This is a genomic window from Lentzea sp. HUAS12 (assembly GCF_024125735.1).
Classification (GTDB): domain Bacteria; phylum Actinomycetota; class Actinomycetes; order Mycobacteriales; family Pseudonocardiaceae; genus Lentzea; species Lentzea albida.
This window is the reverse complement of sequence record NZ_CP099738.1, coordinates 6,193,615-6,249,778: the sequence shown is the minus strand read 5'-3', so window position 1 is coordinate 6,249,778 and position 56,164 is coordinate 6,193,615. Positions and strand designations below refer to the sequence as shown.

General features: G+C 67.2%; 61 protein-coding genes, 1 tRNA gene and 1 pseudogene (2 of these 63 running past the window's edge). 41 read left to right on the top strand and 22 right to left on the bottom strand.

Features of this window, described 5'->3' with window-relative positions; all coding sequences use genetic code 11:
• Positions 1-210 carry the end of an SDR family NAD(P)-dependent oxidoreductase gene (locus ND450_RS28485; protein ID WP_253321622.1) on the top strand. It extends 531 nt beyond the left edge of the window, so only the last 210 of its 741 coding nucleotides appear in the window; its start codon lies off the left edge, out of view; the stop codon is at positions 208-210.
• Here the strand turns inward: ND450_RS28485 and ND450_RS28480 are convergent.
• Positions 207-902, bottom strand: a complete 696-nt coding sequence (locus ND450_RS28480) for an alpha/beta fold hydrolase (protein WP_253321621.1) — start codon at positions 900-902, stop codon at positions 207-209. The two genes, ND450_RS28485 and ND450_RS28480, sit on opposite strands and share 4 nt — an antisense overlap.
• A gap of 15 nt (positions 903-917) precedes the next feature.
• Between ND450_RS28480 and ND450_RS28475 the strand changes: the two genes are divergently transcribed.
• Complete coding sequence (locus ND450_RS28475; RefSeq protein WP_253321620.1) at positions 918-2,174, top strand: cytochrome P450; 1,257 nt, start codon at positions 918-920, stop codon at positions 2,172-2,174.
• Here ND450_RS28475 and ND450_RS28470 read toward each other — a convergent pair.
• Complete coding sequence (locus tag ND450_RS28470) at positions 2,080-3,093, bottom strand: YbhB/YbcL family Raf kinase inhibitor-like protein (protein WP_253321619.1); 1,014 nt, start codon at positions 3,091-3,093, stop codon at positions 2,080-2,082. The genes ND450_RS28475 and ND450_RS28470 overlap by 95 nt on opposite strands.
• A 66-nt stretch (positions 3,094-3,159) precedes the next feature.
• On the opposite strand from ND450_RS28470, the gene ND450_RS28465 reads away from it, so the two are divergent.
• The 16 genes from ND450_RS28465 to ND450_RS28390 all read left to right on the top strand — a co-directional run bounded on the left by ND450_RS28465 (position 3,160) and on the right by ND450_RS28390 (position 18,487).
• A complete protein-coding gene (locus ND450_RS28465; protein WP_253328016.1) occupies positions 3,160-3,810 on the top strand; it encodes a GntR family transcriptional regulator in 651 nt (216 codons plus the stop codon).
• Positions 3,800-4,129, top strand: coding sequence for a hypothetical protein (locus ND450_RS28460; protein ID WP_253321618.1), 330 nt, complete (start codon positions 3,800-3,802; stop codon positions 4,127-4,129). The genes ND450_RS28465 and ND450_RS28460 overlap by 11 nt, the downstream gene beginning before the upstream one ends.
• Before the next feature lie 154 nt (positions 4,130-4,283).
• Positions 4,284-5,570 (top strand): phosphopyruvate hydratase, encoded by a 1,287-nt coding sequence (gene eno / locus ND450_RS28455; protein ID WP_089909310.1) that lies wholly within the window; start codon positions 4,284-4,286, stop codon positions 5,568-5,570.
• Positions 5,571-5,583: 13 nt separating this feature from the next.
• Positions 5,584-6,078, top strand: coding sequence for a septum formation initiator family protein (locus ND450_RS28450; protein WP_245785870.1), 495 nt, complete (start codon positions 5,584-5,586; stop codon positions 6,076-6,078).
• On the top strand, positions 6,060-6,557 hold the full coding sequence (locus ND450_RS28445) for a DUF501 domain-containing protein (RefSeq protein WP_253328015.1): 498 nt from the start codon (positions 6,060-6,062) through the stop codon (positions 6,555-6,557). Before ND450_RS28450 ends, ND450_RS28445 begins: the two co-directional genes overlap by 19 nt.
• Positions 6,558-6,709: 152 nt before the next feature.
• Entirely contained in the window at positions 6,710-7,993 is a 1,284-nt protein-coding gene (locus ND450_RS28440; RefSeq protein ID WP_253321617.1) for a lytic transglycosylase domain-containing protein, read from the top strand.
• Positions 7,994-8,095: 102 nt separating this feature from the next.
• Positions 8,096-8,926: a helix-turn-helix transcriptional regulator gene (locus tag ND450_RS28435; RefSeq protein WP_253321616.1), complete on the top strand. Its 831-nt coding sequence runs from the start codon at positions 8,096-8,098 to the stop codon at positions 8,924-8,926.
• A 12-nt stretch (positions 8,927-8,938) separates the two neighbouring features.
• Positions 8,939-9,109: a DUF397 domain-containing protein gene (locus tag ND450_RS28430; RefSeq protein ID WP_253321615.1), complete on the top strand. Its 171-nt coding sequence runs from the start codon at positions 8,939-8,941 to the stop codon at positions 9,107-9,109.
• A gap of 33 nt (positions 9,110-9,142) precedes the next feature.
• Positions 9,143-10,990, top strand: coding sequence for a LamG domain-containing protein (locus ND450_RS28425; protein ID WP_253321614.1), 1,848 nt, complete (start codon positions 9,143-9,145; stop codon positions 10,988-10,990).
• 43 nt (positions 10,991-11,033) lie between these two features.
• On the top strand, positions 11,034-11,597 hold the full coding sequence (locus tag ND450_RS28420; protein WP_253321613.1) for a GNAT family N-acetyltransferase: 564 nt from the start codon (positions 11,034-11,036) through the stop codon (positions 11,595-11,597).
• A gap of 142 nt (positions 11,598-11,739) precedes the next feature.
• Complete coding sequence (locus ND450_RS28415) at positions 11,740-12,681, top strand: Ppx/GppA phosphatase family protein (protein ID WP_253321612.1); 942 nt, start codon at positions 11,740-11,742, stop codon at positions 12,679-12,681.
• Between the two features lie 178 nt (positions 12,682-12,859).
• Positions 12,860-14,485, top strand: coding sequence for an ABC transporter substrate-binding protein (locus ND450_RS28410; protein ID WP_253321611.1), 1,626 nt, complete (start codon positions 12,860-12,862; stop codon positions 14,483-14,485).
• A gap of 121 nt (positions 14,486-14,606) precedes the next feature.
• Complete coding sequence (locus ND450_RS28405) at positions 14,607-15,536, top strand: ABC transporter permease (protein WP_253321610.1); 930 nt, start codon at positions 14,607-14,609, stop codon at positions 15,534-15,536.
• Positions 15,529-16,503: an ABC transporter permease gene (locus ND450_RS28400; RefSeq protein WP_253321609.1), complete on the top strand. Its 975-nt coding sequence runs from the start codon at positions 15,529-15,531 to the stop codon at positions 16,501-16,503. Before ND450_RS28405 ends, ND450_RS28400 begins: the two co-directional genes overlap by 8 nt.
• A 9-nt stretch (positions 16,504-16,512) precedes the next feature.
• Positions 16,513-17,499, top strand: coding sequence for an ABC transporter ATP-binding protein (locus ND450_RS28395; RefSeq protein ID WP_253321608.1), 987 nt, complete (start codon positions 16,513-16,515; stop codon positions 17,497-17,499).
• Complete coding sequence (locus ND450_RS28390) at positions 17,492-18,487, top strand: ABC transporter ATP-binding protein (RefSeq protein WP_253321607.1); 996 nt, start codon at positions 17,492-17,494, stop codon at positions 18,485-18,487. The genes ND450_RS28395 and ND450_RS28390 overlap by 8 nt, the downstream gene beginning before the upstream one ends.
• Before the next feature lie 8 nt (positions 18,488-18,495).
• Here the strand turns inward: ND450_RS28390 and ND450_RS28385 are convergent, their stop codons facing one another.
• Genes ND450_RS28385 through ND450_RS28375 form a run of 3 tightly spaced genes read right to left on the bottom strand, consistent with a single transcriptional unit; the run spans position 18,496 to position 20,941 of the window.
• Entirely contained in the window at positions 18,496-19,062 is a 567-nt protein-coding gene (locus ND450_RS28385; RefSeq protein ID WP_253321606.1) for a chloramphenicol phosphotransferase CPT family protein, read from the bottom strand.
• Complete coding sequence (locus ND450_RS28380) at positions 19,059-19,487, bottom strand: N-acetyltransferase (protein ID WP_253321605.1); 429 nt, start codon at positions 19,485-19,487, stop codon at positions 19,059-19,061. Before ND450_RS28380 ends, ND450_RS28385 begins: the two co-directional genes overlap by 4 nt.
• Positions 19,484-20,941, bottom strand: a complete 1,458-nt coding sequence (locus ND450_RS28375; protein WP_253321604.1) for a S10 family peptidase — start codon at positions 20,939-20,941, stop codon at positions 19,484-19,486. Before ND450_RS28375 ends, ND450_RS28380 begins: the two co-directional genes overlap by 4 nt.
• Between ND450_RS28375 and ND450_RS28370 the strand changes: the two genes are divergently transcribed.
• The 16 genes from ND450_RS28370 (at position 20,897) to ND450_RS28300 (ending at position 32,299) form a co-directional block, all read left to right on the top strand.
• A complete protein-coding gene (locus tag ND450_RS28370) occupies positions 20,897-21,592 on the top strand; it encodes a uracil-DNA glycosylase (RefSeq protein WP_371927792.1) in 696 nt (231 codons plus the stop codon). The genes ND450_RS28375 and ND450_RS28370 overlap by 45 nt on opposite strands.
• A gap of 73 nt (positions 21,593-21,665) precedes the next feature.
• Positions 21,666-22,373, top strand: coding sequence for a hypothetical protein (locus ND450_RS28365; RefSeq protein WP_253321603.1), 708 nt, complete (start codon positions 21,666-21,668; stop codon positions 22,371-22,373).
• Positions 22,374-22,383: 10 nt separating this feature from the next.
• Entirely contained in the window at positions 22,384-22,848 is a 465-nt protein-coding gene (locus ND450_RS28360; protein WP_253321602.1) for an SMI1/KNR4 family protein, read from the top strand.
• A 77-nt stretch (positions 22,849-22,925) separates the two neighbouring features.
• On the top strand, positions 22,926-24,104 hold the full coding sequence (locus tag ND450_RS28355) for a type IV toxin-antitoxin system AbiEi family antitoxin (protein WP_253321601.1): 1,179 nt from the start codon (positions 22,926-22,928) through the stop codon (positions 24,102-24,104).
• Positions 24,091-24,642, top strand: a complete 552-nt coding sequence (locus ND450_RS28350) for a GSU2403 family nucleotidyltransferase fold protein (RefSeq protein WP_253321600.1) — start codon at positions 24,091-24,093, stop codon at positions 24,640-24,642. Before ND450_RS28355 ends, ND450_RS28350 begins: the two co-directional genes overlap by 14 nt.
• Positions 24,643-24,654: 12 nt before the next feature.
• Positions 24,655-24,912 carry a hypothetical protein gene (locus tag ND450_RS28345; protein ID WP_253321599.1) on the top strand — a complete coding sequence of 86 codons (258 nt, stop codon included), beginning with the start codon at positions 24,655-24,657 and terminating at the stop codon, positions 24,910-24,912.
• A gap of 61 nt (positions 24,913-24,973) precedes the next feature.
• Entirely contained in the window at positions 24,974-25,573 is a 600-nt protein-coding gene (locus tag ND450_RS28340) for a DUF4129 domain-containing protein (RefSeq protein ID WP_253321598.1), read from the top strand.
• Positions 25,570-25,920, top strand: coding sequence for a hypothetical protein (locus tag ND450_RS28335; RefSeq protein WP_253321597.1), 351 nt, complete (start codon positions 25,570-25,572; stop codon positions 25,918-25,920). Before ND450_RS28340 ends, ND450_RS28335 begins: the two co-directional genes overlap by 4 nt.
• A complete protein-coding gene (locus tag ND450_RS28330; protein WP_253321596.1) occupies positions 25,917-26,858 on the top strand; it encodes a MoxR family ATPase in 942 nt (313 codons plus the stop codon). The genes ND450_RS28335 and ND450_RS28330 overlap by 4 nt, the downstream gene beginning before the upstream one ends.
• Positions 26,855-28,084 carry a DUF58 domain-containing protein gene (locus ND450_RS28325; RefSeq protein WP_253321595.1) on the top strand — a complete coding sequence of 410 codons (1,230 nt, stop codon included), beginning with the start codon at positions 26,855-26,857 and terminating at the stop codon, positions 28,082-28,084. Before ND450_RS28330 ends, ND450_RS28325 begins: the two co-directional genes overlap by 4 nt.
• A complete protein-coding gene (locus tag ND450_RS28320) occupies positions 28,078-28,539 on the top strand; it encodes a hypothetical protein (RefSeq protein ID WP_253321594.1) in 462 nt (153 codons plus the stop codon). The genes ND450_RS28325 and ND450_RS28320 overlap by 7 nt, the downstream gene beginning before the upstream one ends.
• Before the next feature lie 142 nt (positions 28,540-28,681).
• Positions 28,682-30,007 carry an NAD(P)/FAD-dependent oxidoreductase gene (locus ND450_RS28315; RefSeq protein ID WP_089909411.1) on the top strand — a complete coding sequence of 442 codons (1,326 nt, stop codon included), beginning with the start codon at positions 28,682-28,684 and terminating at the stop codon, positions 30,005-30,007.
• Between the two features lie 221 nt (positions 30,008-30,228).
• Positions 30,229-30,351 (top strand): hypothetical protein, encoded by a 123-nt coding sequence (locus tag ND450_RS45765; protein ID WP_256238980.1) that lies wholly within the window; start codon positions 30,229-30,231, stop codon positions 30,349-30,351.
• Positions 30,348-31,454, top strand: coding sequence for a RimK family alpha-L-glutamate ligase (locus tag ND450_RS28310; RefSeq protein WP_253321593.1), 1,107 nt, complete (start codon positions 30,348-30,350; stop codon positions 31,452-31,454). The genes ND450_RS45765 and ND450_RS28310 overlap by 4 nt, the downstream gene beginning before the upstream one ends.
• A gap of 118 nt (positions 31,455-31,572) precedes the next feature.
• Positions 31,573-31,649: transfer RNA gene (locus tag ND450_RS28305), tRNA-Leu, on the top strand.
• A gap of 323 nt (positions 31,650-31,972) precedes the next feature.
• Positions 31,973-32,299 carry a hypothetical protein gene (locus tag ND450_RS28300; RefSeq protein WP_253321592.1) on the top strand — a complete coding sequence of 109 codons (327 nt, stop codon included), beginning with the start codon at positions 31,973-31,975 and terminating at the stop codon, positions 32,297-32,299.
• On the opposite strand, the pseudogene ND450_RS46100 reads toward ND450_RS28300, so the two are convergent.
• The 5 genes and pseudogenes from ND450_RS46100 to ND450_RS28275 all read right to left on the bottom strand — a co-directional run.
• A pseudogene (locus tag ND450_RS46100) lies at positions 32,273-33,244 on the bottom strand (recombinase family protein); the annotation flags it as partial. The gene ND450_RS28300 and the pseudogene ND450_RS46100 sit on opposite strands and share 27 nt — an antisense overlap.
• A gap of 248 nt (positions 33,245-33,492) precedes the next feature.
• Positions 33,493-33,753 carry a hypothetical protein gene (locus ND450_RS28290; RefSeq protein ID WP_253321590.1) on the bottom strand — a complete coding sequence of 87 codons (261 nt, stop codon included), beginning with the start codon at positions 33,751-33,753 and terminating at the stop codon, positions 33,493-33,495.
• On the bottom strand, positions 33,750-34,628 hold the full coding sequence (locus tag ND450_RS28285) for a replication-relaxation family protein (protein WP_253321589.1): 879 nt from the start codon (positions 34,626-34,628) through the stop codon (positions 33,750-33,752). The genes ND450_RS28290 and ND450_RS28285 overlap by 4 nt, the downstream gene beginning before the upstream one ends.
• A 364-nt stretch (positions 34,629-34,992) precedes the next feature.
• Positions 34,993-35,733, bottom strand: a complete 741-nt coding sequence (locus tag ND450_RS28280) for a DUF5753 domain-containing protein (RefSeq protein WP_253321588.1) — start codon at positions 35,731-35,733, stop codon at positions 34,993-34,995.
• A 104-nt stretch (positions 35,734-35,837) separates the two neighbouring features.
• Positions 35,838-36,761, bottom strand: coding sequence for a Scr1 family TA system antitoxin-like transcriptional regulator (locus ND450_RS28275; RefSeq protein ID WP_253321587.1), 924 nt, complete (start codon positions 36,759-36,761; stop codon positions 35,838-35,840).
• Between the two features lie 196 nt (positions 36,762-36,957).
• Here ND450_RS28275 and ND450_RS28270 point away from each other — a divergent pair, with 196 nt between their 5' ends.
• The 5 genes from ND450_RS28270 (at position 36,958) to ND450_RS28250 (ending at position 43,957) form a co-directional block, all read left to right on the top strand.
• Positions 36,958-37,143 (top strand): hypothetical protein, encoded by a 186-nt coding sequence (locus ND450_RS28270; RefSeq protein WP_253321586.1) that lies wholly within the window; start codon positions 36,958-36,960, stop codon positions 37,141-37,143.
• A 460-nt stretch (positions 37,144-37,603) separates the two neighbouring features.
• On the top strand, positions 37,604-38,482 hold the full coding sequence (locus tag ND450_RS28265; protein WP_253321585.1) for a DUF5753 domain-containing protein: 879 nt from the start codon (positions 37,604-37,606) through the stop codon (positions 38,480-38,482).
• Positions 38,469-38,663, top strand: coding sequence for a DUF397 domain-containing protein (locus ND450_RS28260; RefSeq protein ID WP_253321584.1), 195 nt, complete (start codon positions 38,469-38,471; stop codon positions 38,661-38,663). The genes ND450_RS28265 and ND450_RS28260 overlap by 14 nt, the downstream gene beginning before the upstream one ends.
• A gap of 218 nt (positions 38,664-38,881) precedes the next feature.
• A complete protein-coding gene (locus ND450_RS28255) occupies positions 38,882-42,253 on the top strand; it encodes an NACHT domain-containing NTPase (protein ID WP_253321583.1) in 3,372 nt (1,123 codons plus the stop codon).
• Between the two features lie 615 nt (positions 42,254-42,868).
• Positions 42,869-43,957, top strand: a complete 1,089-nt coding sequence (locus tag ND450_RS28250) for an MrcB family domain-containing protein (protein ID WP_253321582.1) — start codon at positions 42,869-42,871, stop codon at positions 43,955-43,957.
• A 54-nt stretch (positions 43,958-44,011) separates the two neighbouring features.
• Here ND450_RS28250 and ND450_RS28245 read toward each other — a convergent pair whose 3' ends face one another.
• The 5 genes from ND450_RS28245 to ND450_RS28225 all read right to left on the bottom strand — a co-directional run bounded on the left by ND450_RS28245 (position 44,012) and on the right by ND450_RS28225 (position 49,051).
• Positions 44,012-44,872 carry a tachylectin-related carbohydrate-binding protein gene (locus tag ND450_RS28245; RefSeq protein WP_253321581.1) on the bottom strand — a complete coding sequence of 287 codons (861 nt, stop codon included), beginning with the start codon at positions 44,870-44,872 and terminating at the stop codon, positions 44,012-44,014.
• 16 nt (positions 44,873-44,888) lie between these two features.
• Complete coding sequence (locus ND450_RS28240; RefSeq protein WP_253321580.1) at positions 44,889-46,256, bottom strand: hypothetical protein; 1,368 nt, start codon at positions 46,254-46,256, stop codon at positions 44,889-44,891.
• A 19-nt stretch (positions 46,257-46,275) separates the two neighbouring features.
• Positions 46,276-47,325: a YncE family protein gene (locus tag ND450_RS28235; protein ID WP_253321579.1), complete on the bottom strand. Its 1,050-nt coding sequence runs from the start codon at positions 47,323-47,325 to the stop codon at positions 46,276-46,278.
• Positions 47,326-47,630: 305 nt separating this feature from the next.
• Positions 47,631-48,314: an SDR family NAD(P)-dependent oxidoreductase gene (locus ND450_RS28230; protein ID WP_253321578.1), complete on the bottom strand. Its 684-nt coding sequence runs from the start codon at positions 48,312-48,314 to the stop codon at positions 47,631-47,633.
• Complete coding sequence (locus ND450_RS28225; RefSeq protein ID WP_253321577.1) at positions 48,311-49,051, bottom strand: inositol monophosphatase family protein; 741 nt, start codon at positions 49,049-49,051, stop codon at positions 48,311-48,313. The genes ND450_RS28230 and ND450_RS28225 overlap by 4 nt, the downstream gene beginning before the upstream one ends.
• A 116-nt stretch (positions 49,052-49,167) precedes the next feature.
• Between ND450_RS28225 and ND450_RS28220 the strand changes: the two genes are divergently transcribed.
• Positions 49,168-50,010 (top strand): SGNH/GDSL hydrolase family protein, encoded by an 843-nt coding sequence (locus ND450_RS28220; protein ID WP_253321576.1) that lies wholly within the window; start codon positions 49,168-49,170, stop codon positions 50,008-50,010.
• On the opposite strand, the gene ND450_RS28215 is transcribed toward ND450_RS28220, so the two are convergent.
• The 6 genes from ND450_RS28215 to pqqA form a co-directional block, all read right to left on the bottom strand.
• The gene (locus ND450_RS28215) at positions 49,964-51,112 is read right to left on the bottom strand and encodes a CdaR family transcriptional regulator (RefSeq protein WP_253321575.1); all 1,149 of its coding nucleotides are present in this window, start codon (positions 51,110-51,112) and stop codon (positions 49,964-49,966) included. The two genes, ND450_RS28220 and ND450_RS28215, sit on opposite strands and share 47 nt — an antisense overlap.
• 18 nt (positions 51,113-51,130) lie before the next feature.
• Positions 51,131-52,006, bottom strand: coding sequence for a pyrroloquinoline quinone biosynthesis protein PqqB (pqqB, locus tag ND450_RS28210; RefSeq protein ID WP_253321574.1), 876 nt, complete (start codon positions 52,004-52,006; stop codon positions 51,131-51,133).
• Complete coding sequence (gene pqqE / locus ND450_RS28205) at positions 52,003-53,082, bottom strand: pyrroloquinoline quinone biosynthesis protein PqqE (RefSeq protein WP_253321573.1); 1,080 nt, start codon at positions 53,080-53,082, stop codon at positions 52,003-52,005. The genes pqqB and pqqE overlap by 4 nt, the downstream gene beginning before the upstream one ends.
• The gene (gene pqqD / locus ND450_RS28200) at positions 53,075-53,347 is read right to left on the bottom strand and encodes a pyrroloquinoline quinone biosynthesis peptide chaperone PqqD (protein ID WP_253321572.1); all 273 of its coding nucleotides are present in this window, start codon (positions 53,345-53,347) and stop codon (positions 53,075-53,077) included. Before pqqD ends, pqqE begins: the two co-directional genes overlap by 8 nt.
• On the bottom strand, positions 53,344-54,039 hold the full coding sequence (gene pqqC / locus ND450_RS28195; protein ID WP_089909443.1) for a pyrroloquinoline-quinone synthase PqqC: 696 nt from the start codon (positions 54,037-54,039) through the stop codon (positions 53,344-53,346). The genes pqqD and pqqC overlap by 4 nt, the downstream gene beginning before the upstream one ends.
• Before the next feature lie 77 nt (positions 54,040-54,116).
• The gene (gene pqqA / locus ND450_RS28190; protein ID WP_063758378.1) at positions 54,117-54,239 is read right to left on the bottom strand and encodes a pyrroloquinoline quinone precursor peptide PqqA; all 123 of its coding nucleotides are present in this window, start codon (positions 54,237-54,239) and stop codon (positions 54,117-54,119) included.
• A 288-nt stretch (positions 54,240-54,527) separates the two neighbouring features.
• Between pqqA and ND450_RS28185 the strand changes: the two genes are divergently transcribed.
• Positions 54,528-55,562: a sorbosone dehydrogenase family protein gene (locus ND450_RS28185; RefSeq protein WP_253321571.1), complete on the top strand. Its 1,035-nt coding sequence runs from the start codon at positions 54,528-54,530 to the stop codon at positions 55,560-55,562.
• Between the two features lie 15 nt (positions 55,563-55,577).
• On the opposite strand, the gene ND450_RS28180 is transcribed toward ND450_RS28185, so the two are convergent.
• Positions 55,578-56,164: the 3' portion of a polysaccharide deacetylase gene (locus tag ND450_RS28180; protein ID WP_253321570.1), read on the bottom strand. 562 nt of this gene lie beyond the right edge of the window; the window shows 587 of its 1,149 coding nt (coding positions 563-1,149); its start codon lies beyond the right edge, outside the window; its stop codon occupies positions 55,578-55,580.

Here is a 56,164-nt window from a genome sequence, read left to right as displayed (position 1 = left end):
GTCAACTCCGTCGCACCCGGCCCGATCCGCACCGAGGCGGCCGTGACGCAGGTCGGCGAGGTGTTCGAGAGCTTCGTCGAGGTCGTCCCGGTCGGCCGGCACGGCACGGCCGAGGAGGTCGCGGAGGCCGTGCTGTTCGTGGCCTCCGACAAGGCGGGCTTCGTCAACGGCGCCGTGCTGAACGTCGACGGCGGGCTCGTCGTGGCCTAGGCCCTGGCGAGCAGTGGCCGCAGGGACGAGGGCGACTCGACGTGCACGTTGTGGCCCGCGCCGGGGATCACCACCGGTTCGGGCACCAGCTCCTTCAGGTGCTCCTGGGGGCTCATCGGGTCGTTCTCGCCCGCCGCCAGCACGACGTGGGCCTGCGAGGCCATGACCAGCCCGGCCATGTCCGGCCGGCCCACGCCGAAGGCCCTCATGTCGAGCGACGGCGCCCACCCGCCGTCCACTTCGGACACACCGTGCCGCAGCGGCACCCCGGCCATCTTCGAGGCCCGTTCCTCCGCCTCCTCCCTGGTGGCGAAGACCTTCTGCGGTTTGCCGGCCAGTGCCGCGGCCTTCTCCAGCTCCTCGTCGGTCCACCGCACCTTGATGCCGACGCCGACGCACGTGGTCACCTCGACGCCGAACCAGCCGCTCGCCAGCGCCAGCCCGACGACCCCGCCCAGCGAGTGCCCTACGACCGTGACGGGCTCCGGCGGGACGACCTTCGCGACCTCCGCGGCGAGCGAGCCGAACGAGTAGCGGTCGATCGCGGCGCTGCGGCCGTGACCGGGCAGGTCGGGCACGAGCCAGCTGCCCTCCCAGTCGCCGACGACGTCCCGCCACACCTCACCGGTCGCGCCCAGCCCGTGCAGCAGCACCAGCAACGGCCCGTTCCCACCACGTTCGACATGAAGCACGTCAGAATCCGTTCTATGCCCAGGACCGATGCCGACCTCATCGTCGACCCGGACACGTATACCTCGGGAGTCCCGCACGACGCACTGACCCGGCTGCGTGAGAGCAACGTGGTGCGCATCGACGACTTCTGGGCGGTCTTCCGCCACGAGGACGTCCGCACGGTCCTGCGCACGCCGTCCGTCTTCTCCTCGCACTGCGGCGCGACCCAGATCCGCGACCCGCGGCCGGGCGACCTCGCGTACGTCCAGCGCATGATGCTCAACCAGGACCCGCCCTCGCACACCCGGTTGCGCCGCATGCTGACCAGGGCGTTCACCCCGCGAGCGGTCGCGTTGCTGGAGGATCGGATCCGCGCGAACGCCCGCGAGATCGTCGCGGGCCTGTCCGGCGACTTCGCCCACGACGTCGCCGACCTGCCGCTGCTGACGCTGGCCGACGTCTTCGGCGTGCCCCGCCAGGACCGCGCGCTGCTCTACGACTGGAGCAACCGCGTGATCGGCTTCCAGGACCCCGAGTACGCGCTGTCGTCGAGCTCCACCGCCGGCATGACCGACATGGCCCTGCAGGCGTTGGAACTGCGCCCGGACGACGGCCGCGACCCGCGCGCACGCGACGGCATGCCCGATCTGTACGCCTACGCGCACGCGCTGGGTGCCCACAAGCGCTCGCACCCGTCCGACGACGTGGTCAGCAACCTCATGCGGGAGGACCTGACGCTGGAGGAGTTCGAGAACCTCTTCTGGCTGTTCTCCGTGGCGGGCAACGAGACCCTGCGCAACGGCATCCCCGGCGGCATGATCGCGTTGCTCTCCCACCCCGGCGAATACGCGCGCCTGCGCGCCGACCGTGCACTGCTTCCCCTCGCGGTGGAGGAGATGCTGCGGTGGTGGACGCCCGTCATGCACTTCCGCCGGACCTGCGTGCGCGACACCTCGTTGTCCGGCCAGGAGATCAGGGCGGGCGACAAGGTCGTCGTCTGGTTCTCGTCGGCCAACCGGGACGAGCGCGTGTTCACCGACCCGCACCGGTTCGACGTGGCCAGGCGCGAGGCCGACCACCTGAGCTTCGGGCACGGCCCGCACTTCTGCCTGGGCGCGCAGCTCGCCCGGACCCAGATGCGGGCGATCTTCGACGCCGTCCTGGACCTGCCGCGGGTGCTGGAGCTCGACGGCGAGATCAGCCGGCTGCGGTCGAACTTCCAGAACGGCGTGAAGCACCTCCCGGTGACCTCCGCCGGACGACGCGCTCCAGGATCCCGAGCGTCGCTTTGAGCGCGGCCTCGGAGACCACCGGGAACCGGACGCGCTCCCGCCACAGCGCGCCCACCCCCGACCAGTCGTAGTAGGAGGTCACGAGGGTGCCGTCGCCAGAAGGCGCCAGCCGGTACCCGTACACGTGCCCCACGGGCGGTTCCCACTCGCCTTTGACGGTCCAGGCGATCTCCTCGCCGGGCACGAACTCGGTGATCACCACGTCGACGTCGTACCGGCCCAGCGGCACGTCGCCGAGCGCCTCCCGGTCCATGTGCACGACGAACCGGTCTCCCGCACGCGTGACCACCTCGCCGTCCGCGCCCATGAGCATCCCCGACGCGTCGATGTCCACGTGCCCGGACGGGTCGGTCAGCACGGCGAAGATCGCGTCGGCCGGTGCCGGCACGAACCGCGACACCTCGATCGACTCGGGCCCCGGCGTCTCCGCCGTGGCGACCAGCACCGCACGCCCGAGGGTGTGCGCGGACATGAGGAAGCCGAGCAGCGCGGGCGTGCCGTCGGCGGGCACCCCGATCGACTCGACGTCAAGGGCGTGCACGACGAAGAAGTACCGGTGCTCACCGTGCCCTGCGGGCGGCGCGGCCCCGGCGAACTGCGCGACGCGAGCGTCGTTGGGCAACTGGACCGCGCCCTCCGGCAACCCCGACCCGCTCGCGCCCTCGGGCAGTTCGGTGCAGGTGGCGGGGATGTCGGCGACCGCCCAGTGCCAGAACCCGGACCCGGTGGGCGCGTCGGGGTCGTAGACGGTGACGGCGTAGCTCTTCGTGCCCGCGGGCGCCCCGCTCCAGCTCAACTGGGGAGAGATGTCCTTGCCGGACAACTGCTCCGGCGGCAGCGGCGCGCCATCGGTGATCGACGTGCTGGTGACGGTGAACGAGGCCGCCTCGGGGAGGCGGGCGAACGGATCGTTGCTCATGAGATCGACGATAGCACCAATAATCGATTATATGATGGTTCTATGATTTCCGCCGTGACGAAGCCGATGCTCTCCGAGCAGGTCCACGCCCGCCTGCGGGACGCGATCATGCACGGCCTGCACGCCCCCGGCGACGCCCTGAAGCCCCAGGACCTGGCCAAAGAGCAGGGCGTGAGCCTCGCCGTGGTCCGCGAGACCCTCGTCCGCCTGGTCGGCGAGGGCCTGGCCGACCGCCTGCCGAACCGCGGCTTCGCCGTCCCGACCATCACCGACCGCCGCTGGCAGGAGATCACCGAGGCCCGCCTGGCCGTCGAACCCGTCCTGCTGCGCATGGCGATCGACCGGGGCGACGTGGACTGGGAGGCGCGCGTGCGGGCCGCGCACCACCGCCTCGCGCGCACGCCGGCGTTCGCGGAAGGCGAGTACTCGGAAGGCGAGTACTACAGCGACGCCTGGGCCGAGGCCCACCGCGCGTTCCACCGGACACTGTTGGAGGGGTGCGGGAACTCCGTGCTGCTGGAGACCTTCGACCGGTTGTGGACGGCCAGTGAGCTGGGGCGGCGGTTCTCAGCCCGGCGCAACGGGGAGCGGGACCACGTGGGAGAGCACCGGGCTTTGGAGGAAGCCGTGCTGGCCCGGGACGCCGATGGTGCTGTCGCGGTGCTGGTGCGGCACCTTTCGTTGACGGCGGCGGGGCTGGTCGACGGTGAGCAGTGATTTCGCCTTCTGGGCACGGGGTTCCGGTGACCCGGGGGACATCTTCGACAACCTCGCCGAGGGGGATGCCGCCGCGCTGGCGAGCAGTCCGAACGTGCTGCGGTTCCGCGCGGAGCTGCTGTCGCGCTGGCCGGACCTGGGGGACGTGCTCGAACCGGACGAGCACGACGTGGCGGAGGACCCGGAGATCGCCGGCAGGTACGTGCTGCTGACCCTGTCGGTCCGTCAACTCGACCACCTCGTCGACCTCCTGGCTCTGGCGAAGCAGCACGGCCTCGTGGGGTTCAGCGGTGTCGCCGGCGAGCCGATCGAGGCCTGAGCCGAGCGCTGTAGGCAGCTCCCGATCCGTCTGGCACGATTCAGACGACAGGCGCGGGAGCACCACTGTGATCTGACGGTGTCGAGCCCCAGCCGGTCACCTGGCCCAAGTAGGCTCGTCGCGAGACGAGACGCAGGAGAAACAGGGAGCGCAAGTGGCGGTCATCGAGCAGGTCGGAGCACGCGAGATCCTGGACTCTCGCGGCAACCCCACCGTCGAGGTCGAGGTGGCGCTGGACGACGGCACGCTGGAGCGTGCGGCTGTTCCGTCGGGTGCCTCGACCGGTGAGCACGAGGCGGTGGAGCTGCGGGACGGCGACGCCAAGCGGTACCTGGGCAAGGGCGTCGAGCGCGCGGTCACCGCGGTGCTGGACGAGATCGGGCCCGAGCTGGTCGGCATCGAGGCCGTCGAGCAGCGCGTCGTGGACCAGAAGCTCGTCGACCTGGACGGCACGCCGGACAAGGGTCGTCTCGGCGCCAACGCGATCCTCGGTGTGAGCCTCGCGGTCGCGAAGGCGGCGGCGACCTCGAGCGGCCTGGAGCTGTTCCGGTACGTCGGTGGCCCGAACGCGCACGTGCTGCCGGTGCCGATGCTGAACATCCTCAACGGTGGCTCGCACGCCGACACCGACGTGGACATCCAGGAGTTCATGATCGCGCCGATCGGCGCGGAGACGTTCCGCGAGGGCCTGCGCTGGGGCACCGAGGTCTACCACGCGCTGAAGTCCGTGCTGAAGAGCAAGGGCCTCGCGACGGGTCTGGGTGACGAGGGCGGCTTCGCGCCGAACCTCGGCAGCAACCGCGACGCGCTCGACCTCATCCTCGAGGCCATCGAGAAGGCGGGCTACCGGGCGGGCCGCGACGTCGCGCTCGCGCTCGACGTGGCCGCCACCGAGTTCTTCTCGGACGGCGCCTACTCGTTCGAGAACAACAAGCGCTCCGCCGAGCAGATGATCGGCTACTACTCCGAGCTCGTCCGCGACTACCCGATGGTCTCCATCGAGGACCCGCTGTCCGAGGACGACTGGGACGGCTGGGTCCAGATGACCGCCGAGCTGGGCGACAAGGTCCAGATCGTCGGCGACGACCTCTTCGTCACGAACCCGGAGCGCCTGGAGGAGGGCATCTCCCGCCGCGCCGCCAACGCGCTGCTGGTGAAGGTCAACCAGATCGGCACGCTCTCCGAGACGCTCGACGCGGTCTCGCTGGCCACGTCGTACGGCTACAAGTCGATGATGTCGCACCGCTCGGGCGAGACCGAGGACACGACCATCGCCGACCTCGCCGTCGCGACCGGTGCCGGCCAGATCAAGACCGGTGCGCCGGCTCGTGGTGAGCGCACCGCGAAGTACAACCAGCTGCTCCGCATCGAGGAGAGCCTCGGCGACGCGGCGCGCTACGCGGGCGAGCTCGCGTTCCCGCGCTACACGCCGGAGAGCTGAGAGGCTGCAAGGCATGGCCGAGCGCGCGCGTCGTCCCCGTCGCCCCCGCGAAGAGCGGGAGGCGAGGCCCGCACGCGCGCGCAAGCCTCCTCGCCCGAAGGCGCCGACGCGGCGCGGTGAGGGCACGGGCGGCGCGTTCGGCATGACCGGTACGCGGCGGGCCGCGTTGTTCGCGATGGTGCTGTGCGCACTGGCGTTGAGCATCGCGGTCCCGTTGCGGACCTACCTCTCGCAACGCGACGAGCTGCGGGACGTGGGGGCGGAGCAGCAGAAGCTCCGCGAGACGGTCGCCGCCCTGGAGAAGCGCAAGGCCGAACTGAACGACCCGGCGTACGTGGAGATCGAGGCGCGCAAGCGGCTGCACTGGGTGCGGCCCGGCGAGACGCCCTACATCGTGCAACTGCCGGGTGACGAGAGTCGCAACACGGAAACGGAGAGGCCGTCGGGCAAGCAGGCGGCACAAGGGTCTTGGTACGAGGAACTGTGGGAATCGGTGACGCACAAGTAAGTGCTGCTGACCTGGAAACGGTCGCCAAGCAGCTCGGTCGCACGCCACGCGGGACGCGTGCGATCGCTTCGAGGTGCCCCGGCGGGCACCCGAACGTCGTGCAGACCGCCCCGAGGCTGCCCGACGGGACGCCGTTCCCGACGCTGTACTACCTGACCTGCCCCAAGCTGAACTCCCTGGTCAGCACGCTCGAGAGCGGCGGGCTGATGAAGGAGCAGCAGGACCGGCTGGCCACCGACGAGGAGCTCGCGGCCGCCTACCAGCGCGCGCACGAGTCGTACCTCGCCGAGCGCGACGCCATCGAGTCGCTGGGCACCCAGGTCACCGCGGGCGGCATGCCGGTGCGGGTCAAGTGCCTGCACGTGCACGTCGCGCACGCCCTCGCGAAGGGCCCCGGCGTGAACCCCATGGGCGACGAGGCGCTGGCGATCCTGGGCGAGCAGGGCCTGTGGCCGGCAGGGGAATGCGCGGCGAGTTAACGGTCAACGGAACCGAACACACGCTTCACTCCGTCTTGGGTACACCTAGGCTTCGTAGTGGGGCAGGGTGGGACAGGTCACCGATTGAGGCATTCGCCGTAATGGCAGGACGGCGAGCCGCGATGACACACGAGAGGTGAGAATTCGTGGCAATGGCCAAACTGCGTGGACCGTCGGCGTTGAGCCCTAGGCAAAAGGGCTTCGCCGTGGCCGCGCTCGCCGCGATGCTCGCCCCGGCCATGATCGTCGGCACCAAGCTCGTCGACTGGGTCAACCTCTCGAAGCACAACGACATCGCCGTCTCCTTAGGACCCGCCGACGTCTTCAGCGCCCTGCAGCGCGATCCGGCCGAACTGGGCGCCTCCGGCCGCCTGCCGCTGTCCGAGGAACTGAGCGCCGCCCTGCTCGCCGACCTCGAGGACGGCAGCCTCGACCTCGACGAGGGCAGCCTGCTCGACGGCTTCCCCGGCCAGCACGGCATTCCCGGCGTCATGGTGGAGGCCTACCTCCGCGCCGAGGACAAGATGGCCGAGCTCGTCCCCGGCTGCAACCTCCCCTGGTACCTGCTCGCGGGCATCGGCAAGGTCGAGTCGAACCACGCCAACAACGGCCGCGTGAACGCCGTCGGCGACGCCACCCCCAAGATCCTCGGCCCGGTGCTGAACGGCGCCCCCGGCATCGCCGCGATCCGCGACACCGACGGCGGCCGCCTCGACGGCGACACCGCGTGGGACCGCGCGGTCGGCCCGATGCAGTTCATCCCGTCGACGTGGGCGAGCTTCGGCGGCGACCTGAACGACGACAACAACGTCAACCCGAACAACATCTACGACGCCGCCCTCGGCGCCGGCCGCTACCTCTGCGCGGGTGGCGGCGACATGACCAAGCAGGCCGACAAGGCCGCGGCCGTCTTCCGCTACAACCGCTCCCCGGCGTACGTCGAGACGGTCCTCAAGTGGGCCACGGAGTACAGCGAGAACGTCGAAACCCTGCCGCCGCTCACCGACATCGGCAACGGCCAGCAGAACCCGACGCCGGGCAACCCCGACCCCGGCACGCCGACGAACCCGCCGACGACGACCACGCCGCCGACGACCACGACCACGACGACCACCACGACGACGCCGAACTGCCCGACCACGACGACGTCCACCACCACGTCGACCACGACCTCCACCACCACGTCGACGACGACGCCGACCACGACGACGTCCCCGTCCACGTGCACGACGACCACCACGACGACGCCGACCACCACCACGACCACCACGACGACGACAACGACCACCACGACGACGACGGTCCCGCCCGCGCAGACGTCGGCCTCGACCCCGGTCCAGTCGTCGTCGCAGCAGCAGTCGTCGCAGGCCCCGTCGAGCAACAGCGGTGCGTCGTCGTCCACCCCGCCGGCGATCATCACGAGCACGCCGAGCTAGCGCGGCGTGTCGGGTTGGAACGATTCCAACCCGTACCTCCTTCGGTGCGATTCGGGCAGAAACGTTGGAGTGCAGGGGAGTTCGTCTCCTAGCTTCGTCCACATGCCGAAGCGCAACTCGAGCGTGGTGGGCCGGGAGTTCGGCGATGGCGTCCGCGACGCCATCGAGCAGAGCGGCATGACCCAGCGCAGACTCGCCGAACTGGTCGACTGGCAGGAAGCCAAGGTCTCGGACCTGGTGCAGGGCAAGGGCGGCGTGAGCGAGATCGACCTCGTCCGGCTGTTGTCCTACTGCCGCACCCCGCATGAAGAAGTCGACCGCCTGGTCGCGCTCCACCGCGAGTCGCGGGAGCGGGGCTGGCTGCAGTTCCCCGAGGACGGGGTGCCGGACCAGGTGCACTCGCTCATCAGCCAGGAACGCCTCGCCAGCGGGATCACCGTGTGGTCGATGAACCTCGTCCCCGGCCACCTCCAGATCGCCGGCTACATCCGGGCCGCCGCCGAGAAGTCAGCCAAGATCAAGCCCGCCGACGTCGACTCGCTGATCCGTGCGAAGCTCGACCGGCAGGTGATCCTCAGGCCTGGCAGGGAGTTCGTCTTCTACGTGCACGAGCAGGCGTTGCGGCTGCCGGTCGGCGGTCACGACGTGATGCGGGCGCAGCTCACCCACATCCACGTGATGCTGGTGCGGCAGTACATCACCTTCCGGATCGTGCCGACCGCGATCGGCGCCCACTCCGGGTTGTCCGGCTCGTTCACCCGGCTCAGCTTCGACAAGTTCGAGCCGGTGGTCTTCATCGAGAGCCAGAACTCGGGCCTCTTCCTCGAAGACGCGGCCTCCCTGGCCAGCTACGACGAAGTGTTGAAGCGGTTGGATCAGGACGCCTTGGATGCGGAAGAATCAAGGAGGCTGATCACCGCGATGCTTGCCTGAGGAGCGTGCCGCATGTCCGAGTGGCGCAAGAGCAGCTACAGCCCTGAGGCGAGCGACTGCGTCGAGGTCGGCCACGGCGTCGGCCTCCGCGACAGCAAGGCCCCCGCCACCCACCTCCCCGTCTCGCGTGAGGCGTGGGTCGCCTTTCTGAGGTATTCCGTTTCGGCGTCCGCTCGTTCATAGTCTCCAGGGACCATCGACCTGGGGGAACTCGTCTTGATCAACGCCAACGGGCGGAGATTCGCGCTGCCCGCGTTCACCGCCGCACTCGTCCTGCTCGGCTCGGCCACGGCGAGCGCGCACGCGCGCCCGAACCCGCCGACCGACCTGAGCATCGAGTCCCGATCGTGCGAGGCCGGTGTCCTCGTGCCCACTCGCACGCCCACGCTCCGCGCGAAACTGTCCGACGGTCAGGGCTCGAGCGCGGACTTCATCGTTTACCAGGGAGCCGACCGCGTCGTCGAGTTGACCGCGAGCGGCGCATCGTCCGGCTCGTTCGCCGAGGTGGTGGTGCCGCAGGGCGTTCTCGCCGAGGGCGGCATCTACCGGTGGTCGGTGCGCGCGAGCGACGGCAAGCGCAAGTCCAAGTGGGCCGACTGCGGTTTCCAGGTGGACTCCACCGCGCCGGAGCAGCCCGTCGTGACGTCGGTGGACTACCCGAAGGGCGGGTTCAACGGCAGTCCCGGCCGCACCGGCGTCTTCACGTTCGCACCCGGCACCTCGACGGACGTCGTCGGCTACGGCTGGTCATTGAACGTCGACACCTTCGCCAACCGGGTCAGCGCGAACGGTCCGGTCGACGTGCCGATCACGCCGACGGTGAGCGGTCCCAACTCGCTCTACGTCCGTGCGTACGACAGGGCCGGGAACCCGTCGGCCAGGCAGGTCTACGAGTTCATGGTCGCGAGTCCGTCCAAGCCGGTGGCGGCGTGGAACCTCGACGAGACGAGCGGGACGACCGCGGCCGACAGCACCGGACACGGTCATGCGCTGACGTTGCACGGCGCGAGCTTCGGGCCGGGCTACTCGGGCAACGGCCTGATCGGCTCGTCCTCGTCGACCGGTACCGGGGTCGTCGACAGCTCGCGTGCCTTCTCCGTGTCGGCGTGGGTGAAGCTCGGCGAGACGGGCTCCAGCCACGCGGTCGCGGGCCAGCAGAGCGGTTTCTCCCTCGGGTACACGGGTGGTCACTGGTCGTTCGGCACGGCGTCCTCCGCCACGACGCCCTCGGCCGGTGAGTGGACGCACCTGGCCGGTGTGTACGAGCCGGGCAAGGTGTCGCTGTACGTCAACGGAAAGCTCGAAGGCACGGGGAACGCGACGTTCGCGGGCGCCTCGGGGCCGTTCGTCCTCGGCCAGGGGCAGGCGACGGCCGCGGTCGACCACGTCCAGGTGTGGGACCGCGTGCTGAGTGCGGTGGAAGTGGTCAAGCACAACAACCTGGTGGCGGAACGTGCCCACTACCTCCTCGACGAGCGCGAAGGCACCACGGCCAAGGACGAGGTGACGGGCCAGAACGCCACGCTCTCCGGAGGCGTCACCTGGGCGGGCACGCCGCTCGACCCCGACGACCCGAACCAGATCCCGACGAGCAAGGACAAGTGGGCGGGCTTCGACTCGACCGGTCTGATCACCGGTCCGCGTCCGGCGAACCTGCGCACCGACCGGTCGTTCGTGATCTCCGCGTGGGTGCGGCCCCAGGGCGACCTCGCGGCAACCGTGCTCGGGCTGGGCGACGCGCCTTTCGGACTGGCGTACCGGCCGGACAGCAACAGGTGGAGCTTCCAGTGGGGCGAGGAGGTTCTCCTCGCCGACATACCGGTGCTGACGAACGACTGGGTGCACCTCGCCGCGACGTTCGACGCGACCACCGGCACGGTCGCGTTGCACGTCAACGGTACGCGGCAGTCCGGCACGCGGACCGTGCTCCAGCCCGCCGACCTGACCGGTGACCTCGTGGTCGGCCGCGGCTTCACCGGAGCCGTCGACGATCCGCGGGTCTTCTCGGGCTGGATGGACGAGCAGGACGTCAACGATCTGCGCACCGCCTCGACGCACCGTTGAAATCGGGAGGCGCAGGGCGGCGGTCCTTGGCAGGGTGCGAGGTGTGCTCAAGCCCGACTACCCGCTGAAGACCGCCCGCCTGCTGCTCCGCCCGTTCGAACCGGGCGACCTCGACGACTTCTACGCCTACCGCTCGCGCCCGGACGTCTTCCGCTACCTCTACGGCGAGTCCGTCACCCGCGAGGAATGCGCGGAACTCCTCGACAAGCTCATGGCCGACCACGAACTCACCGCCGAAGGTGACCGACTCGCGCTGGCGGTCCACCTCCCGGAGGCCGACCGCGTCATCGGCAGCGCCGTCCTGAAGTGGCGCAGCGAGAGCGACCGCCAGGGCGAGATCGGCTACAGCCTCAACCCCGACTTCCAGGGACACGGCTACGCCACCGAGGCAGCCGCCAAGATGCTCGAACTCGGTTTCGGGCACCTGGGTCTGCACCGCATCGTGGCCGAGTGCGACCCGCGCAACGAGCCGTCCTGGCGGGTGATGGAACGGCTCGGCATGCGCCGGGAGGCGCACTTCCGCGAGCTGGAGATCTTCAAGGGCGAGTGGGGCGACCTCTTCGTCTACGCGATGCTGGAGGAGGAGTACGCACGCGCTCAGGCTTGAGCACCCGGTCACGACCGAACGGCGGGGGGCTGCGGCCGTTCGAGACCACGGACCTCGCTCGCCACCGCGAGGGCGCGCGTGAGCCGGCGGTGGCGTCTGCGCGATGCTTGCCGGAGAACATCCGAACCACTGAGGAGTGCTCATGTCGCGGGTCGCGGCCATCGACTGCGGGACCAACTCGATCCGTCTGCTCGTCGCGGACGTGACCAGGCGTGAGGACGGCACGGCGTGGTTGCGGGACGTCCACCGCGAGATGAAGATCGTTCGGCTCGGCCAGGGCGTGGACGCCACCGGGCGGCTGCACCCCGACGCCATCGAGCGCACCCGCCAGGCCCTCCTCGACTACGCGCGCACGATGCAACGCAAAGGCGTCGAGTCGGCACGGATGGTCGCCACGAGCGCCACGCGGGACGCGAGCAACCGCGACGAGTTCTTCGGCATGACCGAGCAGATCCTCGGCGCGCCCGCGGAGGTGATCACCGGGGACGAGGAGGCGAGGCTCTCCTACCTCGGCGCGGTGGCCGATCTCGACCCGGAAGAGGGACCCTTCCTCGTCACCGATCTGGGTGGTGGCAGCACCGAGTTCGTCCTCGGGACGGGCTCCGAGGTCGAGGCCGCGAGGTCGATGGACATCGGCTGCGTGCGGCTGACGGAGCGTTTCCTGCACTCCGATCCGCCCAAGAAGGACGAAATCGAGAAGGCGGAAGCGTTTGCGCGTGCCGCAATCACACAGGCATTCGAAGTGGTGCCCGTCGAGAAGACGAAGACGTGGATCGGGGTCGCCGGCACCGTTACGACATTGTCAGCCCTGGTCCAGGGGCTGGAGGTGTACAACAGCGACGATATTCACCTCAGCCGCATCACACTTGACAATGTTCGTGAAATCACCGACCGTATCCTCTCCATGACGCATGATGAACGTGCCTCGCTGGGGCCCATGCACCCCGGTCGGGTGGACGTGATCTGCGGTGGAGCGGTGGTACTGCGTGCGATTGCCGACGAGCTCGAGAATCGCGCGGGAATCAGCACGCTCGTGTGCAGCGAGCACGACATCCTCGACGGCATCGCGTTTTCGCTGGTCTAGCGCCGAATTAAGGTGCGCTTGAGGTGATCGTGACAATTTTGTGACCGATTTCGATGCGCGTACTGCTGGACGCCCCGGTTAACGTCCTCTCACGTTTTGGGAGGTGGACGAGACCTCCCGGGGAGGCGCGCGCACGCAATATCTGCGGAGCGGCGCCGGGGAAAGGCGGGAGAGACTGATGTCGCGATCACGGGTTGCGTGGGTGGCTCTGCCAGCCGCGCTCGCCATGACGCTCAGCGCATGCGGTGGCGGCGGCGGTGGCAGCAACAACGCCGCTGATGGCAAGGACAACCCGGACGGCACGGTGTCCATCTACGGCACCGAGCCCAAGAGCACGCTGTTCCCGGCCAACACGACCGAGGCGGGCGGTGGCAAGGTCACCGACTCCCTGTTCTCGCGGCTGGTCGGCTACAAGGCCGAAGACGGCGCGCCCTACAACTTGATGGCTGAAGAGATCAAGTCGGATGACGCCAAGGTCTACAACATCAAGATCAAGCAGGGCTGGAAGTTCCACGACGGCACCGAGGTGAAGGCGAAGAACTTCGTCGACGCCTGGAACTGGGCCGCGTACGCGCCGAACGCGCAGCAGGCAGCGTCGTTCTTCTCCGTGATCCAGGGCTTCGACGAGGTCCACCCGGCCGACGAGAACGCGAAGCCGGCCAAGGACAAGATGTCCGGTCTCGAGCTCGTGGGCGATTACGAGTTCAAGGTCACCCTCAACGGCCCGACCTCGGTCTTCACGACGATGATCGGCTACACGCCGTTCTCGCCGATGGCCGACTCGTTCTTCGCCGACCCCAAGGCGGCCGAGGCCAAGCCGATCGGCAACGGCCCGGTCAAGTTCGTCTCCCGCACGCCGAACGCGCTGATCAAGATGGAGCGCTTCGACGACTACAAGGGCGAGGACAAGGTCCACTTCAAGACCTTGGACTACAAGATCTACTCCTCCCAGGAGACCGCGTACCAGGACCTGGTCGCGGGCAAGCTGGACTTCATGGAGGCCCTGCCCCCGTCGGCCAAGGTCGGCGAGAAGTACAAGGCGGACCTCGGTGACGCCGTCGTGACCGCGAACCTGCTCGGCCAGAGCGCGATCGCGTTCCCGCAGTACATCGACGCCTTCAAGAACGTGAAGCTGCGCCAGGCCGTCTCGATGGCCATCAACCGGGAGCAGATCACGAAGACCGTGCTGGCCGGCTCGTACGTGCCGTCCACGAGCTTCGTCTCGCCCGGCATCAAGGGCTACCGCCCCGACACCTGCGGCGAGTACTGCAAGTACAACCCGGAGAAGGCCAAGCAGCTGTTCCAGGAGTCGGGCTTCACCGGCAAGCTGACCATCCAGTCCAACCAGGACGGTGGCCGCAAGGAGCCGCTCGAGGCCGCGTGCAACAGCATCAAGCAGGCCCTGGGCGTTGAGTGCGAGTTCGTCGGTGCCACCAACTTCGGTGCGTTCCGCCAGATCGTCGACGGCAAGCAGCTGACCGGCATGAGCCGTTCGGACTGGTCGGCCGACTACCCGTCGATCGAGAACTTCCTCAACCCGCTGTACCGCACGGGTGGGTCGTCCAACGACTCGAACTTCTCGAACCCGCAGGTCGACGAGCTCCTCAAGAAGGCCGACAGCACGGCCAACGAGGATGAGGCGATCAAGCTCTACCAGCAGGCGGAGGACATCATCGCCAAGGAGCTGCCCTCCATGCCGACCTGGAACGAGAAGGGCATCGGCGGCCGTTCGAAGAACCTGCTCGACGCCAAGATGTCGTTCAAGCGTCAGGGCGTCCTGGAGTCGTTCCGAGTCAAGGCCTGATTGCCGAACACCTGAGTTCTGAGCACACCGTCCGGCCCCGCGTCCCTCGAGCGTTACGGGCGCGGGGCCGGAGCGGTGTCCAGGACCTTGGGCGCCCCCCACCACGCAAGGAGCCGACCTAATGGGTCGCTATGTGCTGCGCCGTCTGCTGCAGCTGATACCGGTCTTCCTGGGGACCACCTTCCTGATCTACGCCCTGGTCTGGGCGATCCCGCAGGACCCCTTCGCGGGCAAGTGCGGCCAGCGGCCGTGTGACCCGGCCTACATCGCCGAGATGAGCCAAAAGCTCAACCTGAACGACCCGTTGGTCATCCAGTACTTCAAGTACCTGGGCAACCTGGTCGTCGGTGACTTCGGTACCACCTTCAACGGCGTGTCCGTCGGTGAGCAGATCGCCACCTCGTGGCCGATCACCCTCAAGATGGGCATCATCGCGCTGATCATCGAGGCCGTCATCGGCATCATCGCCGGCGTCCTCACCGGTCTGCGCAAGTCGGGCTTCCTGGACAACCTGGTCCTGGTCTCGACCCTGTTCCTGATCTCCCTGCCGGTCTTCGTCACCGGTTTCGTGCTGCGGCTCTACCTCGGCCCGCAGGGCTTCGACCTGATGGACACCTCGGTCAGCTCCGATCCGACGTTCGGCGAGCTGCTCCTGCCCGGCTTCGTGCTCGGCAGCCTCTCCATGGCCTACGTGGCCAGGCTGACCCGCACCAGCATCGTCGAGAACCGCCGCGCCGACTTCGTGCGCACGGCCATCGCGAAGGGCCAGCCGCAGTCCCGCGTCGTCGGCATCCACCTGCTGCGCAACTCGCTGATCCCGGTGATCACGTTCCTCGGCACCGACCTCGGCAGCCTCCTCGGCGGCGCGATCGTCACCGAGGGCGTCTTCAACATCAACGGCATCGGCGGCCTGATCTTCCGCGGCATCCAGGAGAAGGAAGGCGTCATGGTCACGGGCATCGTGACCCTGCTGGTGCTGGTGTACCTGCTGATGAGCCTGCTCGTCGACCTCCTGTACGCCGTTCTCGACCCGAGGATTCGCTATGAGTGACCCAGGATCCGTGTCCGGTGGAGCCGGACTCGAGGCGTCCGCGGCGGCCGGTGTCGACCAGGCCAGCCACCTCGACGACTCGTCGCAGAAGCAGCGCAAGCCCCGTTCGCTCTGGAGCGACGCGTGGGGCGAGCTGCGGCGCAAGCCCACGTTCATCATCTCGCTGGTGATCATCGCGGTCATCGTGCTGATGGCGATCTGGCCGACGCTGTTCACGTCGGTCGACCCGCGCGCCGCGAACCTCGACAAGTCGCTGCAGCCGCCGTCCGGTGACGCGTGGTTCGGCTACGACCTGCAGGGCTACGACGTCTACGCCCGTGCCATGCACGGCGCCCGCGCGTCGCTGCTCGTCGGGTTGTTCGCGACGATCCTGACCGTCCTCATCGGATCGGCCATCGGCATCTTCGCGGGCTACGCCAAGACGTGGATCGACTCGCTGCTGTCGCGCTTCGGCGACATCTTCGCGGGCATCCCGTTCGTGCTCGGTGCCATCGTCATCCTCACGACGCTGAACGCGCCGACGGAGAACCCCGGCGCGTTCCAGATCATCACTCAGGTGGTGCTCTCGATCGCCGTGTTGTCGTGGCCGGTGGCCATGCGCATCATGCGGTCGGCGACGCTGGTGGCGAAGCAGCAGGACTACGTGCGTGCCGCGCGTGGCCTCGGTGCCTCACCGCTGCGGATCGTGTTCCGGCACCTGCTGCCGAACACCGTGGCGCCCGTGCTGGTGTACGCGACGATCGCCCTGGGCGCCTTCATCGGCGCCGAGGCGACGCTCGCGTTCCTCGGCATCGGCCTGCGTCCGCCGGTCGTGTCGTGGGGCGTGATGATCTCGGAGTCGCGCGACTACTTCCAGTCGGCTCCGCACATGCTGCTGTTCCCCGCGGGCTTCGTCACGATCACCGTGCTGGCCTTCGTCATGCTCGGTGACGCCGTGCGCGACGCCCTCGACCCCAAGTCCCGATAGGGGAATCCTGTGACTCAGCCATTGCTGGAGGTCGAGGATCTCCACGTGGAATTCCGCACCCGCGACGGTGTCGCGAAGGTGCTCAACGGCGTGAACTACCACGTCTCCGCCGGTGAAACCCTTGCCGTGCTGGGTGAATCCGGTTCCGGCAAGTCCGTGACCGCCCAGACGATCATGGGCATCCTGGACATGCCGCCGGCGTTCATCACCAAGGGCTCCATCAAGTTCCGCGGTGAGGACCTGCTGACCCAGTCGGCGGAGGCCCGCCGGCAGATCCGTGGCGAGGGCATCGCCATGATCTTCCAGGACGCGCTCTCGGCGCTGAACCCCGTCTTCACCGTCGGGTTCCAGATCGAGGAGCAGCTCAAGGTCCGCCGCGGGATGTCCAAGGCGGACGCCCGCAAGCGGGCGATCGAGCTGCTCGACCAGGTCAAGATCCCGAACGCCAAGGGACGGATCTCGGACTACCCGCACCAGTTCTCCGGCGGCATGCGGCAGCGCGCGATGATCGCGATGTCGCTCGCGCTCGACCCGGAGCTGCTGATCGCGGACGAGCCCACGACCGCGCTGGACGTCACCGTGCAGGCCCAGATCATGGACCTGCTCGCGGAGATCCAGAAGGAACGCGACATGGGCATGATCCTGATCACCCACGACCTCGGCGTCGTCGCCGACGTCGCGGACCGGATCTCGGTCATGTACGCGGGCCGCATCGTCGAGCACGCCGACGTCTACGAGCTGTTCCGCGCGCCGGGGCACCCGTACACGGAGTCGCTGCTCGAGTCCCTGCCCCGCGTCGACCTGCGCGGCCAGGAGCTCAAGACGATCAAGGGTCTGCCGCCGTCGCTGACCAACATCCCGCCCGGCTGCCCGTTCAACCCGCGCTGCCCGCGCGTGTTCGACCGGTGCACCACCGAGGTCCCCGCCGTGCACGACCTCGGCATGGGCCGCACCAGCCGGTGCCACATCGCGGAGGAGGTGGTCGCTCGTGGCTGAGCCGATCCTCGAGGTCGAGAACCTCGTCAAGCACTTCCCGGTCCGCGTCGGCGTGCTGTTCAAGCGCACCGTGGGCCACGTCAAGGCCGTCGACGGCGTCTCGTTCTCGCTGAACAAGGGCGAGACCCTCGGCGTCGTGGGCGAGTCGGGCTGCGGCAAGTCCACCCTGGCCCAGGTGCTGATGCGCCTGGAGCCGCCGACCGCGGGCGTCGCGCGCTTCGAGGGCCGCGACATCTTCGGCATGAAGGGCGCGGAGCTGCGCAAGCTGCGCCGCGACATCCAGATCGTGCTGCAGGACCCGTACACGTCGCTGAACCCGCGCATGACGGTCGGCGACATCGTCGGTGAGCCCTACGAGATCCACACCGAGGTCGCGCCCAAGGGCGACCGGCGGCGCAAGGTCCAGGAGCTGCTGGAGACCGTGGGCCTCAACCCGGAGCACATCAACCGGTACCCGCACCAGTTCTCCGGCGGTCAGCGCCAGCGCATCGGCATCGCGCGTGCTCTGGCGTTGAAGCCGAAGGTGATCGTGTGCGACGAGCCGGTGTCCGCTCTGGACGTGTCGATCCAGGCGCAGGTCATGAACCTGCTGGGCGACCTCCAGTCGGAGATGGGCCTCTCGTACGTCTTCATCGCGCACGACCTGTCGGTGGTCCGCCACCTGTCGGACCGCGTCGCGGTGATGTACCTCGGCAAGATCGTGGAGATCGGCACCGAGGACGAGATCTACGAGCGCCCGATGCACCCGTACACCCAGGCACTGCTCTCCGCCGTGCCGGTGCCGGACCCGACGCAGCGCGGACGTCGTGACGTCATCCGCCTGACGGGTGACGTGCCGTCGCCGATCGACCCGCCCTCGGGGTGCCGGTTCCGCACGCGGTGCTGGAAGGCGCAGGACATCTGCGCGACCGAGGTTCCCGAGCTCGTGGTGCGCAACGGGGGCCACCCGGCCGCGTGCCACTTCGCGGAGGAGCGCGCGGTCGTCTGATCGCTGTTCTACGTGGTCGAGGGGTCGTGCCTGCGGGCGCGGCCCCTCAGCTCGTCGAAGGCCCTCGTGGCCGGTGCCTGGCAGACGAACTGCTTGATGGCTTCCGCGCACTTGCGCGCACTGCTCGTGCCGGTGTCGACCTCGAAGTCGTACACCCCGTGCTGGTGGACGCTCTGAAGCTGTTCCGCCGCCGCGCCGGGTGTGCGGTCACCCCGAGCCCGTTCGCGCCTCTCCAGCTCCTCCGGAGGGCAGTGCACGCCCACGAACACGACGTCCAGGCCGTCCATGACCTCCAGGCAGTCCTGGAGACGCCACGGCTCGCTCAGCACGTGGTCGACCACGACGTCGTTGCCCGCCCGCGCCATTCCCGCCACCGCGCGGTGGAAGCCCGCCCGCGTGCGCCGCAGGACGGCGGCGAGCTCGGGCCCGTCCAGCTCCAGGGTGCGTTCCACGGCGCGCATGGCGCCGAAGGCGTCGACGCCCAGGTGGAACCACGGGGTGTCCAGCACCTCCAAGAGCTCCGCCGCGATGCTCGACTTGCCGGAGCTGGACGTCCCGTTCAGAAAGATGATCACGGCTTGGCCAGGTCCGTGAGCGACACCCCGGGACCGACCTCCCGCGTGCCCGTCTCGACGAACCCGCGCCCCCGGTACAGCGCCAGCGCCGGCTCGTTCTTCGTGCCCGTGCTGACGACCTGCGGCCCGTCCGGCAACGCGTCGAGGAGCCGGGACGCGATCCCGCGACGGTGGGCACGCGGGTGCACGACCAGCCGGTGGATGTCCACAGTGGACCCGTCGAGTCGGTACGACACCGCCCCGGCGAGACCTTCCTCGTCGTACAGCCCGAGGAAGGTCTCGCCGCAGGCGCGGAGCTCGTCGAGCGACTCGTGCAGCGGCGGGATGCCGTCGAAGCCGATGAGCTCGGCCTCGACGGCGTACGCCAGACGTTGCACCGTCCACAGCTCGTGCAGGACGGTGTCGTCGGACAGGTCGAGGATCACGTGTTGGACGAGTTCCGCACGAACGCCGCCAGGTCCTCGGACTGCCGCACGCGCGACGGCTCGTGGACGTACATCATGTGGCCGGCCGGGTAGTAGGCCGACTCGATGTTCGCCGTGAGCTCCTTCGGGATCTGCAGGTGCGCGATGAGGTGCTCGGCCGCGAAGTACGGCGTGGCGCCGTCGAACCAGCCGAAAGCGACGTGGACCTTCAGGTGCGGGTTGGCGCGCATCGCCGCGGAGAGCTTGCCCGCCGTCGTGACGTGGCGGCCCTCGAACTCCTTGTACGACCAGTTCTCGATGACCCGTGCGAGGACCTCGTACGGCAGGTCGCTCTTGTAGCCGAGTTCGGCGTGCACGTAGTGGTTGAGCACCGCCGAGTACGGGCCGAGGATCGCGTCGATGGACGGGTCCGCGGAGATGCCCTCGCGGCCGTAGTCCGTGTCCCAGCCGGTGAAGCGGCCGTCGATGCGGCCGACGGTCTTGCGGTCGCGGCGCAGCAGTTCGGTGAAGAACCGGATGTGCTCGATGCGCAGGTCGACCGCGTCCACGTACTCCTCGGACAGGCCGGTGAGCCGCGCGAGCTTCTCGATGGTCGCGGCGCGCTCGACGTCGCTGAGCCGGTTGCCGCGCGCGAGGGCGTAGGGGTAGTCGCGGACCGCGAACTCCTCGGCCTCGGCGAGCACCTCCTCGAGCGAGCGGTCGCCGTGCAGGCCGTGGTAGTGCGCGATGGCCGCGTACGTCGGCAGGAAGAGCGTGTAGCCGAGGTCGTGGCCCTCGTTGAACTCCAGCGTCGCGAAGTCGAGCACGCTCGAGATCAGCATGAGCCCGTTGAGGTACATGCCGTACTTCTTCTGCAGGTGCTCGGCCAGACCGGCCGCGCGCAGCGTGCCGTACGACTCGCCGCAGAGGTACTTCGGCGACATCCACCGGCCGTTGCGGGCCGTCCAGAGCCGGATGAGCTCGCCGATGGACTCGATGTCGGGCTGGTAGCCGTGGTAGCTGCCGGGCTTCTCACCCTCGGCGGCGCGCGAGAACCCGGTCGACACCGGGTCGATGAACACCAGGTCGCTGTCCGCGAGGAGCGTCTCCTCGTTGTCCGCGATCCCGTACGGCGGCGGCGTGAGGTCGCCGACGTCGCCGCTGAGCACCCGGCGCGGCCCGAGGAGCCCCATGTGCAGCCACACGCTGGCGGAGCCGGGGCCACCGTTGAACGCGAACGTCACGGGCCTCTTCAGCGGGTCGGCGCCGTCGAGCGTGTACGTGGTGACGAAGACCTCGGCCTTGGGCTTGTGCCCCTCGAACACGCCGTCCTTCATCACCTCCTCCTTGAGCACGATCCGCCCGGTGGTGGCGGTGTAGTTCAGCTCGCGGCCCTTGACGGTGATGCTGTGCTGGGTGGTGACCAGATCATCAGCGGGAGACGATGGCTTCTCGTCGGTCTTCTCCTCGGACATGGGAGCAACATTACGGAACTCGACGAACGGATCACGGCCTGCCGAGCGTGCCCGCGCCTGGTCGCGTGGCGCGAGTCCGTGGCGTCCGTGAAGCGCGCGGCGTTCCTGGACCAGGAGTACTGGGGCAGGCCGGTCCCGGGCTTCGGTCCCCTCGACGCCTCGCTGCTCATCGTGGGCCTCGCACCCGCCGCGCACGGCGGCAACCGGACCGGCCGGATGTTCACCGGCGACCCGTCCGGCGACTTCCTGTACCGGGCGTTGTACGAGGTGGGGATGGCTTCGCAGCCCACGGCCGTGTCCCGGGACGACGGCATGGAGCTCTACGGCGTGCGCATGGCCTCGCCCGTGCGGTGCGCACCGCCCGAGAACAAGCCGACCGCCGAGGAACGGGACCGGTGCTCGCCGTTCCTGCGCGAGGAGATCTCGTTGATGCCGAACCTGAGGTCGGTCATGGTGCTCGGTGGGTTCGGGTGGAAGGCGTTCCTGCCGCTGGTGGGGGTCGCGCGGCCGCCGAAGTTCGGGCACGGGGTGGAGGTGCTCGCCGGTGGGGTGCGGGTGTTCGGGTGCTACCACGTGTCGCCGCACAACACGTACACCGGACGGCTGACCCAGGAGATGCTGCAGGACGTGCTGAGGAAGGCGAAGGGCTAGTGGTGGGTGAAGGGCGAACTACGCGATCATCGACGAGCAGGGCTGGGAGCTGTACTTCTCGAACGGCGGCGCGGTGTCGTTGCTCGGGACGTTCGCGGCCGGGCCCGCGTACGCGATCGAGTACGTCCGTGACGAGCGGCCGGCCGAGGCATGGCTGGATGACGTCTGGTGCGAAGGCGCCGCCCTCATCGACACCGTGAGCCACGTCCTGGTGCTCTTCACCTGGCACCACGACGGCGTCGGAGACAGGGCACGTCGCTCGACCGCGATCAAAACCGCTTGGCCTGGCTGGGAGGTCCGCTGGGCGTACGGCGGGATTGAGGACGTGGTCGCGTACCTCGGGCTCGACAGGGCCTCCGTCCGTGTCGCCCACCGCAGGGAGTTCGTACCGTTGCCTGGGTCGATCGAGTACCCGGAAGACGACAACTGCGTGGTGACGGTCCGGCACGCCGGCGGTGTGGTGTACGGGTACCGGCTGCAACACGTGCATTGCGAGCCGCGGTGGGCCGGGCCCGGGTTGTTGGACGGGCTTGCGGCACTGACTCCTGTGCGGTCCTGGGAGCCCCAGTCGAAGCACGACTGCGGCCCTGAGCTCGGCTTGCACTTCGACCTCGCGAGCCTTGAGCTCGGCTTCTGGACGGTCGAGAACTTCACCGGCACCGTCGAGGAGATCGCGGCCCGCTGGCCGGGCTGGCGGGTCGTGTTCTGGGAGGACCGCCACGAGGAGCAGACGCTCCGTTGTGGCGACGACTTCCGGACGTTTCCGTTCGCCTCCACTTAGGATCCGGTCCGTGAACTTCTGGGCCGACGGCACCTACGGCGTCCAGGCACCTCTCACCGACGAGGCCGTCCGCGACGCCGAAGCACTCCTCGGCGTGCGCCTTCCGCAAGCCCTGCTGGAGCTGCTGCGCGTCCAGAACGGCGGCACGGTGGTCGGAGAGCGGAACGCCTTCCCGACCACCGAGCGCACCTCGTGGGCACCGGACCACGTGCCGTTCGACAGCTTGATGGGCATCGGCACCGCGGAGGGCACGCTGTCCCTGCTCGACACGCCCTACCTGGTCGAGGAGTGGGGACTGCCGTCCCCGGTGGTGCTGCTGACCGGCGACGGCCACACGTGGATCGCCCTCGACTACCGGGAAGGCGGCGAACCGCCGGTCGTGTGGCTTGACGCCGACGACGAGTCGGAGCTGCGGCTGGCGCCGGACCTGCCCACGTTCCTGGCCGGCTTGGTGCCCGAGAACAGCTTCGACTGACCTGCCGGTGTGCAGGCACGAGCTTCACGGCCCGAGAGGCAGGCCGAATCTCACCCGATCGTGCTCTGGGTGAACCCTTGCGACAGCGCGTTCCGCAAACCATCATGTTCCATGTGTCGCGGAACAGCCGGGAACGTGGAACGGGTGAAATCGAGCTGATCTCGTCCGCGCTGCGTGCCATCCGTTCCGCACTGCCTTCGACCTGGACTGTCGAGGCCGGTGCACAGGTGCCACGGATCGAGTCCCGTCGCGGGTACGTCCCGGATGGCCAGGTGCTCATCACGGCGCCGGATGGGGCGAGCGCGACGGTGCTGCTCGAATGCAAGAGCGCCGTGGTGCCGAGAGATGTGCACACCGTTGCCAAGCAGCTCGAGCACTACGCCATGGCTGCGGAGGAGCACGGATTCGAAATCGGTGGGTCGATGTTGGTGGCGCCCTTCGTGTCACCGACGACCCGCGCGCAGATTGAGCGTCACGAGCTCATGGGTTGGTTCGATCTGACCGGAAACCTGCGCCTGCGACTTGATCGGCCAGCTCTCTTCCTCGACCGCGCAGGCGCGGATCGGAGCGGATTTCGCGATCCCGCTGACCGGCTGCTCAAGTCCCTTCGCGGTCCCGCTGCGGCGAAGGTCGTTCTGGAACTCTGCGACACACCTGTACCTGTCGGAGTGAGGGATCTTGCCGCGCGTGCACAGGTCGGTGCCGCCACGAGCGCACGGGTGTTGGAGTTGTTGCACCGAGAAGCCGTCATCACGAGAGCTGAGGACGGGACGGTGACCGCTGTGCGCCGGCGGGCGTTGGTCGACCGATGGGTCCAGGACTACAAAGTGACGTCGTCCAACGAAGTCATCGCCACCTTGGATCCGCGTGGACTGAATCACGCAATGGCGGCCTTGAGCACGGTGGACTCGCGCGTTGCTCTGACGGGATCCGCGGCTGCTCGCGCGTACTTGCCGCCTGGCCTGACACCGGTCTCACCCATGGTGTCACTGAGCTTGTACGCCGAGGATCCGATCGGACTAATGGAACATCTCGGTCTGAGACCTGTCGAACGAGGAATGAACGTGTTCGTGATGCGGCCGTACGACGATGTCGTCTACACGCGATCAAGAAAAGTCGGAGAGCTCGACTACGTGGCTCCCGCACAGGTCGTGGCTGATCTTTTGACGGGGCCGGGTCGTTCGACGGAAGAAGCCGAGCAACTGATGGCAGTGCTCGAAACCGGTGAAACTGGATGGAAGAATGATCTCGCCTGAGTACGTCCAGGCGCGGGCGGTGTTGCTCGACGCCCTCGAAGGATTGGGTGCGCACCGCGATGCGGTGGTTCTCGTTGGCGCACAGGCGGTTTATCTGCACGCAGGTACGGCGGACTTCGCGACCGCGCCCACCACGACCGATGCAGACCTCGCGCTCATCCCGGAGATGCTGGCGGACGAACCCGCTGTCGTGGATGCCATGCGCAAGGCCGGATTCGTACCGGGCACTCAACCAGGTAGGTGGCTGGGATCTGGTGAGATCGCGGTTGACCTGATGGCACCGGAAGCGTTGTGCGGTGGCAGCTCGAAACACCGATCTGCGCGCCTTCAGCCTCCGCACGGCGACACGATGACCGCTCGCAGAACGCTTGGGCTCGAAGCGGCGGTGGTGGACAACGAACTCCGTGTGATCTCGGCGTTGGATTCGACGGACTCGCGATCGTTCGACATCAAGGTCGCGGGTCCCGGAGCGCTTCTCGTCTCGAAGGTCATCAAGGTCGCGGAGCGGCGAGAAGCGCCTCATCGGTTGAAACCGTAGGACGGACTGGACGTGCTCCGTCTCCTTCGCGCGGAGCAGGACATCACGAGACTGGCGCGCGGACTCCACTCCCTGGTCTCGAACGAGCTGTCGGGTCCGGTGACCGAAAAGGCCGTGCGGGAACTCCGAGTGCTGGCGGCGAGTCCCGATGACCTGCTTCCGGCACTTGCCGCGAAAGCTGAAGAGGACTTCGGTGACCCGGACGAGATCAAGATGTCCATGGTCGTACTGGTTGACGAGCTCCTGCGCGAGTTCGGTCGCGTGAGCTGAAATCCGACTGACCGACCAAAGGATCATCCGAAGTCCGCCCGCACGTGTAAGGCTGCTCGTCATGAAGTGGTGGCGGGCCGGGGTGGCGGTGGCGGCGTTGCTGATCGTCGTCGTCGCGGCCGGCGGCACGTCGCCCGTCACCTTCGTCAACCGCCTCGACGACCGCCCGCCCCCGCAGGACTCCAGCCCCCGCGCCGACCTCCCGCTGCCGACCGACCTGCCGGACGCCCTGGCCGTGCCGCTGACCGCGTACCTGCTCCTCCTGGCCGGGCTCGTGCTGTTCGGGCTGGTCGGGATCGTCCTCGCGGTCGAGCTGCCGCGGTGGCGCCGCCGGAAGGGCGTCCGCGGGGTCGAGGTCGAGGCCGCCGAATTCGGGGAGACTGCGGTGGTGCGGCGCGTCGAGAAGGCGTTGCAGGAGTTCACCTCGCACCCCGGCCGGCCGCCTCGTGACGCCGTGATCGCCGCCTGGCTCGCCCTCGAACGGGCCGAGGAACGCCTGCCGCACCAGACGCCCACCGAGTTCACCGAGAAGCTCGGCGTGGACGCGGTGGTGCTCAAGGACCTCTACCAACGCGCGCGGTTCGGGCACGAGGACGTGACGGCGGCACAGGCCGAGAAGGCCCGGAACGAGCTGAGCCGCATCGTCCGGGAGCTCGCGTGAAGACCGCGCTGGCACTCGTCGTCGGGGTGGTCGTCGGCGTCGTGATCTGGTTCCTCGGCGCCTCGCCCGAGTGGGCCGCGGTGCTGGCGGTGCCGCCGACCGCGTTCGGCGTGCTGGTCAGCAGGGTGCCGCGCGCCACCGACATCGTCTGGAGCTCGGCGCCGCCGCCTCCCGGGTCGATCAGCACCGCGCACGCCAGCACGCTCGCGAGCAGGCTGGCCGAGGCGGCGGAGGACCCGAGGCGCTACCGGGAACGGTTCCGCGCCCGGTTCGCGCGGCTGGGGATCGAGGCGTCCGAGATGCCGGATCCGGAAGAACTCGCGGAAAGGCTCAGGAGGGTCGAGTGACGATCGCACGGGAGGCCGAGGCCGTCCTCGACGAGATCGGCAAGGTCGTCGTCGGGCGCACCCGGACGCTGCGGCTCGCGCTCGCGGCCGTGCTGGCGGGTGGGCACGTGCTGCTGGAGGACGTGCCGGGGCTCGGCAAGACGCTGATCGCGCGGTCGCTCGCGCAGGCGCTGAGCCTCGAGTTCCGCCGCCTGCAGTGCACGCCGGACCTGCTGCCCGCGGACGTCACCGGGTCGTTCCTCTACGACCCCGGCAGCCGCGAGTTCGAGTTCCACCGGGGACCGGTGTTCACCGGGCTGCTGCTGGCCGACGAGATCAACCGCACGCCGCCGAAGACGCAGTCCGCGCTGCTGGAGGCCATGCAGGAGCGGCAGGTCACGGTCGAGGGGCGCACGTTCGAGCTGCCCAGGCCGTTCCACGTGCTCGCGACCTCGAACCCGGTCGAGTACGAGGGCACCTACCCGTTGCCCGAGGCGCAGCTCGACCGGTTCCTGGTGCGGCTCGACATCGGCTACCCGCCCGCCGAGGAGGAGGTCGAGGTGCTGCGGCGCCGGATCGCCCGGCAGCGCGAGGAGGCCGAGGTGGCGCCGGTGCTCGCGGAAGGCCGGCTCGCCGAGCTGCAGGCCGAGCTGGAGAAGACCACTGTGGACGACGATCTCCTGCGGTACTGCGTCGACCTGGCCGTCGCCACGCGCAGGCACCCGTCCGTCGAGGTCGGGGCGTCACCTCGGGGCGCGCAGGCGCTCGTGCTCGTCGCCCGCGCACTGGCCACTGTGGACGACCGCGCGTTCGTGACGCCCGAGGACGTCAAGGAGTGCGCGGTGGCCGTGCTGGCGCACCGGCTGGTGATGAAGCCCGAGACGTGGACGTCCGGTGTGACCGGCGTGCAGGTCGTCACCGAGCTGCTCGGCAAGGTCCCGGGCCCACCCAGCTCATGAGCAGGGCCGACAGGATCAGGGAGGCCTTCGCCCAGTCGCACGGCGCGCACTGGCACCCCACGGACGCGTACTCGCGCGCCGTCTGGCTGGGGGTCGGGCTCGTCGTCGCCGGGATGTTCCTGCACGAGGTCGAACTGGTGCTGTTCGGTGTGCCGCTGATCCTGTCCGTGCTGCTGACCTCCAAACCCCGAGGCACCCCGACGGTCAGCGTGCGTCCCGTGCCGCGCGGGGCGGGCCTGGGCGTCGTGCACACCGTCGCGCACGTCGACGGCGCGGACGCCGAGATCGCCGTGGTCAAGCTGCCCGGCGGCGCCAGGGTCGTGCCCGCGCACTCGCCCGACCTGCCGGTGGAGATCCGGCGCGACGCCTGGGGACCGGGCGTCGACCTGCGGCTGGACCATCTGTTCGCCGGTCCGGACGGCATGCACGTCTACGGTCCGGTCGTCGGCGTCGAGCACGTCCGCACGATCCTGCCGCCGGTCGAGCACCACCCGTCCGGACCGCTGCCGCCGCGGCCCGCCGGACTGGTCGGCATCCACCGCTCGCCGCGGGCCGGCGACTCGACCGAGCTGCGCGACATCAGGGCGTTCCAGCCGGGGGACAGGCTCAAGCGCGTCGACTGGCGCGTCACGACCCGCACCGGCACCCTGCACGTCCGCGAGCGGCACGCCGAGGCCGACGCGGAGGTCGTGCTGGCCCTCGACACGCGCGCGGACGTCGGCGCGGAGGTGGCGGACTGGTCCTCGCCCCACCAAGGCTCCTCGACCCGCCCTGGCGGCAGCCTGGACCGCGCGGTGCGGAGGGCGGCGTCGATGGCCGCGGGATACCTGCGGCAGGGCGACCGGGTGGCGTTGATGGACCTCTCGCGCCCGCAGCTCAACGTCCGTTCCGGAGTCGGGCGGCGGCACCTGATGCGCATCCGCACGCAGCTCGTCGTGTGCGTGCAGGCCGCCGGGTGGTCGTCGCACGTGGCGTTGCGCAGACTCCCGCACGGGAGCGTGGTCGTGCTGCTGTCGCCGTTCCTCGACGACGAGATCGCGGAACTGGCCGTGTCCACGCGCAGGCACGGTCACGTGGTGCTCGCGATCAACACGCTGCCGCTGCCGTTGACGCCCGATCCCGAGACGCCGTGGGGCGAGGTCGCGGCCGAGGTGATCGCGGCGGAGCACCGGCTGAGGCTGCGGCGCATGGCCGAGCACGGGGTGGCGGTGACGCGCGAATGCTGATGCGGCTGGCGATCGTGCTCGCGGCGCTGCCCGTGGCGGTGGTCCTGCACCTGGAGTCGTCGTCGATCGGGCCGTTGCTGATCGTTTCCGGGCTGACGGTGCTCACCGTCCTGATGCCGGGGAGCGCGGGAGCGGCGTTGCTGATCGGCTACGCGGCACTCGCGACGGCGTTCGCCGACGGGCACCCGCTGCGGCTCGGTGTGCTGGTGTTGATCCCGGCGTTGCACCTCGTTCACATCACTTCCGCGCTCGCCGCGGTCGTTCCGGTGAAAACGAGAATCGAAGCCGCCGCGCTGAAAGCACCGGCACGCCGGTTCACCATTGTCCAAGTGATCACATTTGTCGTCACGGCGTTCGCCGCGGTCGTACCTTCGAGTGCCGGGATCGGCCTCGTGGAGGTGCTCGGACTGGGCGCTCTGACGGTCGTCATCGGGGTCGTGGCGCTGAGGATCTGAATCGACACTCTCAGGGAGAACGTCTCAGGTTCAGCTCAAGTCGCAGGTCAGCCGGGAGGGTGTCCGGCATCACCCGGCGACGGTAGTCACAACGGCCCCTCCGGACGCGCGAAAAAGGGGGTCCTGGTGCGACCATGTGTGTATGGCTGCTGTGAAGTCGAACCCCACGAGGATTGTTATCGTCGGCGGCGGTTACGTCGGGATGTACACGGCTCTCGGACTGCAGAAGAAACTGCGCTCCGGTGAGGCCTCCGTCACGGTGATCGACCCGCAGCCGCACATGACCTACCAGCCCTTCCTGCCCGAGGCGGCGGCCGGCTCGATCGAGCCGCGCCACGTCGTCGCTCCACTGCGCAAGGTGCTCAAGCGCTGCCACGTCGTCACCGGCCGCGTCACGAAGATCGAGCACTCGCGCAAGATCGTGACCGCCGAGCTGTCGGACGGCCACGTCGAGGAGATCGAGTACGACGTGCTCGTCTCCGCGCTGGGTGCGATCTCCCGCACGCTCCCGATCCCCGGCCTGGCCGAGGTCGGCATCGGCATGAAGACGATCGGCGAGGCGATCTACGTCCGCAACCACGTGCTCTCGCGCCTGGACCAGGCCGCCAGCACCAACAACGCGGACCTGCGCAAGAAGCTCCTGAGCTTCGTCGTGATCGGTGGTGGCTTCGCGGGCATCGAGACGCTCGCCGAGCTCGAGGACATGACGCGGTATGCGCTCAAGTACTACGAGGGCATCAAGCCCGAAGAGATGAACTGGGTCCTCGTCGAGGCGATGGGCCGGATCATGCCCGAGGTGTCCGCCAAGCTCGGCGCGTGGACCGTCGAGGCGCTGGAGAAGCGCGGCATCAAGATCTACCTCGACACCCGCGTGAAGTCGCTCGAGGGTGGCCACGTCATCCTCGACGACGGCACCGAGTTCGACTCGGACACGATCATCTGGACCGCCGGCATGAAGGCGAACCCGGTGCTGCGCAACACGGACCTCCCGCTCGACGAGCGCGGCCGCGTCCGGTGCACCGCCGCCATGCAGGTCCAGGGCCTCGACGGCGTGTGGGCCGCCGGTGACTGCTCCGCGGTGCCGGACCTCTCGCGCACCGACGAGGACCCGACGGCGACGTGCGTGCCGAACGCGCAGCACGCCATCCGCCAGTCGAAGCTGCTCGCGAAGAACATCGTCGCGTCGCTGCGCGGCCAGAAGCCGAAGGACTACTTCCACAAGTACCTCGGCTCGGTCGCGGGCCTCGGCCTCTACAAGGGCGTCGCGGACGTGTTCGGCCTGCGCTTCAAGGGCGTGCCGGCGTGGTTCATGCACCGCAGCTACCACGTCGCGTTCATGCCGACCGTGAACCGCAAGCTGCGCGTGCTGATGGACTGGACGCAGGCGCTGTTCTACGGCCGCGAGGTCGTCGCCCTGGGCCAGATCAACGACCCGAAGTCGGACTTCGACCGCGCGGTGCAGTCCTGACGCGCCTGCCGACGCAGGGTTAGTCCTTACTCCCTGTGAGTGCACAAGTGCCCCGAACGAGACTTCGTTCGGGGCACTTCGTTGGTCTGGAGGCGGAACTTGAGCCCCCGATCGGAGTAAGCTCCGAGGGTCGTCTTGACATTGCGTTACGTGTTTCGGAGACTACGGCTGGTGCATCACCTGAATGCGTGATTCGCCATGTGGGGAGAGAGGTGATCCCGATGTCTCTCGAGGAGCTGGCCGCACAGCTTCGTCGTGGCGAGATCGAGGACCCCGCGTTGGCGCAGTACGCCGCAGAGTACGCGCAGGCGGGGCAGGTTTTCCGCAGCAAGAAGGACGATTGACCAGGTCGGCTGACGGGCGGGTGCCGGGTGCCCCGTCCGAGGCTGCGAGGCCCCTTCTCCTGCAGGGCCAGGAGTACCTCTTCCGTTCCCCGCCCAAGTGCCTCGACTTCCAGGAGCAGGTCCACCGCCTCGGCATGGTCGACGAGGGCGACGGCAACCCGCAGCCCTGCGTGCTCGTCCTGGCCCGCGCCGCCGACATGGAGATGAACGAACTCTCCATCGCCCTGGCAGAGCGCGGCATCCGCATGGCCCGCATCGACGCCGACCGCTGCGTCGACCTCCCGCTGTCGGTCTACACCGACCAGCCCCTCGTGGAACTGGACCGCTGGCTCCTGCGCCCACTGCTGGTCTGGCGCCGCCACTTCGAACTCTCCGCGGTCCCCGTCGAACCGGGCACCCTCGCCGGCGCCTACGCCGTCGACCAGTGGGCCTCAGTGGCCAACTGGCTGTCCTCACGCTCCGACTGGGCCCACGTGAACCCGTCGCGCTTCTCAACGCACCTGGACCGCCTCACGCAGCTCTCCGACGCCAGCTCGTTCGGACTGCGCGTACCCCGCACGGCTGTGACGACTCGACCGGGCCGCACCCGCCCAGGAGGCGGCAGCTGCATCGTCAAAACAGCCGGCCGCCACCTCCTGGAGCCACGCCCAGGCGTCCAGCACGGCCTCTTCCCACGCCCCCTGGAGACCTCCAGGGCGTCAGACGCCCCGGAACCCGCCCCGGTGATCGTCCAGGAGTACGTGCCGTCGGAGACGGAACTGCGCGTCTTCGTGGTGGGCGAGCAGTGCATCGCCTACCAGGTCGACAAACTGGACCCGGCCCAACTCTGGGTGGATCCCGACGCGGTCCGCGTCACGAGGACCACGGTCCCGACGTCCCTCTCGGACAAGTTGCTCGCCCTAGCCCGCCACTGGCGCGTGCAGGTGGCGGCATTCGACCTGCTCGTGACCGCCGGCGGAGACCACGTGTTCCTGGAGATCAACGTCAACTGCGACTGGCGCTGGTTCGAGCACAGGGCCGACGACAACAGCGTCTCCACGGCCGTGCACGACTGGGTGGCACTGCGCTTCAAGGAGCTGCTCGGCGCCGGAAGGGGACGCTGATGCCCGCGACCGTTCGACGCTTACGGGAGTGCTCGCTCTAGTCCAATTCGCTGGGCCGCTCGGGCGAGAAACGACCATCCGCTCACACAAGCCGACGATCAAGGCCTAGGCTCACCGCGCCCCCGTAGCCCAATCGGTAGAGGCAGGTCCCTTAAAAGGATCACAGTACGGGTTCGAATCCCGTCGGGGGTACCAACTAGATCCGCATAAGGATTCGGTGCCTGATCAGGCGTTTCACTGGTTTCGCAGGTCGCTTCGGCGATCCGTTCGGCTGCTTCGGCTACCTCCAATAGATGCGCGGAGGGGAGCCGGAGAGTAACCAAAAGATGATCATGGTCATCGTTCAGGCGGACGCCGAGCTGGGTGACCTTGAACAGTCGCCGTAGCAACAGGTCAGGAGCCTTGGTCAGGTCCGTGACCAGGAGCGGAAGAGCGTCGAGCAGCGCGACGTCCTCGGCTTTCGGCCCAGTTGGCACTGGTGTACCAATCGCTGTGTTGTTCGTCACGAGCGACCGCTTTTGCGCGTCCAGTTCGTTGTAGGTCTGCCGCAGTCCACGACTGAACGCGTCGTCGCCGTCCTGGGCCTGGCGGAGGATCGTCGCCTGCCGCCGTTCGATGTCGGCCAGCGCCCTCTCAACCCGCCGGGCTTCGGCGCGTTGCTCCTCGGCTTCACGATCATCGACGGCTGCAAGATCGGCTTCGAGCAGAGCGCGGCGCTCAGGACCGAACACACGATCCGCGAAGAAGGCCGCAATGCCCTCCAAGATCGCGTCCTCGCGGACGTAGACCACCTCGGCATGGTCGGAGTACCGGTCAGGCCGTCCGCGGTTGTTACTGCGCGCTGAGCACATGTAGTAGACGCGCTTGTTTCGGAAGCTGCCGTACATCCGCCGGCCACACGCGTCGAACACCATGCCGCGCAGCAGGTACGTACGCGTGGCCGTGGAGTGCACACTCGTGTCGTCGTCACGCGAGCCCTGCTTCGCCCGCCTCTTCGCGGCCATCTCGTCGAACATCCACTTCGGAATCAGCGGCTCGTGCACAGGCTCGGGCGACCACACCCACAGAACCGGCGAGTTGACCTTCCCGCGCTTCGACCGCGTAGCCCGCCGGTTGAACACCTGGAACCCGGTGTACTTCGGGTTCCGCAGGAGGTCGCAGACGCTGGACTTGCTCCAAGCGCCTCGGGCACGCGCCTTGCTGGGCGGCTGAGGCGGCGGGTATTTGGCCAGATCCGCGTTGAGCAGGTCGGCGATCGTGCCATAGCCCAGGCCCTGGTGATACCGCCACATCGCTATCTGAGTGACGGCCTCGGCCCTGATGCCGTCCGGTTCCAGTCGCGTCTTCGTCTGCCCCTTGGCGGCCTTGGTCGGATTGGGATGCCGGTACGTCTTGGCCTTGTAGCCGTACGGCGGCTTACCGATGTTCCAACCTTCGCGGACGTGCGTGCACAACCCGCCCCACGACTGCTCCAGCGTGTTGAGCACCTCGTACTCGGCCACGGACTGGTTGATCCGCCGCTGCAGGATCCGTTGAGCCCTGCTCCCGGTCAGCGTGATCGGCTCGTTGGAGGCAAACAGCGGAACTTCGACCCGTTCCAGCTCTCGTTCGATCGAGAGTCCTTCGTAGGTGCGCCGAGCGACGCGCGAGACGCTCTCGCAGATCACGACGTCGAACCGGCGACCTTTGTGCGCAGCCTCGTCGAGCAGGTCGGTGACGCCACCGTCACGAGCGATCGGGATGTCATAGCGCTCGTAGTTCTCGCCGCGCCCACGCTGCTCCAATTCCATGCGCCCGGACTCGACGTCGTAGAAGTGCGCGACGATCACCCACGACTCAGGGATGGACGCCTTGCAGTTCCCGAGCTGCCGAAGCATCGACTGACGCGGATCCTGCTGATCGTCGGTGGACGTCCGTCCGAGAAACGCCACCCGAACCTCATTGCGCAGCAACGCAACCGGCATACCGAGCGGTGAAACCGCGTAGTCCGAGAGCCCGGATGGCCCAGACGGTACGGCCTGCAGCCGCGGTTGATTCATCAGGCAGCCTCCTGATTATCGGCCTGATCGGCGCGCTGACTGGCAGCCCAGTCGAGGAGGTCTCTGATCACGGCGGCCAGTTCGCCGCGCAGACGATCGCCTTCGGCGCCGCTGACATAACACACGTGACCGGAGAAAGCCCAGCTCTTCGTGCGGTTTCCAATCTGATTGTAGTGCCACTCCGGATGGTCAGAACCGTTGTCGCACAGAGGTTCTGTGTCACTAATGGGTGGTCTCTGAGGCAGCGGAACAATGTTCATGCCCATCGCCTCTCAACGCCCGTGATCTGTCCAATCACGGTGGTGTTCTTGGGATCCCACGCCGCTTCGCTGAAGGGGAGTCCTACGGGCGATGCGTGCTCTGGGACGCGCGGACCACGTTGCGGAAGCTCTGCCAGCCGCCGCCGTTCCGAAACCTGCTCTTGGAAGGACCACAACGCCCAGATCGGCCCAGCAGGTCCATCAGGATGGCCGTGATCACGAGACGCGGTAGCGATGACGAAGCCGAGCTTCTCGTAGCCGAGCTGCTGGCGCATCGCCGAGCGAAGGTTCCTTTCTCGCAACGACGAGTGAACCGAGAACAGCAGAACGCCGAAGACATCGGTACCGAACCGGCTGTAGTCATCAAGCTTGCCGACCACTTTGGACAGCGGTTCGGTCCCAGTGTCGTGTTCCAGGAAGAATCGAACCCGCTGCCCGTTCTCATCCCAACAGCCGTAGGCGTCGGGCCTCAGCTTGATGTCCCCGTGCCAGAAGAAGTCGGTGCAAACCTTCTCCGGCCACCACTGCGTAAGGCCGGCGTCCGGCCGAGTACGGGCGTATGCCGCTAGCTCGCAGAAGAAGTCGTTGACGCCAAGCTGATGCGCCAGCTTCGGCCACAACCCCAGCCGCTCCAGCCGTTCCGCGTACGCACCGGCCACCGGCGGCTTCTCCGCGCGCTGAGCAGCGATCACCCGCGCACCGCGGTAACCGAGCGCGTACCGCGTCTGACTCGTGCCTCCCGTGCTGTAAGAGTCGCGAAACGCGAACACCACACCGAGCTCGCGCAGCTGTCGCAGCCGATCCTGAGCACGCCGTACCGAGGAGAACTCGATCGCCGCAATCTGGTTGGTGGTGAGCACCTTGTGCTCGTGCAAGAGAGCGAGGATCCGCCGATCCCGCTCAACGAGCCGAAACCACAGGGCCGCATCCGGCTCGCCAACTCGGCTGCCGCGCCATACACGAGTGTGTGGAGTTCCTTTGTCGTCACTCCTCAGTCGGCTTTTGGTCGGCCTTCCTCGATACCACTGCTGACGTGCGGTGACGTGGCTTTGCGTCTCGGCGGTTGGGGCAGCGGATTCAGAACGCCGGACATCCGCCTCCCCATGTGCCGGACCACGCGCTGACCAACCCGCGCTGTCACCCATCGGCCGCTCCCTTCGGAGTTGCTCAAGCGGTGATCGCTCAAGCACTACTGAACTCCGGATTTCGAGGCTTTATGGGACACGCGGTCGTCGATCGTTATGGCTTCGTCACGTCATGGAGGTGGAGAAGCAGCTCCTTGGATTCGGCCTCGTCGAGGCTCTCTGCGTCCAGCGCGCGGATGACAGCCTCGTATCCCGCGACCGCATCTCGCGACTCGGCAAGAAGCGTGGAGTTCTCCGCACCAACCCAAACCAACGGTTCGTACTTCGGAAACGTCAGCAGGGTGAACGGCCCAGCCAGTCCCGCGTGCGCACCCCGTGCGGCTGGCAAGATCCGGATCTCGACGTTCGGCCGGTTCGCCATGAACATGAGATGCAGCAGCTGCCCGGCCTGCACCTCAGCGCCACCAACCTGAAGTTGCAACGCCAACTCGTGAATGAAGAACGTCCATGTGGTGCCTCGTCGAGGCAGCCGCTGCATCGCAAGGCCTGCCTGAACTCGGTCTTCCAGCTCATCGGCCGGCGAGGTTGCCGAGGCGCGCAATGCCTCACGCATGTAGTCGGCCGTCTGCAGGAACAACGGCACCGCGTGTGTGTGCCAGCACGTAAGTGTCTCCGCCACCGCCAGGTTCTCAACGACAGTACGAAGCTCTATGGGCGAACACACCCCGTGCTGCTGCCACCAGCCCACCACACCCGTCTCACTGTGCAGCGCCAGAAGGTGAGCACGTTCATCCGACTTGACCCGGCACGCACCGAGCAGCGCAGCGATCTCAACGAGGTTGGCGCCACCCTTACCGTTCACCACATCCGAGACCTTGGCCTCGTCCCAGTCCATGACCTCAGCGGCCCCTCGTGAGGTCATGCCAGCTCCTGCGATGGCCGCCCGTATGCCAGCGCCAAGCTCACGGCCACGCGCAGTGGAGATCCTCTTCGGCATACCTAGCTCCTCGCCTGATCGGTAACCAGCTGCAAATGCCGTGCCGGTTCCCGAAGCCGCAGCGAGGCCTCGTTCAACCGGAGCAAGGACCGCTCCTCGGTGCGGACAACATCGTCGAGCGCGGTGAGGACTCGTTCGTAGGGAGCGCGCTCGGCAGCCGACTCAAGCCAGGTGTTGCCGCCGTGCAGCGTGTGCAGGAGAACGACGTCGTCAAACCGCTTCTCCACGAACCGCATCAAGGTGAAGGACACGCCCATGCCGAAGTAGGGGCCGACATCGCCGTCCACGATTCGAAGCTCAAAGCCAGGCAGTTCGCCCAGCTCCTCCAGGTGCTCCAGCTGGTCCGCCATAACTCTCGAATCGCCAACGCCGCCCTTGAGCGCCTGCTCTGTCACGATCAGTCGAACGTTCAGCCGCCGCAGTTTCTCGGCCTGCTTGTTGCCCACTCGCAAGCGGTCGATGGCCTCCTGCTGGTTCGCAAGATCGATGTCATTCGCCGCTGCGCCGGACTCGACAAGGGCGGCGTGGTAGCCGCTGGTCCGCACAAGCTCAGGCAGCGTTTCCGCCGCCACAATCACCAGTTCACTCGCCTCTGCCAGAACGTCCCACGGTGTCCACGTCAGCCGAGCCCAAGCGTCGCCGTTGATCCGATCCCACATCTGGGGATCAACGGCTCGCTGCGCAACCCGCATGCACAGTTCAACTTCGTCATCGGATGCACCGCACGCAGCTCCGATCAGGACGACTTCACTAGGAGACATGCGTTGGGCAGCTCGACAGAGGTGCGACAACTTCGCGGTGGAGAAGCCAACCTGAGCACCCAACTCCAAGAGCGACCAGTCGCGCCTCGTACGCCAGCCCAGCACGGTCCGACTCAGGGCGCGGACCTCCAGACTGGCTCTCCCGCCGACCAGTTGTAGAGCCATGTCTCATCAACCTGTTCTTGATCCATGGGCTTCACGCCCGGTGCTTCTTCGGCTGCCAACGCGTGCGCTCGTGCGTCGTCGCAGTCGCTGCCTGGGCGGCAAGATGAACGTCGAGCAACATCCGGCAAGGCGCCGGCACTCTCCGCCAAGCGGGCCCGCTGCGACACTTCCTGCACCAGCCGTTCTCGTCCGGCTGGTGCTCGTCGACGAACACACGCAACGCGGCCACCAATCGCGGAACTTCGTGCCGTGCCATGAACAACGCGGACGCACCATCACCGTCAGCAGCAATCCGAGACACAAGATCCAGATGCTCGACAAGCCGTCGGCGCAGCTCGGAAAACAAGACGTGGTTGCCCATGACCGCACACCCTTCGACTAGCTGGCCCGGAGACGGGAACCCCGGGGCAGCCCAGACGGTTCCGACGCCCTGTCGTTCGCAAAGGCACGCGCAACCGCTTGGCGGAACACAAGAAGCCCTTGCTCCGCAGCATTGGCCTCCCTGCAATCCAATGCAGAAGTGACCACCACGGCAGCGCGCGAAAGCACCGCGGTCTGCGCCCGCGTCAGGTTCACAACGACGGGAACAACATCCTCAACACGCTCCATCGCCAGAACCCTTCGTCGGACCGATCAGGGGCCGACGGAACCCTCGGGCGTGGCGCGCTACCGACCGGACACGCCCGTCCAGGCCAGCTCCCACAAGGGGCCAAGGATCCCGCCGACAGCGACCACATTAGGGGTTAATTAACCCCTAATGCGATAACCAGAACGTGTGAACCTGCCCTGACCAGCGCGTGACTAGGGTGATCACGAGTTCCGCAGCGCGAGGAGGCAACCGGGTGCCGAGCGACAAGACGTACAGGAAGTCCAAGCTGGGCCGCCTGCTCGATCAGCTGCGCAAGGACGCGGGCAAGGACCTCAGCTACCTGGCGAGCGAACTCCGCAAGACCGAGGCGCACCTCTCGAAGTGCCTGAACGGCACGAACCTCCTCGGCTGGGCAGACCTCGGCCTGTACCTCGACCTCGTAGAAGCGGACGAAGACCGCCGGCGCAAGGCAACCGAGTACTGGGAAGACGCGAAGCAGGACAGCACGCGCGTCCAACACCCAGCCGCGTACAACCAGGCCGCCCGCTCGTACGCCCGCGCCGAGGCCGACGCCTCAAAGCTGAAGCAGGTAGAAGCGGTCTGGATCCCAGGCATGCTGCAAGTTCCGGAGTACACGCTCGCCCTCCGCGAAGCGGCGCACCTCTTCGTCAACCCGAAGGTTCCCGCCAATCGCACCGTCGCCGCTCGGCAGAGCCGCCAGATGCGGCTACACGGCGATGCTCCACTGCGAGCGCACTTCCTGATCGACATCGCAGCTCTCCGCCGCGCAGTCGGCGGCCCCGCTGCAATGTACGCGCAGCTGCTCCACCTGCAGGCGTCCGCGGCTCTCCCGAACGTGACGATCCAGGTGATCGGCGAGGAGGCCGGCGCCTACGCCATCGACGGCGTGACCATCCTAAGCTTCGACGACGAGGACTTCCCCGACGTCGTCTACCTGGAGACCAGGGGAGGGGGCCGGTGGGTGGAGAATGACGTCGACGTAGACAAGTTCCGCAAGTCGTTCAACGAGATCGCGGAGGAGCTGGCCTTCACGCCCGAAGAGTCGCTCAAGGTCATCCGCGAACAGGCTGAACTCTTCAAGGAGAGACTCCAGCGACATGACGAGCCCTGACAAGACGTGGCGCAAGTCCAGCTACACCGCACCCGACAACAACTGTGTCGAGCTTGCTGTCAGCAACAGTCAGGCCGCGATCCGCGACAGCAAGGACCCTGGTGGCGGGATGCTCAACGTCAGCACAAGCGCATGGTCCAGGTTTCTCATGCAGGTCAAGCTGGACCGTTGCAGGCACTGACCTGGTGTCATCGTCGCATGGCTTCAGGCGTTGGAGACCTACAAGGGGCTGAGCCTCAACCTTCGCTTGGTGCTGGGCTAGCTTAGCCAATGCGCAACACTATTCGAGTCGACATGGAATCAATCTTGCGCCGTCGTTCCAGGTGGTGGATGTAACTTTCGCAGACTCTGTGCGATGGACAGAGCACTGAAGTTCTAGCCTCGCCCTGGAGGAGCTCTGTGACAGGCATCGAGAAGGTTGCGTTCGACCTGGGTCGTGTCGTCATCGTTCAAGCCGCAAAGCTGTGGCTCGGAGCTCATCAGAAGAAATCCAACGAAAAGAATGATCTTATTCATTTGATTGGACTTCAGATTCCAGGGCTGTCCGCCCAGCGAAGCTTGAAGCGTGAACTCGACTCAATCGGCGATCGAGTCGGAGAGCGGTTGACGGTTCTAATTCAGCGAGAGTTTCGCGATGTCGATGAGGCTGAAGTAAACGCTGCGATTCTAGCGGTGATAGACGTGGTGACGGAATCGGAAATCTCCGACCGTGACCTATTTGATTTAGACGTTGACGCGCACAAACTGGCTAAGAGTCTACGTCGCAGGTATCCGTCGGCTCCGATTCGAGCTGGGCTGAGTCAATCGGCAAGTTTGCTTTACGACCGAATGTTGGACGATGTGTGCCTTTCCTTGGTGCAGATAGTCACTAACCTTCCGGTCTTTTCCGGCAGGGCTCATAAAGAGGAGCTAGAGAGGCTTCGAGACATCAGCTTCAAGCTGGGCCTGATTCTCGAAAGGACTCCGATAACGAGCCTAGATGCGCCCGCAGGTGCCGAGCACGATAAAGATTTTGAGCGGACCTATCTTCGTAGGATTAGCACGGATCTCGATCGTCTTGAGCTTTTCGGAATCCGCATGCGTGATCATGAAATGCGACCAACACTTACGGTCGCATACTTGAATTTGTCTGCCAGTGATGAGACCAAGTTTTCGGGTCCGGTTCAACAGGTGCGTCGCTCACGTCGCCGACTGAAGATGAATGATCTAGTCTCGTGGACTGACTCGGCAGCGGATCGCGGTGCTGTTCAAACCGTACGCGTCCCAGCGATTCTCTCTCAGAGCGGGCGGACGCTGATCAGGGGAGAAGCGGGGCATGGTAAAACAACGCTTCTTCAGTGGCTCGCAGTCTGCGCTGCCCGGCGACAGTTTGTTGAGGAACTTGAGGCTTGGAATGGTTGCGTTCCATTCTTCATCCGACTGCGTCATTGGACAGAAGGCGAACTTCCAGGACCCGAGCACTTCGTGTCGCATTTCAGTGCGTCGTTAGGTGCTACGGAGCCTAAACTGTGGGCCCATAGAGTACTGTCTTCCGGAAAAGCGCTTCTTCTTGTGGACGGGGTCGACGAGGTTGCGTCTGTTAATCGCAAGAAGGTTCGATCGTGGTTAGGTGATCTTCTCGGTACCTATCCAGATATTCGTGTGGTGGTCACCTCTCGGCCAGCTGCGGCCACCCACAAATGGTTGTCCGAGCAAAGCTTCATGTCAGTGCATTTGCATCCGATGACGCCAGCGGATGTGAACATTTTTGTAGACCGCTGGCATGAGGCGGTTAAGCGAAATGACTCGCTTCCTTGTGCTCCTGAATTACTGCCTGAGTATCGTCGTGCGCTTATGGCGCATTTGGCTGGTAGGCCGAAACTTCGAGAGCTCGCAACGAGCCCGCTGCTCTGCGCTATGCTCTGTGCCCTTAATCTAGACCGCCGTAAGCAGCTCCCTCAGGAAAGGCTGGAGCTCTATAGGGCTGCCCTCGACATGCTCATTGAGCGGCGAGACGCAGAGCGCGGGCTTGCGCAGTTCTCCCTTGATCCAACTGGAAAAGTTTCGGTCCTTCAGAACCTCGCATGGCGACTGAGTATGAACGGACGAAGTGAGCTGGCGAAGGAGGAAGCCGAGCAGTACGCCGATAAACGTCTCACTTCTATGCCTAATGCCAGTGTAGGTGGGCGAGAGGTCGTTCAGCACTTGGTGGAGCGAAGCGGGGTGATTCGAGAGCCAGTAGGCGGACGAATTGATTTCATCCACCGCACTTTTCAGGAGTATCTAACTGCTAAAGAAGTTGCTGACGAGGACTACGTTGGCGATCTTATTAGTAAGGCGCACCTCGATCAGTGGTGGCACGTAGTAGTCATGGCGGCTGGGCATGCCAACACACCTCAGCGAGTCCAGCTTCTAAACGGTCTTCTAGGTAGGTCTGAAAACGAAAAGCAAAATCGGAGGCGCCTCCGACTGCTTGCTGTGGCATGCCAAGAAACTGCCCCGACGATCCCTCCGGAAGTTCTTCCTGCGCTGGACGCTGCGTTGGAGAAGGTGGTCCCACCTAAAGGAGTAAATGAGGTAGGATCGCTTGCTCAAATTGGTGAGCGACTTCTCAATCATCTCCCGCAGAGTCTCTCTGGTCTTAGTTCTGCTCAAGCGGAAGCTACGGTGCGCACGGTCGCTTTGGTTAATGGAGATGCCGCGCTGCGGACACTTTCGAGTTACTCGTGTGATCAGCGCAGGGGTGTCCAAAGAGAACTATTGACAGCGTGGCGGTATTTTGATGAGGTCGAGTACGCTAAGCGAGTCCTAGCCGATGCTCCGCTACTCAATGGCAGCATAACAGTCGACGATCGCACGGTTAAATGCGTAAGTTATCTTAAGCACGTTACACGCTTGCATGTGCAGCTCCGTAAAGCAAGTCTTGAGGAACTTGTGGGTTTGAATGGCATTGACTCAATTGAACTTTTGGGCAGGGAGTCAGTAGATTTATCTCTTCTGCCGACCGCTGGATTGCGAGTGCTCTCTATTCCGCTCGCTACTGAGTATCTTAATATCCATGCGCTATCTAGCGCTGCTGGCCTTTCGTCACTGTTCCTGGGATCTAGGGCGGAGCTGTCGGAAAGTAATTTCCTTGCTTCATTGGAAAAGCTTGACTCGCTTTCCCTGGGCTCGGTCGCTGAAGGGCTTAGTCTTGCTAATCTACACGGACTTGAAAACCTCAAGAGCTTGTACTTGAGGAACGCGCGTAACGTCGCTCTTGATCTTTCAAGTCTGTCGAGTCTTGGAGACCTGGAGCTGCATTCCGCGTGCGCCTCGTTGATTAAGACCCTGGGGCGAGATAGCCGTATCTCATCTTTGCTGGTATCGGAACCCTTGGAGCAGATAGACCTGCGCCAGCTCGATGGCATGAGGTTGCGGGATCTTCAGCTTTTCAGTTGCGATGTAAAGAATTTCGACTCCCTTCTGGGGCATGAGGATCTGCAAGTGGTCTCGCTTGTGTCTTGTGAGGGGATATCGAGTTTTGCGGTGCTTAATGAGTTGCCGAACCTTAGGCTGCTCGATATTCGTGGCATGGAAGACGTGTTTGATGAAAAGACATTAACTGCAGGTCAATATCAAATCGTGACTGACAATGTTCGTCTCGTTGAGAAGTTGGCGGCATTTCCGGATGTGCGGGAGCGGATTTTTGTCGTTAATGAGCCTCGCGATAGCAAGGGTAGGGTTATTCGTACGCGATTTTATCACGCGCCTTCGGAGCGTTACGGGGCGCGTCAAGGGAGAATTTGGTAACCATTCAGCACTTTAATCCGGAGTCTTTCTGTTCGGAAGGTTCGCCGTTTCAGGCAAGCGAGTCTGCGGAAATCTGTTGGAACACTGTTGCTGGGCCACTTTATTGCACATGCCGCTCGCGCCGTTGAGATATTTATGACAATGTTTCCTGGGCATTTTCAGGAGGATGCGGGATTTTCGGGTTCTGAATCGGCTGGCGCCATCGTTCGGGAAGATTTACTGCCACGCCGTTGGCTATGGTGCGTGATTGGGACGGTGGCGGATATCTGCAGTTCACGGCAGGTGCGCGAAGGGGAGGGACTAGTGCGTACCGTGTCGGGGGTACTTCCGTTCACCTGTATGGATCATCGCCTGACCAGCGCAGACGCCGTCAGGCGATGATCATGTAACTCCCGGTGACACCGGCTCGGCTCCCGCTCCGCGCGCCCCGTCCCGTGCCGAAGTGGTGCCCGCGTACCACTGCCGCCGCCTTGTGTTGGTGATCACAGCTCTCTGGCGGCCCGCAGATCACCGGGTGCGCTGGGTGTGCAACCGCCACGATCGAGTAACACCCGAACGGTCCATGTGCGATCTTGAGATTACTGATCGTGCTGTGAAGGTGGTGGCCCGTTCCCGATGCGTGAGCTTCTCCGTGACGTCATGGTCCTCCAGGCCGAGTGGACTTCCGAAAGCACGTCTGAGATGCAGGAACGCGGCCGACTGATCCGCCACGACATCTCGAACTGGCTGCGGGAGCGGTTGCCCGACCTCCGACGTGCGGCTCCGGTCGAGATCACCGACTGGCGGGTCGGGAGCAGTGACGGCGCCGGCAACAGGGCCGAGATCCCTTGGGCGCGAGTGCATTCGAGCAGCCGTTCGCCTTCCGCGACGAAGGGCTGGTACGTCGTCTACCTGTTCGCGGCACCGGGCGATCGGGTCTACCTGTCGCTGATGCAGGCCGCCAGCCGCAAGAAGAACCGCGAGTACAAGGGGTTGCCGGGGAGTGGACTGCGGCAACGGGCGCACGAGATGCGGGAGGCGCTGTCGGCGAGTCTGCGGGCGCGGCCGGACCTCGTCGACGCGATCGAACTCAAGGCCACCCGGTCCGAGTTGGGGCGGGCGTACGAGGACGGCACCGTCGTCGCGTTCGAGTACCCGTTGCGGGACTTGCCTTCTGACGAGGTACTTGCCGACGACCTGACCTTCCTCGTCTCCGTCCTCAGCGAGCTGTACGAGCTCCTCGACCACGGTACGACGGCTCCCGAGATCGCCGACGCGGAGGTCGAGGCGGAGCGGTCGGCGGGCAAGGCCCGCAGTGGGCAGGGACTTCGTCAGAGTGCGCCGGAACGGATCGCGATCGAACGACGCGCGGTCGCGGTGGCGACGGAGTACCTGGAGGAGCAGGGGTACGACGTGGAGGACGTCGGGACGAAGGAGTCCTACGACCTCGATGCCCGTCGTGCGGACGAGCGCGTCTACGTCGAGGTCAAAGGCACCACCACGACGTGGACGGACGCCTCCGAGATCATCCTGACGCGCAAGGAGGTCGAGCTGCACCTGCGCGAGTACCCGAACAACATGCTGTTGGTCGTCAGCGGCATCGTGCTCGACCGCTCGGTGTCACCGCCGGAGGCGTCGGGCGGCACCCTGCGCGTGATCCGCCCGTGGGCGGTCAAGGAGCCCAACCTCACGCCGGTGTCCTACCGGTACCTCGTCGGCGAGTGACGCGAAGGGCCCGCTCCCGGCACGAATGCCGAGAGCGGGCCCCAAAAGCGGAGATCAGTTCTTCTTCACCTGGTTGAGCCGCGTGATCACGGCCCCGCCGTCCTGCATCCCGAACGAGTTGCACGCGGTCTCCCAGGGGAAGCGCGAACAGATGTTGGACTGCACGACGACGTCCTGCTCGCTGTTCCAGCCCGAACCGATGATCTTGGCGTTCTTCCACACCTTGGTGACCGGGTTGTAGCTGTACCAGAGCAGGTTGCCGTTGTTCTGGTTCACGGCGTAGAACGTCTCGCCGCCGGCCGAGCTGAGGTGCTTCAGGTTCTGCCAGCCCGTGGTGACCGTCGACACCGGCTTGACCCAGGTCGCCGTGGCGCCGGACCAGAAGTCGATGTAGTAGCGGTACATCGCGCCGCCCGCGTTGCGCGCGTAGATGACGCCTCGGCTGGTGGCAACGATCGCGTTGTACTGGGTCAGGCCCGTCTCGAGCAGCGCACCCTGCACGGCCCACTGCTGGGTCGTGAAGTTGAAGTAGTGCGCTTTGAGGTTGCCTGCGGCGTCGAGGGTGTAGATGACGCCGTCCTCGTCCACCGTGATCCGGTTGCGGGTGTTCGCCGCGGTGTAGTTCCAGCCCTGGCCGAGAACGAGGTACTGGCTGCCGTTGAGCAGGTCCCAGCCGGTTCCGTTGTAGTGCAGGACTCTGAGCTCGCCGCCGGTGGTGATGCTGAACATCCAGCCGCTCGGGCCGGCGATGACGCGGCCCTGCCAGCCCGCGCCGATCTGGTAGCTCTGGCCCCAGGCGAAGGTTCCGGTGGCCGGTGTCGAGTGCTCGAACAGGAAGAGGTTACCGGTCGTGCCGCACGGGTAGACCGGTGCGAGGCCGTAGCGGGACGACAAAGTGGTGCTTGGTCCTGGCATTTCTTCGATCCACCCCTCAGAGGTTCAGCATTGCTGTGCTGGCGTCCATGACGATGCGCTCGGTCGTTCCCGGCGCTGCGGGCCCGCTCGGGCTGAACTTGAGCGGTGCGGGCCAGGGGTAGAACGTCGTCCACGTGGCTTCGCCGGAGATCTCGGGGTCGTCGACCCAGCCGGCCTCGTAGCCCCAGCGCACGGCGCCGCCGTCCTGCAGGATGCCGTTGGCCGCCACGTAACCCTCGGTCTCGTTGGCGTAGGCCATGACCCAGAGGTTGCCCGGGATCTGGTTGCGCAGGTTCACGGCGTACTCCGACAGGACCTCGTGCGACATCGCGAAGATGTTGAGGCCGCCCAGCTTCCAGCGCTGGATGGGCATCGGGAACACGCGCGGCAGGCCCGGGCCCGCGATCTGCTCGAGCATGACCTCGGCGTGGCGGTAGGCGTAGTCGCCCGGTGCGAGGTTGTCGAGCCGGGCGTTGTAGCTGTTGCGGGCGCGGATCACCGCGGCCGGGTCGCCGAAGTCCACGGTGAACGGGAGGCTGAGTTCCTGGTAGTACGTGGTGATCGGGGCGGTGACGGCGGTCCAGCCGCCCGAGTTCACCATCGACACGACCGCGTTGCCGAGGATCGTGCCGAGGTTCGTGACCTGGCTCGGGCTGTGGGGATCGTTGGGCTCCTGGTCGCCGGCCGCGCCCTGGAAGAACAGCGCCTGCACGCCGAGCGCGTTGCTGATCACGTCGGTGGCGGCGCCGGGGAAGTCGCTGCAGAACGTCTTGTCGTTGCCGCGCGCGACGGCGTGGCAGGCGTATCCGAAGAGGACGGTCTGCAGGGCGTTGTCACTCGTGCGGCGGGCGATCAGCGCGTTGACCGTGGTGAGGACGTTGGGCTCACCGGCGCGGTTGTAGCCGATCGACGCGTTGCCTTCCTTGTACCACAACGTGACCTGCGTGCGGGCCATCGCGAGGGTCTGCTGCACGAGGGTGACCATCTGCGAGATGAACACGTTGGTCGTGTCCTCGATCGCGCTGATGTCCGCCGGGGTGAGGCTCATCATCACGTACGGGTGCGGGCGCGTGGTGCCGATGAACGGGCCGGAGTGCGTGTGGCTGCAGATGATCAGGAAGTTGCCGTTCTCGTTGTTCACCAACGGCAGCACCTGGGATCTGATCGACTGGTGCACGTATCTGGGAATGCTGACGACGTCGATGCGGAGCATGACCTTGGGGCCGGCTCCGTCGTCGATGACGATGCACTGGGCGCGCAGCCTGCGGTCGACCGCGCCCTGGTTGCCGCGCGGCGCACCGCCGTAGCCGCCCATCCACAGACTGGGGTACGGCGGCCAGGTCGGGGTGTAGTCCAGGGTCTTCACGGACATGGAGATGGGCATCGCGAGTTCCCTCCGGCGCTCAGGCGGTCTCGACGAACGCGACGGAGGTCGGCGTGTTCGAGTTGGGGGTCGGCAAAGAGCTGTCCGGCTTGCCGGAGTTCGTGTCCGCGGACGTGACCTTGCGGTTCTTCTCGTCCAGCACGAACGCCCGGCCACCGTCCTTGCTCATCGCGAGAGGACCGTTCGCCTTGCCGTTGGACTCCTTCGTCCTGACCTTGTTCGAGTTGATGTTCACCGTGACCAGCTGCGAGTCGGAGTTGCGGCCCGCGTAAAGGCTCACGGCCGCGAACGTGCCGTTCGGGTGCACCGCCAGGCCGCACGGGACGCCGTCGAGTGCGGTCGCCCCGGACTTGCCGCCGCGCAGGCCGAACGTGGCCAGCTCACGCGACTGCGCCACGTACAGGTTCTTGCCCTTGGGATCGATGGCGATCAGCAGCGGCGTGCCGTCGGTCTCGAACCTGCCCGACACGGCGTTCTTCGCGGTGTCGACGATCGTGACGCCCTTGGCCCGCTCGTCACCGACGAACAGCTGCTTGCCGTCCGGGCTGAGTGCGAGCGAGCGCGGCAGCAGGCCTGCCTTGATCCTCGCCCGGACCTCGCCGCTCGCCGTGTCCACCACGGCCACGTGCCCGCTGGAGCCACCGGCACCGGCGGAGCCGGTCGCCACGTACACCGTCCTGCCGTCGGGCGAGACGAGCAGCTCGTTGGCGAACCCGCCGACGGCGACCTCGCCGGTCACGCGGCCGCCGTCGACGTCCACGACGCTCAGACCCGGCCCGAAGACCGTCCCCACGTAAGCGCGCAGACCGTCGGGCGAGCCCACGATCCCGTTCGGCTGTCCGTTGACCGGCACGAGCGTCTGCTCGCCGGTCAGGCTCGGGTCGGTCAGCTGCACCACGCCGTTGCCGAGGCGGTCCACGCTGCCGATCAGAAGCTTCTGGCGGCCCGCCTTGGGTGCCGCGCCGGCGGCTCCCGCGAACAGGCCTTGTCCGACGACGCCCACAGCAGCCCCGCCGAGTGCGGCGGTCAGGAGCGTGCGTCGGGAAATCGGTCGGTACTCGGATGTCATGTCGTCCGTCCCCCTCCGGTCCAAGTCGACTGTTGACCTTTCGACGGAAGAGACGCGGGTGTTATCACTCTGGGTAGCTCAAATCCATCCTGTGACCCAGTTGAGACATTCCATAGTCGATTGATACGCACGGTAGAGGGGACGTCACGTACCGCGTCTAACCTGGTCTTATGCCAGGTGATAAGTAAAGCCGCCGACAGGCCGTCGGACCCTGTCGGTTCTGTACGAATTGGGGTAGTGGTGTGATTGACTACTGAACGTGACGGAAAGGTGTCAACTGTGTAGTGGCAGCCGCCGCAACGGGATCACCACGTCGGCCGAGCCGTCACTCCGCCGTCCACCACGAGGTCGTGCCCGGTGATCCACTTCGCGAGGTCGCTCGCCAGGAACACGCACGCGTCGCCGACGTCCTCGGGCGTGCCGAGGCGGGTCAGCGGCGCGGCCTCCCGCCACCGCGCGACGCCTTCGGGCCACTGCTCCTCGATGCCGGGCCGCGCGATGAGGCCGGGGGAGACCGTGTTGACCCGGATCCCGCGCGGCCCGTACTCCAGCGCGGCCGCCCGCGCGTGCATGATCAGCCCGGCCTTGGAGGCCGCGTAGTGGGCGTGCCCGGGAGCGGGGTGCGTGCCCTCGATCGACGCGATGTGCGTGACCGAGCCTCCCGCCGGCAGGTGTGCGACGGCGGCCTGGGTGACGGAGAACGGACCGGTCAGGTTCGTGTCCAGGACGGACCGCCACCGCTCGGAGGTCATGCCCGGCAACGGGTCCACGGGCTGCGCGCCCGCGTTGTTCACGACGGCGTCCAGCCTGCCGTGCCGTGCGGCCGCCTCACCGACCACGCGCTCCGCCTCCGTGCGCAGGTCGCCGTCCTCGCGGCCCAGGTGGCGGACGACCAGTGCGCCCGCGGCCTCGAACCGGGCGGCGATCCCCGCGCCGATGGTGCCGCCCGCTCCGGTGACCAGCACGACCTTGCCGCTGAGATCGATCACGAGACGATGCCCTCCACCCGGTCCGCCAGCCAGCCGACGATCTCACCCCTGCCCGCGGCGAACGCGGTGTGGCCGATCCCGGTGAACACCCCGCCGGCCTCGCGCACGAGCACCGCGCCCGCCGCGACGTCCCACGGGTGGATGCCGATGTTCGTCACCGCGTCCGCCCTGCCCGCCGCCACCCACGCGAGCGACAGCGCAGTCGAGTAGACGCGCCGCACGTCCGCCCGTTCCATCAGGTCGGCCAGGAACTCCACCTCGCCCTCGTACGGGCTGCCGGGCAACGGGATGTCGGTCAGCACGAGCGGCCGCGGGCTCACCCCCGGCGGAATCACCAGGCCGGTCGAGCGAACGCCGAACGGCACGCCCGCCGCCGCCGTGAACAGCTCGTCGCGGAACGGGTCGAGCACGCAGCCCGCGACCAGCACGCCGTCGACGGCGGCGGCCACGGAGATGCACGACAACGGGAGGCCGCGCACGAAGTTCCGCGTGCCGTCGATCGGGTCGACGAACCACGTGACCTCGGCGGACGCGCTGCCGAGCTCCTCGCCGACGACCGCAGAGCCGGGAGCGCCCTCGGTCAGGCACGCCCGCAGGAACGCCTCCAGTTCGAGGTCGGCGGTGCTGACCTGGTCGTAGGCGCCCTTCGCGGACACGTCCACGCGGATCTCGCGCAACAGCTTCGCGGCGTCCACGCAGGACTGGGTGGCCAACGACAGGAGATCCGCAGGAGTCACACTCCCATTGTGATCGGTCACAAACACGACCGGATGACTCTGGGCAACGTCCTACCCGCACCGGTGACCAGAGCCACCACGATGAGCTGACCTGACAACGACGTTGGAGGATCGGGATGCGAATCGTGGCCGGGCTGGCTGTCGTGGCGATGTTGGTCGCCGGAACAAGCACCGCGCAGGCGGACACCCTCGACTACGTCGCCCTGGGCGACTCGGCGGCGGCGGGACCGCTGATCCCGAACCCGGACCCGGCGCTGTGGTGCCTGCGCAGCGACCGCAACTACCCGCAGGTCGCCGCGAAGCTGCTCGGCGCGAGGCTGACCGACGTCACCTGCTCCGGCGCCAAGACCGACGACTTCGCCGGCCGCCAGTTCGGGTTCGTCGCGCCGCAGTACGACGCGCTGAAGCCCACCACCGACCTGGTGTCGATCACCATCGGCGGCAACGACGTCGGGCTCGTGCAGACCGCGCTGGGCTGCATCAACCTGCTCCCCGAACCCGTCGGTCTCTCGTGCGAGGCCCGGCTGACCGCGGGCGGTGACCAGGTCGCCGCGGCCATCCGCGGGTGGGCGCCCGAGTTCGGGGCCGCCCTCGACGAGGTCAAGCGCCGCGCACCGCACGCCAAGGTCCTCGTCACCGGCTACGGCACCTACATCCGTCCCGGCGGCTGCTACCCGGTCCAGCCGATCTGGGGCCGCGACGCCGACTTCCTGCAGAGGTCGGTGGACCTGCTCAGCGCCACGGCCAAGGCTGAGGCGGAGAAGCGCGGCGCGACCTACGTGGACCTCGCAGCCGTCAGCGTCGGGCACGACACGTGCGCCAAGCCCGCCGACCGGTACCTGGAGGGCCTGGTCCCGACGACGGTCGCGGCGCCGCTGCACCCCAACGCGGCGGGCATGGCGGCCTTCGGCGCTACGGTCGCGAACGCCGTGCGGCCAGCGCAGCCGTCAAAAGCGTGACGTGCTCGATCCGCGTCGGGTCCAGCCCGGTCAGCTCCGCGACGCGCCGCAGCCGGTAGTCGACGGTGTTCGGGTGCACGTGCAGCTCGGTGGCGGCCGGGCGCCGTGAGCCGCGCCGGAGGTAGACCTCCAGGGTCTGCACCAGCTCGTCGGTCAGCGGCTCGACGATGGCGGCCAACGGCTCCAATGCGGCGCTGGGGCGGGAGAGCTGGTACTCCAGCAGCACGTCCGTGAGCCGGTACAGGCCCGGACCCGACCGCACCGCGACGGCCAGCACCTCCCGTGCCAGCACGGCGGCGGCCGCGACGCCGGACGCACCGGCCGCGACCGCCGCCACCGTCACCGGCACACCGGCGGCCCGCGTCACGTCCGCCACGATCCGTTCGCACGGCAGGTCCTCGCCCGGCAGCAGGGCGAGGCCGCCGTCGGACGTGAGCGACGACAGCACCGGTTCGCGGCTGTGCCGCTCCAGTTCCGTGCGCACCCGCCGCAGCTTCCGCCGGGACGCGACGGCGGCGTCCACCCCGGGCAGCAGCTCGTCGGGGTGGGGCGGCAGGTGCAGGGCGAACACGACGAAAGGTCCCGGCGCCTCCACGGTTCCGGCGAGCAGGCCGGTCAGCAGCGTGGCACGGGCCGAGCGCTCGTCGTCGAACATCGTCTGGCGCTCGTCGAGGTACCCGGCGCTCACCACGGGCGTCACGAGCTGCAGGTACCGCAACGCCAGCGCGTTCAGCGCCAGCACGTCCTGGACCTCCTCGGGACGCGCCTCGGGCACCAGCACGTCCCACACGACCTGGATCCCCACGTGGTACGCGGTGAGCACCACGTCGATCGGCACGCCCTCCTCGGCCCGCCGCGCCGCCGACTCGCGCAGGAACGCGAGCTCTGCGGCGGACGGCAGCTCACCGGTCGAGAGCACCTGGGCGAACGCGCGCAGGGCGTGCTCGGTGACGCGGTGGATGTCGCCGGCGAGTTCTTCGGCGGGCAGCTGGGAGTACGCCGGTACGCGCTCCACCAGCGCCTCGATCACCTGCCGCACGAACGACGGCATCTCCGCGACGAGTCGCGCCGCCAGCGGCCGGCCGCCGATCACGTAGGACATCCCGTGATTGTGGCCGATCTACAGCTCGATCACCGTGCCGTCGAGCGGAACCTCCACACCCGCCTCGTGCAGTTCCACCGCTTCCGGGGACGACGGGTCGAGCACCGGGTTGGTGTTGTTGAGGTGCGTGTAGAGGCGGCGCACGCCGGGGAACCGCCGCAGCTCGGGCAGGCTCGCGGTGATCGGGAGGTGGCCCATCGCGGCCTGCCCGGACGCGCTGCCGGTCGCCGATCCCATCTCCGAGGCCGCGTGGAACGTGCCGTCGAGCAGCAGGCAGTCCGCCCCCGCGACCACCTCGTCGAACCCGTCCGGCCACGCCGCCAGGCAGGGCGCGTAGACCAGCACACCACCGGAGACCGGGTCCTCGAACCGGTAGGCGACCACCCAGTCACCGTCCACAGTGGACGACCGCGCGTACTTCGGCCGCTTGCCGCTGATCGGGATCGCCGTCACGCGCAGGCCGCCGAGGTCGAACGAGCCGGCCGCCTCCCGCCACGCCACCGGCGCGTACCCGTCGATCACCGTGCGCAGGTCGAACTCGTCCTTCAGCGCGCGCAGGACCGGAGCCGGCGCCCACACCGTCACACCCTTGCCACCCCGCAACGTCAGCAGCCCGAGGGTGTGGTCGAGCTCCGCGTCGGTGAACAGGGCGCCGCGCAACGGGGTCTCGCGCGCGCCGGGACCGGGGTCGAGGAACGAGCACGAGGTGATCTGCGTGCGGATGTCCGGGGAGGCGTTGACCAGCCACCAGTCCGCGCCGTCGCCGCTGATCGCCAGACAGTCCTGAGACCGCGACGGCAACGCCCCCGAACGGGCACGCACGCACAACGAGCACGCGCAGTTCCACTGCGGGAAACCACCACCGGCCGTCGTGCCGAGCAGAACCGCCTTCACCGCATCTTCCTCATCGCCATCGCGGGCACTTCGGCGGGCGCCATCTCGGTCTCCAGGATCAGGTCCACAGTGGACCGATCAGGCGACAGCGAGCAGACGGGGTCGGTGGCGGCGGCGTCGCCGGTCAGCTGGAACGCCTGGCAGCGGCAGCCGCCGAAGTCGACCTCCTTGCGCGGGCACGACCGGCACGGGTCCTTCATCCACTCGAAGCCGCGGAAGGCGTTGAACGACGGCGAGTGGTGCCAGATGTCGTGCAACGACGAGTCGCGCACGTTCTCGATCTCGAGCGACGAGATCACCGTGGCGGCAGGGCAGGGCAGCACGTCCCCGTTCGGCGCCACCGTCAGCTGCCGCGCACCCCACCCGTACATGCACGGTTTCGGGTGGGCCTCGTGGTAGTCCGCGATGACGTAGACGATCTCCATGCGCCCGCGCAGCCGTTCCTGCGCCGCGGCGACGACCGGATCGGCGGCGGCGAGTTGCTCCCGCGTCGGCAGGAGTACCGCGCGGTTGCGCAGCGCCCAGCCGTAGTACTGGGTGTTCGCGAGCTCCAGACGCTCGGCGCCCATCCGCTCGGCCATCGCGATGATGCCGGCGACGTTGTCGAGGTTCTGCCGGTGCAGCACGGTGTTCACCGTCAGCGGAAGGCCCTCGTCCAGCACGTGGGAGGCCGCTTCCACCTTGCGGTCGAACGCCTTGATGCCCGCGATCCGGTCGTTGCCGGCGCGAGTCGCGTCCTGCAACGAGAGCTGCACGTGGTCGACGCCGAGAGATGCCAGCGTTCGCAACCGGTCGCGCGAGAGTCCCACGCCGGACGTGACGAGGTTGACGTAGCAGCCGAGGCTGTTCGCGTGCGCCACCAGTTCGGGGAGATCGGGGCGCAGCAGCGGTTCCCCGCCGGACAGGTGGATCTGCAACGCGCCGAGCGCGCGGGCCTGGTCGAAGACGCGCCGCCAGTCCTCGGTCGACAGCTCGGCGTCGCGGCGCACCAGCTCCAGCGGGTTCGAGCAGTAGCCGCACTGCAACGGGCACCGGTGCGTCAGCTCGGCCAGCAGCCCGAAGGGCGCCTCAGCCATCCACGTCCACCACCCTCCGTTCGACCATGCGGACGACCAGGGAGACCACGTCGCCGGGCTCGACCCCGGCGTACTCGTCGGCCAGCGCGACCGCGATGTCCCCGATGGACCGGACACCGTCGCACAGCGCCACAACGGAAGCCGCGGTCTCGTTCAGCACCAGCACACCCTCGGGGAACAGCACGACGTGCGCCTCCCGGATCTGGTCGTAGGTGCACTTCACCCCGCGCCGGATCCGCGGCACGGCGTCCAGCGCCACGGTCACGGCCTGCCCCTGCCCGAGTAGTAGTCGACGGCGTCCAGCACGGCCCGCAGCACATCGCACTTGAACGACAGCGCGGCGACGGCGGCCAGTTGCTGTTCACGGGTCCGCGAGTGCTCGACCACGATGTCCACAGTGGCCCGGCCTTCACCCGCGACGGCCTCGATGCGGTTCGTGAAGTAGGCGAACCCCTCCTCGGCGATCCACGGGTACTGCTCCCGCAGAGCCGTCAAACGCTTGCGCATCAACGCCCCCGAGAACATCTCGGTGAGTCCGGACGCGATGGCCTCGACCCACGGCTTGGTGCGCGCGAAGTTCACGTAGGCGTCGACGGCGAAGCGCGTGCCGGGCAGCACGTGCCGTTCGTCGAGCACCTCGTCCCTGGTCAGCCCCACGGCCTCGGCGAGGCGGATCCAGTTCTCCGCACCGCCCTCACCGGGCTTCGTGCCGTCGTGCCAGACGATCCGCTCGCGCCACTGGCGGCGGATCTCGGGCAACGGGCAGTTGGAGAGGATCGCGGCGTCCTTCTGCGCGATGCAGCGCTGGTAGTACCACCGGTTCGCGGCCCACGCCTGCAGCTCGTGCTTGCCCAGTTGTCCCGCGTGCATGCGCAGGTGGAACGGGTGGCTGTCCCAGTACCGGGGTGCGAGGGCGCGCAGTTCGGCGACGAACTCCGCGGGAGGAACGGCGGACATGGGAACTCCTCGGTCGGCAGGGGAGGGCGCGCGAGAGGCCGGGGCTCCGGCGCGGAACCCCGGCCCACCACCTGACGTCAGCTGCGCGCCGCGTAGGCGGTGACCTCCATCGGCGTCTCGAAGTCGCGGAAGTCGGGCTTGACCCACTCGCGCCTGACCTCGGGGAGCTTGGTCTCGGTCGTGGTGACGGCAACGTTCATGCGCAACTCCTCGGTCTCCTGCCCGCAGGCCCGGCCGGGCGTGCAAGCGCTTTCCGTGAGGGCGCGGCGGCGCACCACACGGTAGGTGGTGCGGGCCACCACGGTCTAGACCGTACAGAAAGTGACCTGAAGTCATCGGAGGGATCGCCGCCGGTTTCACTCAGACGACGACCGGGAATACCGGGACCTCCGACGACTGTTGCGGCGCTTCGCGATGTGTGATTGCGTGAACACGCCCTGCAACACCGCCGCCGCAGCCACACCTCGAGCGGACGAGAAGGAGAGCACATGCGTGCTCGTCGAATCGCAGCGGCGGCAGCCTGCACTGCCCTGGCCGCGACCCTCTGCGCGGTGCCCGCGTCGGCCCAGGACTATCCCTCCGTCCTGGCCGAGCGGACCCTCGCCACGAAGCTGGACATCCCGTGGGACATCGAGTTCCTGCCGGACGGCAGCGGCATCTTCACCGAGCGGGACACCCGCAAGATCAAGAAGATCTCCGGCACGACCGTGACCGAACTGGACACGGTGGAACAGGCCCAGACCACGGGCGGCGAGGGCGGACTGCTCGGCCTCGCGGTCTCGAAGAGCTTCGCGACCGACAACTCGGTCTTCATCTACTACTCGACGGCGAGCGACAACCGCGTCGCCAAGTTGCAGCTCGGCGGTACGCCGCAGCCGATCGTGACAGGCATCCCCAAGAACCGCTACCACAACGGCGGCGGGCTCGAATGGGGTCCGGACGGCTTCCTGTGGGCCACCACGGGCGACGGGCAGAACACCGCGAACGCCCAGAACTGGAACTCGCTGGGAGGCAAGGTCCTCCGCTTCGACACCGCGGGGCAGCCCGCGGCGGGCAACCCCCGCGCGGGCAGCGTCGTCTACTCGATCGGCCACCGCAACGTCCAGGGCATCACGTGGATCGGCAGCACCGCGTACGCCACGGAGTTCGGCAACAACACGACCGACGAGGTCAACCGCATCGAGGCCGGCAAGAACTACGGTTGGCCCACGTGTGAGGGCAACTGCAACGTCTCGGGCATGACGAACCCGGTCAAGACCTGGTCGACGAGTCAGGCGGGCCCGACCGGCATCGCGTTCTACAAGAACGCCCTGTACGTCGGCGCCGTCACCGGCAAGCGCGTGTGGAAGATCCCGGTCAGCGGCACCACCCTCGGCACCCCGCAGGCCGTGTTCACGGGCTACGGCCGCGTGCGCGCGGTGACGACGGCGCCGGACGGCACGCTGTGGCTGGGCACGTCCAACCAGGACGCGAACGGCTCGCCGGGAGCGAACGACGACCGGATCATCTCGACCGACGGCTAGCGACCCGGGTCGCTGTCAGTTGCGGGCTGCGGGCATCCGGCGGAGCTGGTCGAGCACCGCCGGGTCCTGCAGCTGCATCCACTGGATCACCTCGGTGTAGGTGGCGCACACCGTCTCCGGCTTGTCGCACACGTACTCCATGAACTGCTCCATGGCCGTCGAGAACGCGTTGCCGTTCCACTCGTTGAAGTGGTTGCCGACGACGATCGGCGCGCGGTTGCCGTTCAGCGCGGCCTGGTGCACCGACTTGTAGGTGTCGAGGACGATCTGGGCGAAGTCGGCGGCGCGGTGCGGTTCGTCCTGCGCCTTGTTGAGCGAGTACCAGAGGTTGAAGTCCATCATCACGACCTGCTTGCCCAGCGCAGGAACGCGTACCTCGGGCATCGGGAACTCGTACAGTCCGTTCTGGACGGTCGGCCACTGCACGCCGAGCGCGACCTTGCTCGTGTCGTAGACGAGCCCGTGCGCGGCCATCGCCGGGAAGGCCTGGTCCCAGTTGCCCTCCAGGCACGGCGTCCGTCCACCCCGGACGGCGTCGGCGGGCAGGTTGAGGCCCGCGGCTCGGGAGGAGTCGACGAGCTGCTTGAACTGGTCGAGCTCCT

Excerpts from the sequence above, each read along its gene's own strand:
- ND450_RS28400 (WP_253321609.1), top strand. The coding sequence starts at position 15,529 with ATGAGTGACCCAGGATCCGTGTCCGGTGGAGCCGGACTCGAGGCGTCC.
- ND450_RS28235 (WP_253321579.1), bottom strand. The coding sequence starts at position 47,325 with ATGACATCCGAGTACCGACCGATTTCCCGACGCACGCTCCTGACCGCC.
- ND450_RS28465 (WP_253328016.1), top strand. The coding sequence starts at position 3,160 with ATGCTCTCCGAGCAGGTCCACGCCCGCCTGCGGGACGCGATCATGCAC.
- ND450_RS28475 (WP_253321620.1), top strand. The coding sequence starts at position 918 with ATGCCCAGGACCGATGCCGACCTCATCGTCGACCCGGACACGTATACC.
- ND450_RS28240 (WP_253321580.1), bottom strand. The coding sequence starts at position 46,256 with ATGCCCATCTCCATGTCCGTGAAGACCCTGGACTACACCCCGACCTGG.
- ND450_RS28430 (WP_253321615.1), top strand. The coding sequence starts at position 8,939 with ATGTCCGAGTGGCGCAAGAGCAGCTACAGCCCTGAGGCGAGCGACTGC.
- ND450_RS28280 (WP_253321588.1), bottom strand. The coding sequence starts at position 35,733 with ATGGACTGGGACGAGGCCAAGGTCTCGGATGTGGTGAACGGTAAGGGT.
- ND450_RS28315 (WP_089909411.1), top strand. The coding sequence starts at position 28,682 with ATGGCTGCTGTGAAGTCGAACCCCACGAGGATTGTTATCGTCGGCGGC.
- ND450_RS28435 (WP_253321616.1), top strand. The coding sequence starts at position 8,096 with ATGCCGAAGCGCAACTCGAGCGTGGTGGGCCGGGAGTTCGGCGATGGC.
- ND450_RS28215 (WP_253321575.1), bottom strand. The coding sequence starts at position 51,112 with ATGTCCTACGTGATCGGCGGCCGGCCGCTGGCGGCGCGACTCGTCGCG.
- ND450_RS28470 (WP_253321619.1), bottom strand. The coding sequence starts at position 3,093 with ATGAGCAACGATCCGTTCGCCCGCCTCCCCGAGGCGGCCTCGTTCACC.
- ND450_RS28245 (WP_253321581.1), bottom strand. The coding sequence starts at position 44,872 with ATGCCAGGACCAAGCACCACTTTGTCGTCCCGCTACGGCCTCGCACCG.
- ND450_RS28405 (WP_253321610.1), top strand. The coding sequence starts at position 14,607 with ATGGGTCGCTATGTGCTGCGCCGTCTGCTGCAGCTGATACCGGTCTTC.
- ND450_RS28250 (WP_253321582.1), top strand. The coding sequence starts at position 42,869 with ATGCGTGAGCTTCTCCGTGACGTCATGGTCCTCCAGGCCGAGTGGACT.
- pqqA (WP_063758378.1), bottom strand. The coding sequence starts at position 54,239 with ATGAACGTTGCCGTCACCACGACCGAGACCAAGCTCCCCGAGGTCAGG.
- ND450_RS28440 (WP_253321617.1), top strand. The coding sequence starts at position 6,710 with ATGGCCAAACTGCGTGGACCGTCGGCGTTGAGCCCTAGGCAAAAGGGC.
- ND450_RS28320 (WP_253321594.1), top strand. The coding sequence starts at position 28,078 with ATGCTGATGCGGCTGGCGATCGTGCTCGCGGCGCTGCCCGTGGCGGTG.
- ND450_RS28410 (WP_253321611.1), top strand. The coding sequence starts at position 12,860 with ATGTCGCGATCACGGGTTGCGTGGGTGGCTCTGCCAGCCGCGCTCGCC.
- ND450_RS28220 (WP_253321576.1), top strand. The coding sequence starts at position 49,168 with ATGCGAATCGTGGCCGGGCTGGCTGTCGTGGCGATGTTGGTCGCCGGA.
- ND450_RS28350 (WP_253321600.1), top strand. The coding sequence starts at position 24,091 with ATGATCTCGCCTGAGTACGTCCAGGCGCGGGCGGTGTTGCTCGACGCC.
- ND450_RS28415 (WP_253321612.1), top strand. The coding sequence starts at position 11,740 with ATGTCGCGGGTCGCGGCCATCGACTGCGGGACCAACTCGATCCGTCTG.
- ND450_RS28275 (WP_253321587.1), bottom strand. The coding sequence starts at position 36,761 with ATGGCTCTACAACTGGTCGGCGGGAGAGCCAGTCTGGAGGTCCGCGCC.
- ND450_RS28290 (WP_253321590.1), bottom strand. The coding sequence starts at position 33,753 with ATGAACATTGTTCCGCTGCCTCAGAGACCACCCATTAGTGACACAGAA.
- ND450_RS28375 (WP_253321604.1), bottom strand. The coding sequence starts at position 20,941 with ATGTCCGAGGAGAAGACCGACGAGAAGCCATCGTCTCCCGCTGATGAT.
- pqqC (WP_089909443.1), bottom strand. The coding sequence starts at position 54,039 with ATGTCCGCCGTTCCTCCCGCGGAGTTCGTCGCCGAACTGCGCGCCCTC.
- ND450_RS28325 (WP_253321595.1), top strand. The coding sequence starts at position 26,855 with ATGAGCAGGGCCGACAGGATCAGGGAGGCCTTCGCCCAGTCGCACGGC.
- ND450_RS28450 (WP_245785870.1), top strand. The coding sequence starts at position 5,584 with ATGGCCGAGCGCGCGCGTCGTCCCCGTCGCCCCCGCGAAGAGCGGGAG.
- ND450_RS28260 (WP_253321584.1), top strand. The coding sequence starts at position 38,469 with ATGACGAGCCCTGACAAGACGTGGCGCAAGTCCAGCTACACCGCACCC.
- ND450_RS45765 (WP_256238980.1), top strand. The coding sequence starts at position 30,229 with ATGTCTCTCGAGGAGCTGGCCGCACAGCTTCGTCGTGGCGAGATCGAG.
- ND450_RS28185 (WP_253321571.1), top strand. The coding sequence starts at position 54,528 with ATGCGTGCTCGTCGAATCGCAGCGGCGGCAGCCTGCACTGCCCTGGCC.
- pqqE (WP_253321573.1), bottom strand. The coding sequence starts at position 53,082 with ATGGCTGAGGCGCCCTTCGGGCTGCTGGCCGAGCTGACGCACCGGTGC.
- ND450_RS28340 (WP_253321598.1), top strand. The coding sequence starts at position 24,974 with ATGAAGTGGTGGCGGGCCGGGGTGGCGGTGGCGGCGTTGCTGATCGTC.